Raw genomic sequence first — 43,681 nt, 5'->3', positions numbered from 1 at the left:
TGCACAACATGTGAATGTCGCCACCAGTGCTAGGCGCATTTCCTACACAGGTCTACAATCGCCCTCCTCGCTTTTTCATCGCCGTCCATTCTGATGCCGACCTGTACGCTCCATCCCCTGCCCTACCAGCCCGACCCCGCGCACTATTTCGCACGCCTGCGCGCAGCGCCCGGCGCGATCTTGCTCGACAGTGCCCGCCCCAACGCCGAACGTGGACGCTTCGACCTGCTCAGTGCCTGGCCAGTGCAGCAACTGCAAGCGCAAACGGCAGAGTCGGGCCAGGCGTACCTGCAGCGCCTGCGCAGTGCCTTGGCGGAACTGGGAACGGCGCAATTGCCCGATGGCGTGGAGCTGCCCTTCGCCGGCGGCCTGATCGGCTACCTCAGCTACGACTTCGGTCGCCGCCTGGAGCAACTGCCCACACAGGCGGCCGATGACCTGGGGCTGCCGGACGCGCAGCTCGGCCTGTATGCCTGGGCACTGGTCAGCGACCATCATGCGCGTACCAGCCAAGTGGTGTTTCACCCTAGCCTGCAAACAGCTGAACGGCAGCGCCTGATCCAGCTGTTCGAAGCACCCGCCCAGACCGGCAGCGGCGAATTCAAGCTGCTCGCGCCCATGGCGGGCGACCTGTCACCTGGGCAATACCGCTCGGCCTTCGACAAGGTCCAGCAGTACATCCAGGCGGGCGACTGCTACCAGATCAACCTTACCCAACGCTTCCGCGCGCCCTGCCAGGGCGACCCGTGGCACGCCTACCAGGCCCTGCGCGCCGCCTGCCCGACGCCGTTTTCCGGCTATCAGCAGCTGGACGCTGGCACGGCGCTGCTGAGTTTTTCCCCGGAGCGCTTCGTGCGCGTAAGCCAGGGCGATGTCGAAACCCGCCCGATCAAGGGTACCCGGCCGCGCAGCGCCGACCCTGAGGCAGATACGCGCAACGCTGCCGAGCTGCTGGCCAGCCCCAAGGATCGCTCAGAGAACCTGATGATCGTCGACCTGCTGCGCAACGACATCGGCCGCACCTGCCAGATTGGCTCGGTGAAGGTGCCGGAGCTGTTCAGCCTGGAGAGCTACCCCAATGTCCATCACCTGGTCAGCAGCGTCACCGGGCGCCTGGCCCCCGGCAACGACGCACTCGACCTGATCGGCGGCAGCTTCCCGGGCGGCTCGATCACCGGCGCACCGAAGATCCGGGCGATGCAGATCATCGATGAGCTGGAGCCCGCCCGCCGGGCGCTGTATTGCGGCTCGCTGCTGTACATCGACGTGCGCGGCGAGATGGACAGCTCCATCGCCATTCGCAGCCTGCTGGTCAAGGACGGCCAGGTCAGTTGCTGGGGCGGCGGCGCGGTGGTGGCAGACTCCGACTGGCAGGCCGAGTACGAAGAGTCGATCGCCAAGGTGCGGGTGCTGATGGAGACCTTGCAGGGCCTGTAAAGCATCGCGGCGCGACAGGTCTACCTCGCCATTTTTTGTTACCATCAGTGCACTACGAGCGCACAGCGCCACTCACCCGATGGAAACCGCCTGATGAGCCAACCCTTCGACGTCGCCGCCCTGGCCGCGACCTATGCCAGCAAGTCCCCGCAGGAGATCCTCAAGCTCGCCTTCGAACACTTCGGCGACGACCTGTGGATCTCGTTCAGCGGCGCCGAAGACGTGGTGCTGGTGGACATGGCCTGGAAACTGAACAAGCAGGTCAAGGTATTCAGCCTCGACACCGGGCGCCTGCACCCGGAAACCTACCGCTTCATCGACCAGGTGCGCGAGCACTACAACCTGCCGATCGAAATCCTCAGCCCGGACCGCGACAAGCTCGACCCCTTCGTCCAGCAAAAGGGCCTGTTCAGCTTCTACAAGGACGGCCACGGCGAATGCTGCGGCATCCGCAAGATCGAGCCGCTGCGCCGCAAGCTGGCCACGGTCAGTGCCTGGGCCACCGGCCAGCGCCGCGACCAGAGCCCGGGCACCCGCAGCCAGGTGGCAGCCCTGGAGATCGACGGCGCCTTCTCCACTCCGGAACGCACGCTGTACAAGTTCAACCCGCTGGCACAGATGAGCAGCGAGGAAGTCTGGGGCTATATCCGCATGCTCGAGCTGCCGTACAACAGCCTGCATGAGCGCGGCTTCATCAGCATCGGCTGCGAGCCGTGCACCCGCCCCGTACTGCCCAACCAGCACGAGCGCGAAGGGCGTTGGTGGTGGGAAGAGTCGACCCAGAAGGAATGTGGGCTGCACGCTGGCAACCTGATCAGCAAGGCATAAACGACTGGGGCCGCTTCGCGGCCCTTTCGCTGGCAAGCCAGCTCCCACCCCGAACGCGCCAGCTTCAAGCCATGCGCCATCCTGTGGGAGCCGGCTTGCCGGCGAAAGGGCCGTGAAACGGCCCCATACGGTTTTGAATCAGTGCACCGGCAACTCAACGCCCTCGAACAGCTCTTCGAGTTCCTGCTTGTTGTGGCACTGGATGGCCTTGGCCATGACTTCGCGGGTCAGGTGCGGGGCGAACTTCTCGATGAAGTCGCACATGAAGCCGCGCAGGAAAGTGCCGCGGCGGAAGCCGATCTTGGTAATGCTGGCTTCGAACAGTTCGCTGGCATCCAGGCACACCAGGTCGCTGTCGAGCTTGGGGTCGACCGCCATCTTGGCCACGATACCTACGCCCAGACCCAGGCGCACATAGGTCTTGATCACGTCGGCGTCGGCGGCGGTGAACACCACTTTGGGCGTGAGGCCGCGGTGGTTGAAGGCTTCGTCGAGCTTGGAGCGGCCAGTGAAGCCGAATACATAGGTAACGATCGGATACTCGGCCACCGCTTCCAGGGTGAGCTTCGGCAACTTGGTCAGCGGGTGCCCCTGAGGCACCACCACACAGCGGTTCCACTTGTAGCACGGCATCATGATCAGATCGCCGAACAGCTCAAGCGCCTCGGTGGCGATGGCGAAATCGACGGTGCCGTCGGCGGCCATCTCGGCGATCTGCATCGGCGAGCCCTGATGCATGTGCAGGGCAACTTCTGGGTACTGCTTGATGAAATTGCTGATCACCGGCGGCAGCGCGTAACGCGCTTGCGTGTGGGTAGTGGCGATCGACAAGGTGCCCTTCTTCTCGTTGGAGAACTCCTGGGCGATCTGCTTGATGCTCTCGACCTTGCGCAGGATTTCGCCGGCGGTATTGATGATGCGCTCACCGGCGGGCGTGACGCGGGTCAGGTGCTTGCCGCTGCGGGCGAAGACTTCGACACCCAGCTCGTCCTCGAGCAGGCGGATCTGCTTGCTGATACCGGGCTGGGAGGTGTACAGGCTTTGCGCCGTCGCGGAAACGTTGAGGTCATGGTGCGCCACTTCCCAGATGTAGCGCAGTTGTTGAAGCTTCATAGATATCCCTCAAAGACGGTAGGCCACCGGCGCACTGGCAGCGACGAGTTATAACTATATTAGTGGCTTGGGAAATAAATCTAGAACTATTTTGTTACCTTCGCCCGAATCTACCTACTCTCTACCTTCCGTTTTCCTACGCCCAAGGTGCTGTGCCAGCGGCACCATGTACACGGGCACCGACGACAACTGCAGCAGGCGTACCGCCGTGCGACCAATGGGCACCCCAGCGCCCGCCCCGGCACTGTGGCTGCCGAAAATCAGCAGGTCGACACTCAGGCGATGCGCCTGCTCAAGAATGACCTGTGCCGGGTCGCCCTGGCGAACCCGCACCGCCTTTATCAGGGCCAGGTCGGCTTCCTCGCCCAGTTCGTCACGAAAATTCTCCAGTACCCGCTGCTCGATAGTGGCCATCACCGTGTTGACCCCTTCGCTGTGCAGCGCGTCCAGGGTTTGCTCATCGAGGTAGCTCTGTAGCAGGGATTCGGCAAACTGGCCCATGGGCTCGACCGCGTGGATCACGTAGAGCTCTGCGTTGAAGGTGCGCGCCAGGGCCAGGGCGTGCTGCATGACGAAAGGTGCGTACACACCGAGGTCGGTGGCGTACAGCATGGTGCGGATCATTCGGCCTCCTCGACTGCCGCTACGGCAGAGCAAGGTTGAGCTTAGCAGCGCCACCGGGCGCCGCTTTGCCGTCCGGCGCGGGCTGCAGGGGTGCTCAAGCTTGCCGGCTACGTCGGTCGATGAAGGCCAGCGCCTGATGCAATGCCTCGATCCGCGGCAGTCGGCAACCGGCGGCATGCGCCCTTGCCAGCGGCTCGGCATAGATAGCCTGCAACTCCAGCGGCCGCTGTGCGGCGTGGTCGTGATACATGCTCGGCCAGTAGTCCGGCATCTGCTCGGTGACCCGGAACAGATGCTCGGCGTAGCCGTCCGGCAACACCTGCCCGCAAGCACGGGCACCTTCGACCACTTCAGCCATCAAGGCCTGGATCAACACCCGACTGTCAGGGTCGCTCATCAGCGGCGTGGTGCTGGCCTTGAGCAGCACCGAAAGGCCGTTGTACGGCACGTTCCACACCAGTTTCTGCCAGCGCGCCTGGTTGAGGTCGAGCATGGCCTGTGAGTCGATGCCGGCTGCGCGGAACAGCTCGGCGCCCTCTCCCACCACCGCCAGCCCAGCATCTTCCGCCGGTCCGCTGTGGTAGCCGAGGTTGACCGCACCCAGCGCCTGATGCCGGATTACCCCAGGGCGTTCGCGATTCACGCAGATGAAGCACAGGCCACCGAGCAAGTGCATGTCCGGGCGCAGGGCCGGGCGCAGTTGCTCTTCCACCCCCAGGCCGTTCTGCAGCAATACCACCTTGGCGCCGGGTGCCGCCGCCTGCACGATCGAAGGCGCCAGCTCCGCATTGCTGGTGGCCTTGCCGCCCACCAGCAGCCAATCGCACGGCGGCATGTCGGCAGCACTGGCGTAAGCCTGGACCTGCTGATGCAACTGGCCGTGCAGCGCGCTGTCGAGGGTCAGCCCGTGCTCGCGCACCGTGGCGTACTCGCTGCGCAGCAAGAAATGCACATCGAAGCCGGCACGGGCCAGCATCAGGCCATAAAAGCCACCAATGGCTCCGCTGCCAATGATGCCGATGCGAGTATTGCGAACCTGCATGCCTGTTCTCCTTCGTGTGTGTTCGTCGGTTTTTAGCACGTAAATCAGCTGGTTTTCGATCCCTCACTATACTGGGGCAAAGAAGGTCAAATAATCGACACGGAGTCGAGCATGTGCGGATACCTGCCTCATCCGGATGACATCCCGGTCGAACTCACCCTTCGCCCCACATCCAGCCTGTTTCGTCGCCACCTCTACACTCAGGGCCTCGGCGGCATCGCCTGCAACCAGCCACGCGCTTACCGTCGCGGCACCGCCGTCGAGGTGCTGATCCCGTCACTGGGACTGGATGCACATTACCCCGGCTATGTCGCCTGGTGCCAACGGCTTGATCAGGGCTATCGAGTGGGCGTGGCCTTCACCGACAGCCAGGCGCTGTTCGGTGCACGCATGGGCGAGCAGGCCTGCCGGATCCAGCACTATTGCCTGGAGCACGCCCAGGACGACCTTGACAGCAGCGCGGCGCAACAATTGGCCGCGCAGTGGATCAGCCTGCATGCCGAGGCCTTTTCCGAGGCCAGCCTGGGCGCCACATCCCCCTGAATCACCGTTCCACCCGCAAAAACCCAGTATCGACGGGCCCCAGCCCATTGTCCCGCCCCCGCTAACGCGTTAAGGTTCGGCCTCCCCGCTGCGAACAATCTGCTGCTGGGCCGCACGGGGATTGCTGGCGGCCGGCACCCGTGACCTGACGAGTAACACGATGGCTGATTTACCGATCGATGACTTGAACGTTGCCTCCAACGAGACCTTGATCACCCCTGATCAGCTCAAGAAGGAAATCCCTCTCAGCGCCAAAGCCCTGCAGACCGTGACTGCCGGCCGCGAAGTGGTGCGCAATATCCTCGACGGCAAGGACCACCGCCTGTTCGTAGTGGTCGGCCCGTGCTCCATCCATGACATCAAGGCTGCCCACGAATACGCCGAGCGCCTGAAAGTACTGGCCGAGGAAGTCTCGGACACCCTGTACCTGGTGATGCGCGTGTACTTCGAGAAGCCGCGCACCACCGTAGGCTGGAAAGGCCTGATCAACGACCCCTACCTGGACGACTCGTTCAAGATCCAGGACGGCCTGCACATTGGCCGCAAGCTGCTGCTCGATCTCGCCGAAATGGGCCTGCCCACCGCCACCGAAGCACTGGACCCGATCTCCCCGCAGTACCTGCAGGACCTGATCAGCTGGTCGGCTATCGGCGCACGCACCACCGAATCGCAGACTCACCGCGAAATGGCTTCTGGCCTGTCTTCGGCGGTCGGCTTCAAGAACGGCACCGACGGCGGCCTGACCGTGGCGATCAACGCCTTGCAGTCGGTGTCCAAGCCGCACCGTTTCCTGGGGATCAACCAGGAGGGTGGCGTGTCGATCGTCACCACCAAAGGCAACGCCTATGGCCACGTCGTACTGCGCGGCGGCAACGGCAAGCCCAACTACGATTCGGTCAGCGTCGCCCTGTGCGAGCAGGACCTGGCCAAGGCGAAGATCAAGGCCAACATCATGGTCGACTGCAGCCACGCCAACTCCAACAAGGACCCGGCCCTGCAACCGCTGGTCATGGAAAACGTGGCCAACCAGATCCTCGAAGGCAACCAGTCGATCATCGGCCTGATGGTCGAGAGCCACCTGAACTGGGGCTGCCAGGCTATTCCGAAGAACCTGGACGAGCTGCAGTATGGCGTTTCCGTGACCGACGCCTGCATTGACTGGGCGGCCACCGAAAAAACCCTGCGCAGCATGCACGCCAAGCTCAAGGATGTGCTGCCGCAGCGCCAGCGCGGCTAAACCTTGTACACATGAAAACGCCGGGCAATGCCCGGCGTTTTCATGTGTACGGCGAGGTTTTCAGGCCTTGCTCGAGTGACGCTGCTGACGCTCCATGTAGCGCTCCACGTACGAACAGGACGGGATGACGGTGTAACCCATCTGCTCGGCGTACTCCAGTGCCTTTTCGGTCAAGGCGGCAGCGATGCCGCGCCCGCGCAGGGCGTTGGGCACGAAGGTGCGATAGATGTCCAGCGTCTGCTTGCCCAGGTCCATGTACGTGAGGTACGCCCGGTGACCGTCCACATTGGTCTCGAATTGATGACCCGCCTGGTCATGGTGGATGGTCAGCGTCTCGCTCATCACTACTCCTCGCAGGTCTTGTCGGCAGACCCATACCTTACCGATGTGTTTGTATCCGGCGGGGAACCTCTGCGCCACCTCTGGCCCGTTGGACAGTTGCACGACCTTGATCGTTCTGACCCTGGGCACCTACAAATAGTAGGCGGCACAAGCGGGGTTGCTCAAGCGGCCGGACTGAAAATCCAACAGCGCGGTTTTGCCACACTGGCCTGGTAGCATGATACGCGCCGAATGCTCTTTGGGCTAAGACGCTCACCGACAGTTGAAGTCACCCTTAGTTCAACAAAAAAGTTCCCACCCTACAATCGCTTGCGTGCGTCTCACACAATTTTCACAGATGGCCTGCAGAACCCGTCACTGCTGCCCGCTCGCCACATTTTTTTTGCAGTTCTTGCGCTCAGTCAGTTTACTTACTACAAGTAATGGGTACTATGTACGCCGGCCAGTTTCTCTTTTCCGAGAGATGGCTATTTAAATAGAAAGTCCTTGAAGGGGAACACGATGAACAACGTTCTGAAATTCTCTGCTCTGGCCCTGGCCGCAGTTCTGGCTACCGGTTGCAGCAGCGTCTCCAAAGAAACCGAAGCTCGCCTGACCGCTACCGAAGACGCAGCAGCTCGCGCCCAAGCTCGTGCAGACGAAGCCTACCGCAAAGCTGACGACGCTCTGGCAGCTGCTCAGAAGGCTCAGCAAACCGCTGACGAAGCCAACGAGCGCGCTCTGCGTATGCTGGACAAAGCCAGCCGCAAGTAATAATCCTCACGGATTGTTAAGAAGCCGACCCACTTGTGGGTCGGCTTTTTTATTGCCTGGTGAAAGGCACTGCGCACAAACGAAAAGGCCTGCACTAAGGCAGGCCTCTACACCAGTCGCAAATGGCTTACTGCAGTTCGGCTGGAATGCTCGAGACCACCGGTGCGGCACCACCATTGACCGGGACGGCGATTTCAACCGGCATGCCATCTTCGGCGGCAACCACATCACGCACCATGTCCCAGTTCATGCGCAAGTTGTTGGCCAGGTCCTCACGCTTGAGCAGCGCATTGATGACTGCGGTGTGCTTGTCGACCACCGACGGGTTGCCTTGGTCATCCAGCGGCGTGTGCGCTTCAAGGTAGACTTTGCCGCCACTGACGCCGAACTTGTAAGGCTCGTTGATGATGCGAACCGAGGTGTTTACCGGGACCATCTTCGACAGCGTCAACACGTTGTTATTGAGCATGCGGAAGCAACCGTGACTGGTGCGCATGCCAATACCGAACTTCTTGTTCGAACCGTGGATCAGGTAGCCCGGCACGCCCAAGGTGAACTTGAACGGCCCCAGCGGGTTGTCCGGGCCGGCCGGGACAACTGCGGGCAGGATATCGCCATCGGCAGCATGTTCCTTACGAATGGAGGCAGGTGGCGTCCAGGTCGGATTAGGAGTCTTGGCGGTGATGCGGGTGTTGGCAATCGGCGAACCCCAACCCTCGCGGCCGATACCCAGCGGGAAGGTGTGCACCACGTTCTGCCCTTTCGGGTAGTAGTAGAGGCGGTACTCGGCGAGGTTGATGACGATGCCTTCACGCGGCCCGGGTGGCAGGACGTAGCGCGTGGGCAGGATGATCTCGGTACCGGCGCCCGGCAACCAGGGGTCGACGCCCGGGTTGGCGGCGATCATTTCGAGGTAGCCCAGGTCGTTGGCGGTACCGATGTCGGCGAAGGTGTCTTCGTACTTGGCCTTGATCACCCGAACCTGGCCGACGACGTCTTCACCAGGAGGGGGCAACGGCAGTTCCAGCGCAACGGCGGGGCCGGCTACCAGCAGGGCGGCCAGGGACAGGCTACGGGTGACGGCGGGAAAGCGCGGCAACATCCGGTAAATCCTTCGAAAGGTCAGTCAAGGGAGCCGATTGTACACCCGTGCACCGGCGAGCGGGAGGCGTTGGCGGCGAGCAAGCGTTTCAGATGATGAAAGGTGCTCAGAGTTGCGGCCAGACCGGGCGCATGCCGTGGCGCTGGGCATCAAGGATGGCCTTGCACAGCGCGCACAGGCGCTCGTCGCGGTAGATGGCGCGCTCCACCACCGACCAGCGCGGTTGCGCCGGCAGCAGGCCACCGCACAGGGTACGGTCGGCCGGCACACCCAGCTCCAGCTGGCGGGCCGCCAGGTGCACGCGGATCTCCTGGCAGGCGAACAGGTCAAGCTGCTCGTCAGGCTCGATCAGTTGATAGGCGTACAGGGACCAGGCGGGGCGGGGCATCGGGGGCACTCGAATCGGGGGGCGCAACATTAGCCGAAAGCGGCTCCCGATAAAAGCGTCACAGCAAGGGTTTTATCGCCGGCCAGGCATTTTCCAGCAAACGCTGCTGGGCCCCCTGGGCGGGATGAATGCCATCGGCCTGCATCATCTCCGGCACCCCACCGATGCCCTCGAGGAAGAACGGTACCAGCGCCACGTTTTTCTCGCCGGCCAGTTGCTCGTAAACCCGGGCGAAGGCCGTCGTGTAGCGCACGCCATAATTAGGCGGCAGGCGCATGCCCAGCAATACGACTTTTGCCCCCGCTTCACGGGCATCGTCGATCATCGAGGCAAGATTTTGTTGCAATTGCTGGGGAGGCTGCCCGCGCAGGCCGTCATTACCCCCCAGTTCCAGCACCACCAGGCCCGGCTTGTGCGCTGCAAGCAGCGCCGGCAGCCGCGCCTGGCCACCAGCACTGGTGTCGCCGCTGATCGAAGCATTGACCACCTGATCGTCAAAGCCCTCGCGCTGCAGGCGTTGCTGCAGGAGTGCGACCCACCCCTGGCGGGTATCCAGGCCAAAACCGGCGCTGATACTATCGCCGACGACCAGTACCGTTCCCGCCACCGCGCCCTGGGCCAGGCAACACAGGGCCAGACCGGCACTCAACCACCACATTCGCATCGGATTCTCCATGGGCCCCAGCATTCTCGTTGCGCAGAACCTTAGCAAAGTGGTCCCCAGCGCGGAAGGCGACCTGACCATCCTCCACGCACTCTCCCTCGACCTTGCCCAAGGCGACAGCCTGGCCATCGTCGGCGCTTCCGGCTCCGGCAAATCCACCCTGCTCGGCCTGCTCGCCGGGCTTGATCGCCCCAGCGCCGGCAAGGTCATCCTGGCCGGCCACGACCTCGGCCCGCTCGATGAAGACCAGCGCGCCCGGGTACGCGCCGAGCACGTCGGCTTTGTCTTTCAGTCATTCCAGCTGCTCGACAGCCTCAATGCCCTGGAGAACGTGATGCTGCCGCTGGAGCTCGATGGCCGCCGCGATGCCCGCGAGCACGCCCGCAGCCTGCTCGAGCGGGTCGGCCTGGGCAAACGCCTGAGCCACACCCCACGCCAGCTTTCCGGCGGCGAACAGCAACGGGTGGCGATCGCCCGCGCGTTCGCCGCGCAACCTGCGGTGCTGTTTGCCGATGAACCCACCGGCAACCTCGACAGCCACACCGGCGAGCGCATCAGCGACCTGCTGTTCGAACTGAACCAGGAGCGCGGCACCACGCTGGTACTGGTCACCCACGACGAGCGGCTGGCCAGCCGCTGCCGCCGCCTGATCCGCCTGGATGCCGGCCGCCTGGTCGCGCCCCTGGAGCCCTGATGACTCGCCTGCCCTTCCTGCGCCTGTGCGCGCTCTCGCTGCGCCAGCTGCTACGCGATGCCCGCGCCAGCGAAGTGCGCGTGCTGTTCTTCGCCCTGCTGGTGGCAGTGGCGGCGAGCACCGCCATCGGCTACTTCGGCAGCCGCCTCAATGGCGCGATGCAGTTGCGCGCCAGTGAATTCCTCGGCGCCGACCTGGTGCTGCAAGGCAGCGCGCCGGCAACGGCGCAGCAAATAGCCGATGGCACCGTGCTGGGCCTGCGCCACGCCCAGGTGGTGGAGTTCACCAGCGTGGTCGGCGGCGACAGCGGCATTCAGCTGTCGAGCATCAAAGCTGCCGACGCCGCCTACCCCCTGCGCGGCCAGTTGCGCAGCGCCGCCGCACCCTATGCCGCGGAAACGCCCGGTGGCGGCCCGGCACCCGGTGAAGCCTGGGTCGAGCCACGCCTGCTGGCGGCGCTCGGGCTGTCGGTGGGCGACAGCATCGATGTAGGCATGAAGACCCTGCGCATGAGCCGCGTACTGACCTACGAGCCAGACCGCGCCAACAACTTCTACAGCCTCACCCCACGGGTGCTGATGAACCTTGCCGACCTCGAAGCCACCGGGGTGATCCAGCCGGGCAGCCGGGTCAGCTACCGGGAGCTGTGGCGAGGCGACATCGAAGCCCTGGCCCAGTACCGCAAAACCGCCGAAGCCAGCCTGGCAGCCAATCAGCGCCTGCTCGACACCCGTGATGGCAACCGTCAGATCGGCGGGGCGCTGGGCAAGGCCGAGCGCTACCTGAACATGGCCAGCCTGGTGGCTGTGCTGCTGGCCGGTGTCGCCGTGGCCCTGTCGGCCAGCCGTTACGCCGCCCGGCGCCTGGACGCCTGCGCATTGCTGCGCTGCCTCGGCCTGTCGCGGCACCAGGCACTGGGGCTGTACAGCCTGCAACTGGCCATGCTCGGCACGGTCGCGGCCCTCGGCGGCGCCCTGCTCGGCTGGCTCGCCCAACTGGGCCTGTTCCGCCTGCTCGAAGGCCTGCTGCCCAGCCAACTGCCCCCCGGCGGCCTCGCGCCCGCGCTGGCCGGGATCGGCACCGGGCTGGTGGCGCTGGCCGGTTTCGCCCTGCCACCACTAGCCGCCCTCGGCCGCGTGCCGCCCTTGCGGGTGCTGCGCCGCGACCTGTTGCCCACGCCAACCAGCAGCTGGCTGGTGTATGGCGCAGCCCTGCTCGCCCTGGGCCTGATCATGTGGCGCCTGAGCCTCGATCTGCTGCTCACCTTCGCCCTGCTGGGGGGCGGCTTGATCGCCGCGCTGCTGCTCGGCGGCCTGCTGCTGCTCGGCTTGCGCAGCCTGCGCCAGCTCCTGGCCGGCGCGCCGTTGGCCTGGCGCCTGGGGCTGGGCCAGCTGTTACGTCATCCACTGGCAGCTGCCAGCCAGGCCCTGGCCTTCGGCCTGATCCTGCTGGCCATGGGCTTGGTGGCGCTGCTGCGCGCGGAGCTGCTCGACAACTGGCAGGCGCAACTGCCCAAGGATGCCCCCAACCATTTCGCCCTGAACATCCTGCCTGATGAACGCCAGCCGTTCATTGAGCGCCTGGCGCAGATCAACGCGACCTCCGCGCCGCTGTATCCGGTAATCCCCGGCCGCCTCACCCACATCAACGAGCAGCCGGTACGCCAGTTGGTGAGCAAGGAGTCCACCGGCGAGCGAGCGATCCAGCGCGACCTCAGCCTGACCTGGGCCGCCGAGCCGCCCCAGGGCAACGCGCTGAGCGCCGGCAACTGGTGGCAACAGGCGCCGCAGGACGCTGCCATACCTGGCGTTTCGGTCGAGGCAGAGCTGGCGCAGAGCCTCAACCTGCAACTGGGCGACCTGCTGACCTTCGACATCGGTGGCCAGCAGCGCCAGGCCAGGGTCAGTAGCCTGCGCACGGTGCACTGGGACAGTTTTCAGCCCAACTTCTACATGATCTTCCAGCCCGGGACACTGCAGGGCTTGCCCGCCACTTACCTGACCAGCTTCTACCTTGCCCCAGGCCATGATCAGGAAATCGTCGCGCTGTCACGGGCATTCCCGGCAGCGACCATCCTCCAGGTCGACGTCCTGCTCGGCCAGCTACGCAGCATCCTCGCCCAGGTGACGCTGGCGGTGGAGTATGTGCTGTTGTTCGTGCTGGCAGCGGGGCTGGCGGTGCTGTTCGCAGGCCTGCAGGCAACCCTCGACGAACGCATCCGCCAGGGCGCCCTGCTACGCGCCCTGGGGGCCGCGAGACCGCTGCTGGTCAAGGCCCGGCGTATCGAATTCGGATTGCTGGGTGCCGTCAGCGGCCTGCTCGCCGCAGTGGGTTGCGAGCTGATCACCTGGGCACTGTACCGCTATGCCTTCGATCTGCACTGGGCGCCGCACCTGTGGCTGCTGGGATTGCCACTGGCAGGCGCGGTGCTGGTGGGCGGCGCCGGAGTGATCGGCACGCGGCGTGCGCTCAACGCCAGCCCGCTGGCGGTACTGCGGGAAGGCTGAATGCTCTGAGGGGCCTGGGGCCTGCCACGCAGCCCCAGGTTCTGATGAGACGGCTACGGCCTGTAGCTGATGCGGTTGATGTACCAGGTCGCCTCGCCAGTAGGCGTCTGCACCAGCACCTCGTCACCCTCCTGCTTCTTGAGCAGGGCGCGGGCCATGGGCGAGTCGATGGAGATGTAGTCATTACGCCCATGGATCTCGTCATAGCCGACGACACGGAAGGTCAGCTGCTCGCTGTCGTCGTTCTCGATCTCCACCCAGGCGCCGAAGAACACCTTGCCTTCCTGCTCGGGTGAATAGGCCACGACCTTGACGTCTTCCAGGCGCTTGCGCAGGTAGCGCACGCGCCGGTCGATCTCGCGCAGCAGCTTCTTGTTGTACTGGTAGTCGGCGTTCTCGCTGCGGTCGCCCAGCGACGCCGCCCAGGCGACCTTCTGGGTAATCTCCGGGCGATAGACCCGCCACAGATGATCAAGCTCCTGCTTCAGGGCTGCATGACCTTCGGTGGTGATGATGTTGGTACTCAAGCGGCTGCCTCCTCAGTGCATCTGCAGCGGGCGCCAGGCGCCCACCGAGTGACCGAGCTTAGCGAAAAACCTGCGGGTTTGACACGCCGATCAGGCGCGCGTGATCAGCCCTTGGCGGGCGATGCGCGTGAGCTGGCCGATAACCTCGGCGGCATCCTCGGCGGCCGGTGCCTGGATCACGGCCAGGTCGAAACGGTCGTTGGCGTACTCGCCAAGCTGGGTGCAGGTTTCGAAGAACTGGATGAGGAAAGCCCGGGCCTGGCCCTTGCGACGGGAAAAACCGTCAAGGTTGCGCAGGAGCGTAGGCTGATGCTGGCCGCCGAGCAGAATGCGCGGGGTGCGGGAGGCCTGGTCTTTGGCCAGGGGGGTCAAACAGACACTGGTACGTGGACAACTCATGGAGTTTTTCTCCGCCTCGCTGATCCCGCTGGGCAGCGGTGGGAGGCGTCACCGAACCAGCGCTTTAGCGGTATTTCGGATGACCTGGGAGGGTTGTCCTGCGCCCCGCAAGTAGCTGTTTAAATCGGCGCAGTCGGTATGCTAGAGGGATGAGCTCCAAGTTTCAAGCCGCACGGTGCAAGTTGATCGCATTCATCAACTTGCACCGTGCGGCTTGAAGGCTGCAGCTTGAGTTCAGCGTGCGATCAGGCGGTCCAGCGAGAAGCGGCCCGCACCTTCGATCAGCACCGCCACACTGCCTGCCAGCAGCGCCAGGGCGAACTCATAGCCGTTGTTGGACATGAACAGGCCGTTGTTGATGTGCACCGAGAAGATTGCCACCACCAGGGTCACACTCAGCGCCAGTGCCGCCGGACGGGCCAGCAGGCCGACCACCAGGGCCAGGCCGCCGAAGAATTCGGCACTGCCCGACAGCAAGGCCATCAGGTAGCCAGGCGCCAGGCCGATGCTCTCCATCCACTGGCCGGTGCCTTCGAGGCCGTAGCCACCAAACAGGCCGAACAGTTTCTGTGCGCCATGGGCCATGAAGATGACACCGACCAGGATGCGCACGACGCTCAGGCCAAAACCGGCACGGGTAACGAACAGGGCTTTGAGGGTGTTGTTCATGTTGTTGCTTCCTTGTTTAAGCGGGTAGGTTTGGATGAGCGCCATCTTAATCGATTGACTGAATAAGAAAATCGCAATAATCGCGTAATAACTATCGATTAATTAGATTTGTCAGCGCCTGGCCAGCCGCTCCAGGGAAGCGCGTTCACGGTTGAACGCCAGGTAGTACTTGTTGACACTGTTGACGAAGTTCACCGGCCCCATCCCCACTTGCTCCATGGCGATGCGCTCGGTCTGGAAGAACCACTGATTGCCGTTGAGCCCGCGCCGCCGCGCTTCGGCGCGCATGGCCTGAACCCGCTCCGGGCCGAGGTTGTAGGCCGCCAGGATGAACGCCATGCGCTCGCGCTCGTTGAGTTGAGGGCTGGCGAAGAACTTGCGGCGGATCAAGGCCAGATAGCGGGCGCTGGCCTGGACATTGCCATCCACCGTGGCGGTGTTGCTCACCCCCACCCGCTGCGCCGCCGACGGGGTGATCTGCATCAATCCATGGGCCCCGCCTGTGCCACGCGCCTTGGGGTCGAGGGTGGACTCCTTGAATGCCAGGGCCGCCAGGTTCAGCCAGTCGAACTGCTGGTCACCGGCATGCTTCTGCAGAACCGGGCGCAACGACTCCAGGCGTTGCCGGTCCTGGCGCGCCAGCGGATTGTGAACCCGGTACTGGCGCCGGTAGATGCGTTCGAAGGCGGCATCCTGGTTGTCCGGGGCGCGGTAAGTGGCGAGGAAGCGGTCCACTGCCGCCCGCAGCATCGGCGCATCAGGTCGCACATACCAGCGCAGCGCTTGCGGCTGGGCCAGCTGCAGCTTGCTGTCCAGGCGCAGGCGCGGCATCACCCGCGCCCAGCGTTGGGCGATGGGCCGCTCCACCACGGTCAGCGGATAAATACCGGCCTGGACCATCTCCAGCACATCCTCCACCGCCAGAGTCGGGTCAACCCACTCCACCTTGATCGGGGCTTGCTTGCGCAGCGCCAGGCGCTGGTTGATCGCCTCGATCGCGGCCCCGGCAGCGCTGGCACTGGTCAGGGCGACGGTACGCCCGGACAACTGCTCGGCCCGGCTGTAGCTGCGCTCGCCCTTGCGCCCGACCAGCAGCAGCGGCACCTGGTCAAGCACCGGGGCACTGGCCTCGACGCCACGCACCCCGGCAGGATCAAGCAGTTCACCTGGCGCGGCCAGGTCGCCTTCACCCCGCTGCAAGGCACCGAGCAATTGCTCCTTGGCCCGCGGGATGATTTTCAAGGTGATTTCCTGATTATCGGCGACCCGGGCATTGAGCGCGTGCTCGAGGGCGCGCAGCCGGTAGTACTCGACGCCCACCGGTTCGCCCTTGACCTCGCCGGAGCTGTTGCGGCTCTGGTTGACCAGCACCCGCAGCACCTGGCTGGAGCGGATCTGCGCCAGGTCGCGGGCCTGGCTGGCGGGTACATGCTGCTGGGGCCCCGGCTCGCGCGCAGTGGCCGGCCCGGCGGCCAGCAGCCCGAACATAATCAAAGTCGTCAGCAGGGTTCGCAGCATGGAGGAAGAGGTCCGAGGGCGGTTGGCGGGCACCATGTGCAATGATCGATCCGTGATGACTGACGGCAAAAGACCATGGCAAACGTTTGAAGTTCTTGGTTTTTTCGCGATTTCCAGGTTTTTGCTATGCTGGCCGCCCCGCGGCACGAGGTAGCACCATGCAATTGATCGATATCGGCGTCAACCTGACCAACAGCAGTTTCCATGACCAGCAGGCGGCTGTGGTCGAGCGCGCCGTGCAGGCCGGCGTGGCGCAGATGGTGCTGACCGGCACCAGCCTGGGCGTCAGTGAAGAAGCCCTTGAACTGTGCCAGCGCCTGGATGAGCAAGGCCAGCGCCTGTTCAGCACTGCCGGTGTGCACCCCCATGATGCCAAGAGCTGGAGCAGCGACAGTGAGCGCCAGTTGCGCCACCTGCTCGAACAACCGCGGGTGCGCGCCGTCGGCGAATGCGGGCTGGACTTCAACCGCGACTTCTCCCCTCGCCCGCAGCAGGAAAAAGCCCTGGAAGCCCAACTGGCCCTGGCCGTCGAACTGCGCCTGCCGGTGTTCCTCCACGAACGTGACGCCAGCGAGCGCCTGCTGGCAATCCTCAAGGGCTACCGCGACCAACTGAGCGCCGCCGTGGTGCATTGCTTTACCGGCGAGCGCGAGGCGCTGTTCGCCTACCTCGACCTCGACCTGCACATCGGCATCACTGGCTGGATCTGCGACGAGCGCCGCGGCACTCATCTGCATCCGCTGGTCGGCAACATCCCGACAGGCCGCCTGATGCTGGAGAGCGACGCGCCCTACCTGCTGCCGCGCAGCCTGCGGCCAAAACCGAAAAATGGCCGCAACGAGCCGGCGTATCTGCCCGAAGTATTGCGCGAGGTGGCTGTGCATCGCGGCGAAAGCGTCGAATTCACCGCAGCCCATACCACCGCCTGCGCGCGCGCGTTCTTCGGGCTGCCTGTGGTTTCTTGACGCATATCAAGGAGGGTCCTGGCCCTGGCGGGCACAATGATGGCACCTTGCCAACAATGTTTCCGCCAACTCAGAGAAGACCTACCATGGGTGCCTGGCTTAGCAATATTTCCCTGAAGTACAAGTTCTGGGCCGTCAACGCAGTGGCCTTCGTCACCACCCTGCTGCTGGTGCTGTATGCCGTGTCCCTGGAGCAGCAGGCGCGCGCTTCGGGCGCGCAGGCCATGGCCCAGCGCCAGGCCGAACTGCTGGCCGCCTGGCCCCCCGGAACAACCCTGCCGGCCCAACCCGGGCTGATTGCCTGGGGCAGCGGACAGACTCCCGAATTTGCCGGCGAACCCCTCGAAGCCTTGCGTGATGCCCAGGGCTGGGTCGAGCTGCCCGGCGCCTGGATCGCAGGTGACAACCCTGTGCTGGGGGCCCAGGTGTTCCGCCAGGGCGATCGGCGCCTGGCCGTGCTGGCCCAGGCGCCTAGCCTGCGCCAGGTGTTCTTCGACCGTTTCGGCAACTATGCGGTGTGCGTGCTGGTGCTGATGCTGGCCATGCTCTGCGCTTCGCAGTTGTTGATCCGCTTCCTGCTCAGCCAGCTCAATACGTTGAAGGACGTGATGCTGCACGTGGAAAAAACCGGCGACCTCTCGGCGCGGGTGCCGCTGGCCTGTGGCGACGAAGTCGGGCAGATGGCCGGCGCGTTCAACGCCATGCAGACCACCTACCACCGCGTGGTCAGCACTGTCGCACGCACCGCCGCGCAGCTCGACTCGGGTGCTGCGCGCCTGGCCGGGAGCATGGACGAAGTGCGCCACGGCATGATCGGCCAGCAGAGCGAGACCGACCAGGCCGCCACGGCGATCAACGAGATGACCGCCACCGTGCACCACATCGCCGAGCATGCCGGTGCCACCCGTGACTTGTCGCAGAGCGCCGACGGCCTCGCCGGCAGCGGCCAGGCCGTGGTCAGCCGGGTCCAGGACTCGATTGCCGGCCTGTCCAGCGGCGTGCAGCAGACCGCCGAGATGATCCGCCAATTGGCCGATGACAGCCAGAAGATCAACGGGGTGGTCGGGGTGATCCACAGCATCGCCGAACAGACCAACCTGCTCGCCCTCAATGCCGCCATCGAGGCCGCCCGCGCCGGCGACCTGGGCCGCGGCTTCGCGGTGGTCGCCGACGAAGTGCGCAACCTGGCCAAGCGCGTGCAAACCTCCACCGACGAAATCACCACCATGGTCGCTGACCTGCAGGCCGGCACCCGTGATGCCGTGGACTTCATGCAGGAGAGTTCGTACAAGGCCGACGACTGTGTCAAGCAGGCCCAGGAAGCTGGCGAGGCCCTCGCCGAGATCACCCGTGCCGTGGCGCAGATGCGCGAGAACAATACCCAGATCGCGGTGGCTGCCGAGCAGCAGAGCCAAGTGGCCGAAGAGATGAACCGCGCAGTGGTGAGCATCCGTGACGTCACCGAGCAAACCGTGCAGCAAACCGTGGGCTCAGCCACCACCAGCAGCGAGCTGGCGACCCTGGCTGGGGAATTGAGCAAAGCCATCGGCCAGCTCAAGCTCTAGTTCATTGGCGCTATTGCCAGCATAGCCAGCCTCGATTGGCCCCCTCCCGGGGGCCGCACTAGACTTTGGGCATCTCCATGAGGAACTGCCCATGAGCAAGCGACTGCCCAACCTGCCCGCCTGGCAATGGCGCGGCTACCACCATAATCACCGCCACCCCGCCAACCTGGTGTTGCACCTGATTGCCGTGCCGCTGTTCATCCTGGGTGCGCTTTTGGTGCTCTCGGGGCTGTTCGCCCTGGACCTGTCGCAGATCGCCGTCGGCATCATCGCCCTGATCGCCGGCCTTGGCCTGCAACGCCAGGGGCATCGCCTGGAGGCCGAACAACCGGAACCCTTCGCCAACCGCAAGGACGCCGTGAAACGCCTGCTGACCGAGCAATTCATCACCTTCCCGCGGTTCGTGCTGAGCGGCGCCTGGTGGCGCGCCTGGCGTGAGCGGCACAAGCATCGGCACTGACCGCCCCCTTCACGCCCCCCAGCAGCCTCAAGCGAACACGGTCACCGTCTGCCGACTCAATGCCAACAGCTCGCCGTCTGCCGTCCACAGGCGGGCTGCGGCATGTCCATAACCATCCCTCGCATACTCGGTCTCTACGCAATAGCCGCACCAGTCCTGCGTCGAAAGCCGTGGCGTGGGTTGGACGAATTCGATGGTCCAGGTCAAGGTGCTACCTGCGGCTGGCTGCTTCAGGAACGGCATCAGGCTGGGCGGCCAGGCATCGACCAGGGCCAGCAGATGCGCCACCTCAAAGGGAGCATCAGGCACGTCACGCAGACGCACCCAGCCGCCCATGTGGCGTGAATCGTTGCCGCTGAACGGCAGCCCACCGATAGCCCAACGCAGCGCCACGTGACGCATGAATTCCGGGGTAACCCCTTTGATGTACGGCAACTCTGGCGCTGCCTGCTGCAACGGCTTGATCGCCGTCGGGGGTTGCGCATCGACCGCGACCACCGAAGGCCTGCCAGCGCCGAAACTGCCCTGCACCAGCGTCACCACCTGGCCGCCCTGCACGGCACGACCGAGCAGGGTACAGACGGCCTTGCCCTCGCGCAGCACCTCCACTTCCAGGCTGATCGGTACATCCGGCGCCGCCGGACCGACAAAGGTGATGGCCAGCGAGCGCACCGGGCGGTCGTCAGCCAGTTTCTGCCGCATCGCCTCATGCACCATCGCGGCCATAAGGCCGCCGAACACCGCCCGCCCCTGCGCCCAGCTGGGCGGCACAATGACCGCTTCAGGGTGCAGGCGTGCTGCCGCCAACAATTCGGTGAAGTTCATGTGCCCTGGCTCCTGCGCAAAAGTTCCGATCTTAACCAGCACCCGCAGGTGCGGCAGCCCGCATATCGGTCATTTGCCGGGCTATCGGCGCGCCACGGCCTTGCGCAACACCTCGAGGGTGATATCGGAGGTGCGTTCGGCGGCATGCAGTTCATGCTCCCAGGCCACCTTGCAGCCTGCCAGGTCGCTGTGCTCACGCACTTGCAGCAACCATTGAAAACGGTCATGCCAGTCGCCCAGGTCGCCCTGGGCTTTCTTCAACAGCCTTTGCAGCTGCTTGCCGGCGTGATCGAGCTGCGGGTAAGCCTCGTCACCGTAGCGCACGCGCTTTATCAACAAGCGCAAGCGATGCCGGTCATGGGCCGGATCCTCCAGCGCCTGCGCCAAGGTGCGCCACTGCTTGAGCAGGCGCCTGTCGACACGCCGCTCCAGCCGCTGCACCAGCCCTTCACGGTCGGCCGCACGCAGGAACAGCGGGAACACGTCGAGAATCGCCAGTACGCGGGCAAGCTGGGGGCTACGCGCCACGCTGGCGAACGTACGCGCCCTGCCCTCCAGGCGGCGCTGACCGGCCTGCAAGTGCCCCCGCTGGATGAGCTGCGCCGCCAGCACCTCGCGATCACGCAGCGGCGTGGTCAAGGTACCCAGCGCCTGCGCCGCGCCCTCCAGTTGCTCCACCCCCGGCAAGCCACGCAGCGGGCGCATGAGGCTGCGCAGACGCCGCAGGGCGATACGCAGGTCATGCAGCGCCTCGCTGTCGGTATCGGCCGCCAGCCGCTCACGACAGGCCAGCAACCTTACCTGCAGCGTCAGTACCTGGAAAACCACATGGTCGAGCATGGCGGACATGGCGCGCTCCTCGGTCAACGCCCGGCGCGGGACTCACGAATATAGAAGCGCGCCTTCTCGGCTTTGCGGGTACAACCTTCGAACGCTTCGAACTGCTGCTGGGTCTTGGCCCCGGTCAGCAGTGACAGTGCCTTGGAATAGCTGACAGTACCGGCGAAGCCTTCGGCCTTGGCCAGGTCCAGCTCCTTCCACGCAGCATCGAGCTGGGTCCCGCAACTGTCGCGATAGGCCGTCTTGCCCGCGCAACCGGCCAAGGCCAGGACAATCAGAGGAAGGGTGATCCAGGCTTTCATCGGTGTTACCTCAAAGGTGAAAAAGTGGTCGTTCGACGGCATAGCGAGCAGAAAGTTGCCTGCTCAGCGTAGCCCAGTGCGGGCTACATTGAAGCACAGGCAACAATGGGCGCATTGTAGGGCCGTGGCTGCACAATACGCAGGGGGAAGACCATGAGCAAACGCGTGGCATTGGTGCTCGGCTCGGGCGGTGCCCGGGGGTACGCGCACATCGGCGTGATCGAAGAAATCGAGCGTCGCGGCTATGAAATCGCCTGTATTGCAGGGTGCTCCATGGGCGCGGTGATCGGGGGCATCTACGCGGCCGGCAAGCTCGACGAATACCGCAGCTGGATCGAAAGCCTGGACTACCTGGATGTGCTGCGGCTGGTGGATGTCAGCTTTCGCCTGGGGGCAATCCGTGGCGACAAGGTGTTCGGGCAGATCCGCAAGATCGTTGGCGAAATCAACATCGAGCAACTGCGCATCCCCTACACGGCGGTGGCCACCGACCTTACCAACCAGCAAGAGATCTGGTTCCAGGAAGGCTGCCTGCATCAGGCGATGCGCGCCTCGGCGGCGATCCCCAGCCTGTTCACCCCGGTCATGCAAGGCAATCGCATGCTGGTCGATGGCGGCATCCTCAACCCCCTGCCGATCGTGCCGGTGGTGTCCAGCCACTGCGACCTGATCATTGCCGTCAACCTCAACGCCACCAACCAGAAGCAGTACCAGTTGCCGGTGATCGAACGCCCGGCAGCCTTCAAGATGCGCTTCGACTCACTGATCAGCTCGCTCGGCTCGCACCTGCCGTTTCGCCGCAAACCCGCTGAGGAGCTGATGCGCATCGAACAGGAAATCACCGCTGACGGCCTGACCCCGCCCAACCCCTGGCTGGGCGAAAGCGCCGGGCCACAGGGCCAGCAGCCTGCCGCGGCGCCCGAGACCGAAGGCGCGCCAAAGTCCGCGACCGGCTCGTTCATCATCGATAACGTCGGCCCTGCTTCGCTGCTCGACCTGATCAACCAGAGCTTCGAGGTGATGCAGACCTCACTGGCGCAATACAAGATCGCCGGTTATCCGCCGGATGTGCTGATCAACGTACCCAAGCGGGTATGCCGGTTCTTCGAGTTCTACAAGGCGCCTGAACTGATCGCACTGGGGCGCGAAGTCGCCAGGGATACGCTGGACAGCCATGAGGGGGTGCGCCGTTAGGGGCCTGTGCAGCAGAAACGAAACAGGCCGCATACGCGGCCTGTTTCGTCATTGCTGCATCACTCAGTAGCGGGTGATGTCGGCACTGCTTTCCAGCCATTTGCGGTAGGCCGCGAAGTCTTGCGAACCGGCACGCGAAGCGAGGTAGCGACGGATCTGCGCCTTCTCTTCGTCAGTGGCGGCAGCGCCCTCGTTGACACCCTTGAGCTGCAACACCACCAGGCTACCGTCGCCCAGCACCACACTGCCGTACACCGGCTGGTCCTTGGACGCCGGCTTGCCCAGGCGGAACACCGCCTGCAGCTCGGCAGGGTCGATGCCGTCCTGGCCACGGGTAGCGGCTTCCTGGACCTTCCAGCTCTGGCTTGCTGCCTTGATCGAACCGTCACGCAGGCCAGCGATCAGCTTGTCAGCCTTGCCCTTGAGCTCGGCAGTCGCCTTCTCCTTGGCCAGATGCGCGCTGATGTTCTTGGCCACGGCTTCCAGCGGCAATTGCTCAGGCTTGCGATGCTCTTTGACGCGCAGTACGACCACGGTCTCCGGGTCCAGCTCGACGCCGTTGCTGTTGGCGCCCTCCTCCAGCACTTCTTCACTGAAGGCAGCCTGGATCACCGCACGGTTGGCGGTAATGCCCTCGCCACCTTCACGGCCGAATGCCGCAGAGGTCTGCACTTTCAGGCCAAGGTCCTGAGCCGGCTGGCCCAGGTCGGAGGCTTCGAACGCGGCATCTTCAAGCTGCTTGGTGGCCTCGACGAAGCGCTGCTCCACTTGCTGGGTTTTCAGCTCGTGGGTCAGCTTGTCCTTCAGGCTGGCGAAGCTAGGTACATCCGGCGCTTCGACGCCGAGCAGCTTGATCAGGTGGTAACCAAACTCGGTACGCACCGGGGCGGAAACCTGATCCTTGTTCAGCTTGTACAGCGCTTCCTCGAAGGCCGGGTCGTACACGCCCGGGCCTGCAAAGCCAAGGTCACCGCCGGTGTTGGCAGAGCCTGGGTCCTGAGAGAACTCCTTGGCCAGCTTGGCAAAATCCTCGCCCTTGCTCAGGCGCTGCTGGATTTCTTCGATGCGGGCCTTGGCCTGGGCATCGTTGGCCTTGTCGTTGACTTCGATGAGGATGTGCGCAGCATGGCGCTGCTCGCCCAGGTTGGCGATTTCCTTGTCGTACAACGCCTTGAGTTCGTCGTCGTTGACCTTGACCTGGTCGAAGAAGGCCGACTTCTTCAGCTCGATGTAATCAATGACCACCTGGTCGGGGGTCATGAATTCCTTGGCGTGCTGGTCGTAGTGGGCCTTCACCTCATCGTCGCTGACCTTGACCGCAGCCGGGTCGGCCTTGAAGGTCAGGGCGGCGAAGTCACGGGTCTGCTTCTCCAGGCGGGCGAACGCCTCAACCTGCTTGTCGGTGACGAAGCTGCTGCCGGCAAGGCCGGTGCGCAACTGGCCGATGAGCATTTCCTGGGCGAGCATCTCGCGGAACTGCATGCGGCCGTAGCCCATCTGGCGGATGACCGAATCGAAACGCTCGGCACTGAACTTGCCATCGACCTGGAACTCAGGCGTCTGCAGGATCAGTTGGTCCAGTGCAGCTTCGGAGAAAGCGAACTTGGCATCCTCGGCGCCCTGCAACAGCAGTTTGCGATCGATCAGCCCCTTGAGCGCAGCCTCGCGCAGCATCTTTTCGTCCAGCAGCGCAGGGTCGAAGTCCTTGCCCAGCTGTTGCATCAGCTGGCGGCGCTGCATGTCCACGGCCTGGCTCAGCTCGTTCTGGCTGATGGTCTGGCCGTTTACCTTGGCAGCGTCCTGGCTGTGGGTTGCGGCCTGGAAGATGGCCTCGAAGCCGGTCAATGCCATCAGCACGACGATGAGGCCGATAATGGTCTTGGCAATCCAACCTTGTGAATTGTCCCTGATATTCTGCAGCATGCGTCCCCCAGAAACGGCTGTACCACTGCGTCGACAACCGCGGAGCGTGGGTAGAATCCTGATAGAAAAAAGGCGCATCCAGTGGATGCGCCCTTTTCGAAGCTTGCGTACCAGCGGGAACGTTTGCGAACCCGCCCGTCACGCGGTCGACCCTGGCCGAAACCTGGGCCGGCTGAAAGAGACGACTTAGTTGACGGCGTCTTTCAGGCCTTTACCAGCCTTGAAACCTGGAACCTTGGCGGCAGCGATCTTGATCGCCTTGCCGGTTTGCGGGTTACGGCCGGTGCGCTCGGCGCGCTCTTTGACCGAGAAGGTACCGAAGCCAACCAGAACGACGTCGTCGCCTGCTTTCAGGGCACCGGTCACGGAGTCAATTACTGCGTCCAGCGCACGGCCGGCAACAGCTTTCGGGATGTCAGCGGATGCGGCGATAGCGTCAATCAGTTCCGACTTGTTCACTCTAAGTCCCCTTATTTCTCTATTGAGTTTGTTTCTAAGTATGTAATGAAAAGCGTGTGTAACGAGCGCTGGGTGGCCTGTTGACAATGGCGTGCCGCTTTATAGCAAGGGCCCGAAAAAGCTGTCAACCAAAGCCCCCCAGCGAAATACTTACTAATGCGTGCTGATTCTTTCCTTAGCATCGCTGTCGCGCTTGTCATCTTTGGCGACAATCTCCGGAGCCACATCTGGCAAGGGCTCCGGGGCGTATTGCAGCGCAATTTGGAGGACTTCGTCAATCCATTTGACCGGTTTGATCTGAAGATCCTGTTTGATATTTTCCGGAATTTCCTTCAAGTCGCGAACATTCTCCTCGGGAATGATCACCGTCTTGATCCCGCCACGGTGTGCCGCCAGCAGTTTTTCCTTGAGCCCACCAATGGCCAGGACCTGGCCACGCAGGGTGATCTCGCCGGTCATCGCGACATCTGCGCGCACGGGGATCTGGGTCAACGCCGAGACCAATGCGGTGCACATGCCAATGCCTGCGCTCGGGCCATCCTTGGGTGTGGCACCTTCGGGCATATGGATGTGAACGTCGCGCTTTTCATGGAAGTCTGCAGCGATCCCCAGGCTTGCGGCACGGCTTCGCACCACGGTTTGCGCAGCGGTGATCGACTCGACCATGACGTCGCCCAGCGAGCCGGTCTTGATCAGCTGGCCCTTGCCGGGAATGACCACAGCTTCGATGGTCAGCAGCTCACCACCCACCTGGGTCCAGGCAAGGCCGGTGACCTGGCCGATCTGATCCTGCTGCTCGGCGAGGCCGTAGCGGAATTTCTTCACGCCCAGCAGTTGCTCAAGCTGCTCACCGGTGACCTTGACCTTGAACTGCTTCTGCCCAGTGTGCTCCTTGACCACCTTGCGGCACACCTTGGCAATCTGCCGCTCCAGGCCTCGCACACCAGCTTCGCGGGTGTAGTAGCGAATGATGTCGCGGATCGCCGAAACATCGACCTCCAGCTCATCCTTCTTCAAGCCGTTGGCCTTGACCTGCTTGGGCACCAGGTACTTGACCGCGATGTTGATCTTCTCGTCCTCGGTGTAACCCGGCAGACGGATGACTTCCATGCGGTCAAGCAGCGCCGGCGGGATGTTCATCGAGTTCGAGGTGCACAGGAACATCACATCCGACAGGTCGTAGTCGACCTCCAGGTAGTGATCGTTGAAGTTGTGGTTCTGCTCCGGATCGAGCACTTCCAGCAGCGCCGACGCCGGGTCGCCACGCATGTCGCTGCCCATCTTGTCGATTTCGTCGAGCAGGAACAGCGGGTTGCGTACGCCCACCTTGGTCATTTTCTGAATCAAACGGCCCGGCATCGAACCAATGTAGGTACGACGGTGACCGCGGATTTCCGCTTCGTCACGCACGCCACCGAGGGCCATGCGTACGAACTTGCGATTGGTGGCAGCGGCAATCGACTCGGCCAGCGAGGTCTTGCCCACGCCAGGCGGGCCGACCAGGCACAGCACCGGGCCGCGAATCTTCTTCACCCGCTTCTGCACGGCGAGGTATTCGAGAATGCGTTCCTTGACCTCTTCCAGGCCATAGTGGTCGGCATCCAGGATCTCTTCGGCCTTGGCGAGATCAAGGCGCACCTTGCTCTGGGCCTTCCACGGCACCTGCACCAGCCAGTCCAGGTACGAACGCACCACGGTGGCTTCAGCGGACATCGGCGACATCTGCTTGAGCTTGTTGAGCTCGGCCTGGGCCTTGGTCAGGGCGTCTTTCGGCAGGCCGGCGGCCTCGATGCGCTTCTTGAGTTCTTCGACTTCGTTGTGACCTTCGTCGCCATCGCCGAGCTCTTTCTGAATGGCCTTCATCTGCTCATTCAGGTAGTACTCGCGCTGGCTGCGCTCCATCTGCTTCTTGACCCGGCCACGGATGCGCTTCTCGACCTGCAACAGGTCGATCTCGGCATCCAGCAACGCCAGCACGTGTTCGACACGGGCCTGTAGGTCGACAATCTCGAGGATTTCCTGCTTCTGCTCGATCTTCAAGGCCATGTGCGCGGCCATGGTGTCGACCAGGCGGCCCGGCTCTTCGATGCTGTTGAGTGAAGACAACACTTCGGCCGGGACCTTCTTGCCCAACTGAACGTACTGCTCGAACTGCGACAGCAAGGTGCGCACGAAGACTTCAGATTCGCGCTCGGCGGCCTCAACTTCGTCGATCAGACTGACTTCGGCACGGATGTGGCCGTCGACTTCATTGAAGCGTTCGACTGAGCCGCGCTGTTCACCCTCGACCAGCACCTTGACGGTGCCATCGGGCAACTTGAGCAGTTGCAGGACGGTGGCGACGGTACCGACGCGGTACAGGGCGTCCTCACCCGGATCATCGTCGGCAGGGTTTTTCTGGGCCAGCAGGAGGATCTGCTTTTCGCCCGTCATCGCCGCCTCGAGGGCTTCGATGGACTTCTCACGCCCCACGAACAGTGGGATGACCATGTGCGGATAGACGACAACGTCGCGCAATGGCAAAAGAGGCAAGTCGAGGGTGGTCTTCATGATTTCGCCTCTACAGCGGCCTTGTGGCCGGAAACCGTTGGAAATGGTGCTTGGAGCTAATGTGGGGGCAGCCCTTTGAAATTACAAGCGCCGATACCAGGAAATGCAAAAAGGGGCCCGAAGGCCCCTTTCTGCATGCTGCCCCTTGCCCGATCAGGCGTCGGGGGCGGCCTTGGCTTGCGGCTCGCTGTTTTCGTAGATCAGCAGCGGCTTCGAAGTACCCTCGATGACGCTTTCGTCGATCACCACCTTGCTGACTTCCTTCTGCGAAGGAATCTCGTACATGGTGTCGAGCAGCACGCCTTCCAGGATCGAACGCAGGCCACGGGCACCGGTCTTGCGATCCAGCGCCTTGCGGGCAACGGCCTTGAGCGCATCGCTGCGGAACTCGAGGTCGACGCTTTCCATTTCGAACAGCTTGGCGTATTGCTTGGTCAGCGCGTTCTTCGGCTCGGTCAGAATCTGCATCAGTGCAGCCTCGTCCAGCTCGTCCAGCGTCGCCAGTACCGGCAGACGACCGACGAACTCGGGGATGAGACCAAACTTGACCAGATCGTCCGGCTCGACCTCACGCAGAGACTCGCCGACTTTCTTGCCTTCTTCCTTGCTGCGCACTTCTGCACTGAAACCGATACCACCCTTGGTGGAGCGGTTCTGGATGACCTTTTCCAGGCCAGAGAAGGCGCCACCGCAGATGAACAGGATATTGCGGGTATCAACCTGCAGGAATTCCTGTTGCGGGTGCTTGCGACCACCTTGCGGCGGCACGGAAGCGACAGTGCCTTCGATCAGTTTCAGCAGTGCCTGCTGCACGCCCTCACCCGAAACATCACGGGTAATGGACGGGTTGTCCGACTTGCGCGAAATCTTGTCGATCTCGTCGATGTAGACAATGCCCATCTGGGCCTTTTCCACGTCGTAGTCGCACTTTTGCAGCAGTTTCTGAATGATGTTCTCGACGTCCTCACCCACATAACCGGCTTCGGTCAGGGTGGTGGCGTCGGCAATGGTGAACGGTACGTTCAGCAGGCGTGCGAGGGTTTCGGCGAGCAGCGTCTTGCCCGAGCCAGTTGGCCCGATCAGCAGGATGTTGCTTTTGCCGAGTTCGACTTCGTCGCCCTTCTTGTCACGCTGGTTCAGGCGCTTGTAGTGGTTGTATACCGCTACGGCAAGCACCTTCTTGGCGCGCTCCTGACCAATGACGTACTGGTCCAGGATGCCGCTGATTTCTTTCGGCGAGGGTAACTTGTGCGCGTTGCTCTCGGCCTGGGCTTCCTGCACCTCCTCACGGATGATGTCGTTGCACAGGTCGACGCACTCGTCGCAGATAAATACCGAGGGGCCGGCAATCAACTTGCGCACTTCGTGCTGGCTTTTGCCGCAGAAGGAGCAATAGAGCAATTTGCCGTTGTCCTCGCCGTTACGGGTGTCAGTCATTCGATCGATCCAATCCGGTAGGCTTGAAACACAAGATGAAGGCAATCGCAGGCTTTTTCAAGTCCGCGGTCGGGCACACTGCGCACCCGACCGCTCTGGCGCATTGCTTCAGGATGCCAGTTGCCGCTTGTCGTAGACCGAGTCGATCAGGCCATACTCGGCCGCGCGCGCAGCGCTCATGAAGTTGTCACGCTCGGTGTCGCGCTTGATGGTCTCGAGTGACTGGCCGGTGTGATGGGCCAGCAGCTCGTTCAGGCGCGCCTTGATGTTGAGGATTTCCTGGGCGTGGATCTCGATGTCGGTCGCCTGGCCCTGGAAGCCGCCGAGCGGCTGGTGAATCATCACCCGCGAGTTCGGCAGGCAGTGGCGCTTGCCAGCGGCACCGGCCGCCAACAGGAAGGCGCCCATGCTGCAGGCCTGGCCGATGCAGATGGTCGAGACGTCCGGCTTGATGAACTGCATGGTGTCGTAGATCGACATGCCGGCAGTCACCGAACCGCCCGGCGAGTTGATGTACAGATGGATATCCTTGTCCGGGTTTTCCGCTTCCAGGAACAGCAGCTGCGCCACCACCAGGTTGGCCATGTAGTCTTCTACGGGGCCGACCAGGAAGATCACCCGCTCCTTCAAGAGGCGCGAGTAGATGTCATAGGCGCGTTCGCCACGGGCGGACTGCTCGATAACCATCGGGACCAGGCCGCCTGCGGCCTGGATGTCAGAGCTCTGCTGAATATAAGAATTGCGGGACATGTCCTGCACTCACTCCCAAATAGTCATGGCTTGAATACGCACAAGCCAGCGCGAAGGCTGGCTTGTGGGGGTTTCCTACGAGAGTAGCCTGTTACTCAGCGTCGGCTTGAGCCTGTGCTGGCTTTACAGCTTCTTCGTACGAGACCGATTTGTCGGTCACAGTCGCTTTCTGCAGGACAGTATCTACAACTTGTTCTTCCAGTACAACCGAACGCACTTCGTTCAGTTGCTGGTCGTTCTTGTAGTACCAGGCGATAACCTGCTCTGGCTCCTGGTAGGCCGAAGCCATTTCTTCGATCATTTCGCGCACTTTGGCGTCGTCCGGCTTCAGGTCGAACTGCTTGACCACTTCGGCGACGATCAGGCCCAGCACCACGCGGCGCTTGGCTTGCTCTGTGAACAGCTCGGCCGGCAGTTGGTCAGGCTTGATGTTGCCACCGAACTGCTGGACAGCCTGCACGCGCAGACGGTTGACTTCGTTTTCCAGCAGGGCTTTTGGCACTTCGATCGGGTTGGCGGCCAGCAGACCGTCCATGACCTGGTTCTTGACCTTGGTCTTGGTGGCCTGACGCAGTTCGCGCTCCATGTTCTTGCGAACTTCGCTGCGGAAGCCTTCCAGGGTCGACTCTTTGATACCGAATTGAGCGAAGAACTCTTCGTTCAGTTCTGGCAGCTGTGGTGCCGAAACGCTGTTGACGGTGATGGTGAACTCGGCGGCTTTGCCAGCCAGGTCGAGGTTCTGGTAGTCCTCTGGGAAGGTCACGTTGACAACGCGCTCTTCACCGGCCTTGGCGCCGACCAGACCTTCTTCGAAGCCTGGGATCATGCGGCCGGAACCCAGCACCAGCTGAGTGCCCTTGGCCGAACCACCGGCGAAGGCTTCACCGTCGATCTTGCCAACGAAGTCGATGTTGACTTGGTCGTCGTTCTGCGCAGCGCGCTCGACGGCCTCGAAACGGGTGTTCTGATTGCGCAGCACTTCCAGCATCTTGTCCAGGTCGGCATCAGCCACTTCGGCGCTCAGGCGCTCGACGCTGATCGATTCCAGGCCCGAAACGGTGAACTCAGGGAAGACTTCGAAGATGGCGACGAACTCGAGGTCCTTGCCCTTTTCGAACGACTTCGGCTCAACGGCAGGGGCGCCGGCCGGGTTCAGCTTCTGCTCGACGACGGCTTCGTAGAAGGAGGCCTGGACCAGGTCACCGAAAGCTTCCTGACGGGCATCGGCTTCGAAACGCTGGCGAATGACGCTCATCGGCACCTTGCCAGGACGGAAGCCTGCAACCTTGGCGCGACGGGCAGTCTGCTGCAGACGCTTGTTGACTTCGTTCTCGACGCGCTCGGCCGGAACGGCGATGGTCATGCGGCGCTCGAGAGCGGAAGTGTTTTCAACAGAAACTTGCATGGATATTCCTCGTTGCACAGACGTTAGCCGGCGATAGCCCGACTCCAGAATCAAGGGCAAGCATTCTAGTGACTCATGCAGCAGAAGTCACCCCACCCGGATTGTCGGCAGACCACGCCGGTCGATTTCCTTGAAAGGCCCAAGCGCCGTGGCGTCGAGCCTGTTTAAGCGTTGCCCGCGCAGGCCGTCATGGGCCGCGCGATTGTAAAACCTTGTCAAACAAACCCCGCCCAACCCGAACGCACCTTTTATTGCGGCTCGATCTCGTTGAACTGGCAGTATTCTTCCCACTCCATCCCCAGCGCCTCAGCCACCTCGCGGTGGGTTTCCAGGCGCATCGCCTGCAGCTGCTCCGGCGTTTGCGCGATCAATTGCAGGGCCAACTCCCAGGGCTGGATACCCTGCTCATCGGCGGCATCCTCGAACGCCCATTCGATCTGCTGCGCCTGCTCGCGCGCATCCAGCTCGCGAATCTCCTCGAGCAGTTGCGGATTGGCTTCGGCGAAACGTTGCAGCGCCAGGGCCTGGCGCGCTTCTTTTGCGATCATTTGCGGTATTCCTCTGCCAGCATCTTGGCCGGACGGTCAACCGGCTGAAATCTAACAGCTTTTATTGGGGCATCAATAGAGGATTGCAAGGGGGAGTCGAGCAATGATTGCAAAGCCCTCAGCCTGGGCCTTGCAGCCGCTGCGCTCGAGCGCCGCAAACCCTGCAATGCAGAAACAACAAAGGCGCCCGATCTTTCGATCAAGGCGCCTTCGTAAAATATGGGGTGGACGATGGGAATCGAACCCACGACAACCGGAATCACAATCCGGCGCTCTACCAACTGAGCTACGCCCACCATAATGCAGTGTTGCGGTACAGCCTTACAGAAACATGGTGCGGACGAAGAGACTCGAACTCTTACAGCTTGCGCCGCTGGAACCTAAATCCAGTGTGTCTACCAATTTCACCACGTCCGCATGAAGCGCTTAAAACAAAGGCGCCTGATCATTCAATCCTGGCGCCTCTGCCGAATCTGGGGTGGACGATGGGAATCGAACCCACGACAACCGGAATCACAATCCGGCGCTCTACCAACTGAGCTACGCCCACCATATTGCGTTACTGCTTACTTGCCCAGGCCTAATGGCGCACCCGGCAGGACTCGAACCTGCGACCATCCGCTTAGAAGGCGGATGCTCTATCCAGCTGAGCTACGGGCGCTTAAGCTTTCAGTCCGACTCAACAAGCCAACAAACCGCTTATTCCGTCCAACTTTGCCAACCCGTGCCAGGCAGTGCCCGACAAGTGCGGCGAATCTTATAGCCGACCCTCAAAGTCGTCAACATGTTTCTGAAAAAAATTTAAATTATTGAAGGGGTTAGGGGATTTGCCCGACCACCCGCCTTTGCCCTTGCGCCGTGTCGTGCGAGAATGCGCGCTTCTTCATGTTTCCTTCTCGATGGTTAATCACGCGTCTATGACTGCACACCTTATCGATGGCAAGGCGATCGCCGCCAACCTGCGCAAGCAGATCGCGCAACGTGTCGCGGAGCGCCGCCAGCAGGGCCTGCGTACGCCAGGCCTGGCAGTGATCCTGGTCGGTACCGACCCGGCCTCCCAAGTCTATGTCTCGCACAAGCGCAAGGACTGCGAAGAAGTCGGCTTCATCTCGCAGGCCTTCGACCTGCCCAGCGAGACCACCCAGCAGGCCCTGACCGAGCTGATCGACCGCCTCAACGACGACCCGGCCGTCGATGGCATCCTGCTGCAGTTGCCGCTGCCCGCGCACCTGGACGCCTCGCTGCTGCTCGAGCGCATTCGCCCGGACAAAGACGTCGACGGCTTCCACCCGTACAACATCGGCCGCCTCGCGCAACGCATCCCGCTGCTGCGCCCGTGCACCCCAAAGGGCATCATCACCCTGCTGGAAAGCACCGGCCAGGACCTGTACGGCATGAACGCGGTCATCGTCGGCGCTTCCAACATCGTCGGTCGCCCGATGGCCATGGAACTGCTGCTGGCCGGCTGCACCGTCACCGTCTGCCACCGCTTCACCAAGGACCTGGCCGGCCACGTCGGCCGTGCCGACCTGCTGGTGGTTGCCGCTGGCAAGCCGGGCCTGGTCAAGGGTGAGTGGGTCAAGGAAGGCGCGATCGTCATCGACGTCGGCATCAACCGCCAGGAAGACGGCAAGCTGGTCGGCGACGTGGTCTACGAGACCGCCCTGCCCCGCGCCGGCTGGATCACCCCGGTACCCGGCGGCGTCGGCCCGATGACCCGCGCCTGCCTGCTGGAAAATACGCTGTATGCCGCTGAAGAGCTGCACAAGTAAGTTGGCGTGAAGCGAAAACGGCACCTCTGGCAGGTGCCGTTTTTTTTGCCTGTAATTCCTGTGCTGGCCTCTTCGCGGGTAAACCCGCTCCCACAGGACCAGTGTGATCGCAACCCTATGGGAGCGGGTTTACCCGCGAAGAAGCCTGCGCAGTCCTCAGCCGATCATTTGCGCGCCGCCTCCCACGACTTGAGCAGTTCGTTGTAACTGACCGTTTCGCCCTTGGGCTTCTCGTTGGCCAGCTTCGGCTTCGGCGCCCCCGGCTGGTCGAACCAGTACTGGGCATCCTTCTCGGGGTTGAGCTTGGGCGCACAGGTAGCCTGCGCATTGGAGCGCTGCAGCCGCTCCATCATCCGGTCCTGATCCCGCGCCAGGCCGTCCAGCGCCTCTTGCGGCGTTTTCTCGCCACTGGCCACCTCGGCGATATGGCTCCACCACAGCTGCGCCAGGCGTGGATAATCCGGCACGTTGGTGCCGGTCGGCGTCCACTGCACCCGCGCCGGGCTTCTGTAGAACTCCACCAGCCCGCCCAGCTTGGGCGCGAGGTCGGTCATGGCCTGGGAGTTGATGTCCGACTCGCGTATCGGCGTCAGGCCGACGACGGTCTTCTTCAGCGACACGGTCTTGGAGGTGACGAACTGGGCATACAGCCAGGCCGCCAGACGCTGTTTCTCCGGGGTGGATTTGAAGAAGGTCCAGGAGCCGGTGTCCTGGTAACCGAGCTTCATCCCCTCCTCCCAGTACGGCCCCTTGGGCGAAGGCGCCATGCGCCACTTCGGCGTGCCGTCGGCGTTGACCACCGGCAGCCCGGGCTTGGTCATGTCGGCGGTGAAGGCGGTGTACCAGAAGATCTGCTGGGCGATGTTGCCCTGCGCCGGCACCGGGCCCGCCTCGGAGAAGGTCATGCCCTGGGCTTCCTTGGGGGCGTAGGCGCGCATCCAGTCCACGTACTTCTGCGTGGCGAACACCGCCGCCGGGCCATTGGTGTCGCCGCCGCGGGTCACACTGGAGCCCACCGGGTGGCAGTCCTCGACGCGAATGCCCCACTCGTCCACCGGCAGGCCGTTGGGCAGCCCCTTGTCGCCACCGCCGGCCATGGAAAACCAGGCGTCGGTGAAACGCCAGCCCAGCGAAGGGTCCTTCTTGCCATAGTCCATGTGGCCATAGACCCGCTTGCCGTCGATCTCCTTGACGTCCTCGCTGAAGAACTTGGCGATGTCCTCGTAGGCCGACCAGTTCACCGGCACGCCCAACTCGTAGCCGTACTTCTCCTTGAACTTGGCTTTAAGGTCCGGGCGCTCGAACCAGTCGGCGCGGAACCAGTAGAGGTTGGCGAATTGCTGGTCAGGCAACTGGTAGATCTTGCCGTCCGGCGCGGTGGTGAAGGAAATGCCGATGAAGTCCTTCAGATCCAGGGTTGGCGAGGTGTAGTTCTTGCCCTCATTGGCCATCAGGTCGGTGATGGATTCCACCTTGCCATAGCGAAAGTGCGTACCGATCAAATCGGAATCATTGACCCAGCCGTCATAGATGTTCTTGTCCGACTGCATCTGCGTCTGCAGCTTTTCCACCACATCGCCTTCCTGCAGCAGGTCGTGGGTCAACTGGATGCCGGTGATCTCGGTGAAGGCCTTGGCCAGCACCTTGGACTCGTATTCGTGGGTGGTGATGGTTTCCGACACCACGTTGATCTTCATCCCACGAAACGGCTCGGCGGCCTTGATAAACCACTTGAGCTCTTCGAGCTGCTGCTCCGGGGTCAGGGTCGACGGCTTGAACTCGCTGCCGATCCATTTTTTCGCCGCGTCTTCGTACTGGTCTGCCCAGGCCGTGCCGTGCAGGCCGGCCAGCACCAGCAGTGCGGCCAGGGTCAAATGTCGCCGTTTGTTGTCGTTATCGAACATTGTGATCTCCAGATTGCAGAAGAATCCTTGCCCCAGGCTCAACCCCAGCGCAGCACCACCACCAGCCACGCCAGCGACAGCAGCGAGGCCACCCACAACGGCCAGTCGCTCACCCCCACCACCAGCAGATGCAGGTAGGCGCTGACCAACAAGCCGATGAACAGCCGGTCGCCACGGGTCGTGGCAATCGGCAGAAAACCGCGACGTTCCAGGCACGGGCGGCGCAGTTCGAACAAGGTCATGCACATCAACAACAGGCCGATCGCCGTGAAGAACAGCGCGGTCGGCAGGGTCCAGGCCATCCACTCCATCATCCGCCCTCCTCACACCCGGCCCAGGGCAAAGCCCTTGGCCACATGGTTGCGCACGAACCAGATCACCAGCATGCCCGGCAGAATGGTCAGCACCCCGGCGGCCGCCAGCACGCCCCAGTCGATACCCGAGGCGGACACCGTGCGGGTCATCACCGCCGCGATCGGCTTGGCGTTCACTGAAGTGAGGGTGCGTGCCAGCAACAGCTCGACCCAAGAGAACATGAAGCAGAAGAAGGCCGTCACGCCGATCCCCGAACCGATCAGCGGGATGAAGATCTTCACGAAGAACCGCGGGAAGCTGTACCCATCGATGTAGGCGGTTTCATCGATTTCCTTCGGCACCCCGCTCATGAAGCCCTCCAGGATCCACACCGCCAGCGGCACGTTGAACAGGCAGTGGGCCAGGGCCACGGCAATGTGCGTATCGAACAGGCCGATCGACGAATACAGCTGGAAGAACGGCAGCAGGAACACCGCCGGCGGCGCCATGCGGTTGGTCAGCAGCCAGAAGAACAGGTGCCGGTCGCCAAGAAAGCGGTAACGCGAAAAGGCATAGGCCGCCGGCAAGGCCACCGTCAGCGAGATGACCGTGTTCAGGCACACGTAGTACAGCGAGTTGATATAGCCGCTGTACCAGCTGGCGTCGGTGAAGATCACCCGGTAGTTGTCGAAGGTGAACACCTGCGGCCACAACGTCAGCCCACCGAGGATCTCGCTGTTGCTCTTGAACGACATGTTCAGCAGCCAGTAGATCGGCACCAGCAGGAAGAAGAAGTACAACAACAGGGCCAGCGTTTTGCGCTTGCTCATGGCCTACTCCTTGTCGGCGTGGGTCATGGCTGTGTAGAACAGCCACGACACCAGCAGGATGATCAGGAAGTACACCAGCGAGAACGCCGCCGCCGGCCCCAGGTCGAACTGCCCCACCGCCATGCGCGTGAGGGTCTGGCTGAGGAACGTGGTGGCGTTGCCCGGCCCGCCGCCAGTGAGCACGAACGGCTCGGTGTAGATCATGAAGCTGTCCATGAAACGCAGCATCACCGCGATCAGCAGCACATTCTTGAGCTTCGGCAGCTGGATATGGCGAAACACCGCCCAGCCCGATGCCCGGTCGATGCGCGCAGCCTGGTAGTACACATCGGGGATGGCGCGCAAACCCGAATAGCACAGCAGCGCCACCAGCGAAGTCCAGTGCCACACGTCCATCACCAGCACGGTGACCCAGGCGTCGAACGGGTCGCCGGCATAGTTGTAGTTGACCCCAAGCTTGGCCAGCGTCGCGCCGAGCAGACCGATGTCGGCGCGGCCGAAGATCTGCCAGATGGTGCCCACCACGTTCCACGGGATCAGCAACGGAATGGCCATGAGGATCAGGCATACCGACGCCATGCGCCCACGGGTCGGCATGGTCAGGGCGATGGCGATACCCAGCGGGATTTCGATGGCCAGCACGCACCCGGAATAGATGAACTGGCGCAGCAGCGCATCATGCAGCGCCGGGTCGCGCAGCACCTGGCGGTACCAGTCGGCACCGACGAAGTAACGGTTGGAGGCATCGAAGATGTCCTGCACCGAGTAGTTGACCACGGTCATCATCGGGATCACGGCGCTGAACGCCACCAGCAGGAACACCGGCAGCACCAGCCACCAGGCCTTGTTGTTCGGCACCTTGTTCATGCCTCGGCCTCCACCAGCACATCGTCCAGATAGAGCATCAGCCATTGCGGCGGCAGGCTCACCCAGGCCCGGCCATGGGGCACCACCCGGTCCTCGCCCAGGCGCGCCTTGAGGGTGACCCCCGCCAGCACCAGCGTGAGGATGCGGTAGGTGCCCAGGTCCTCCACGTCCACCACCCGCGTCTCGAAAGCGTTGTCGAAGGGGTGCTCCCACACCTGCACGAACTCCGGGCGGATGCCCACCTGCAAACGCCCGCCTTCGGAGGTTGCCAGGCGCTCACGCCCCCCCTCGTGCAACACCAGATGGACATCGCCAAAGCTCACGCCGTCGGCCTCGGCGCGCACATCGATCAGGTTCATCCCGGGGCTGCCGATGAAATAGCCGACGAAGGTATGCCGGGGCCGTTCGAACAGCTCGCGCGGGGTGCCGAACTGGACGATGCGCCCGGCGTGCATCACCGCGATCTTGTCGGCGAAGGTCGAGGCCTCCAGCTGATCGTGGGTGACGTAGATCATGGTGATGTTGAACTGCTCGTGGATCTGCTTGAGCTTGCGCCGCAGCTTCCATTTCAGGTGCGGGTCGATCACCGTCAGCGGCTCGTCGAAAAGGATCGCCGAAACGTCGTCGCGCACCAGCCCGCGGCCCATGGAGACCTTCTGCTTTTCGTCGGCGCTGAGGTTGCGTGCGCGCTTGTGCAGCACCGCGGTCAGCTCCAGCACCTCGGCGATTTCCTCGACCCGCGCACCTACCCGCGCCTCGTCCAAGCCCTGGTTGCGCAGAGGGAAGGCCAGGTTGTCGAACACCGTCATGGTGTCGTACACCACCGGGAACTGGAAAACCTGGGCGATGTTGCGCTGCTGCGGGGTCAAGGCGTTGACCACTTTGCCGTCGAACAGCACCTCGCCATGGGAGGGCGCGAGCAGGCCGGAGATGATGTTGAGCAAGGTCGACTTGCCGCAGCCGGACGGCCCGAGCAAGGCATAGGCACCGCCCTGGGCCCACACATGATCCAGCTCATGCAAGGCATAGTCGTCGGCGCTTGCAGGCGAGCGGCTGTAGCTGTGGGCCAACTGGTGCAGGCGGATCTCGGCCATCAGGCGCTCCTCGCGTCGCGCAGGCGTGGCGCCTGCACCAGGGCGTCGGCGCTGTCGAAGATGAACAGCTTGTGGGTGGGGACGAACACGCGGATCGGCGTGTCCACCTGATATTCGTGCACGCCCGGCAGATGCAGGGTCATGCGCCAGTGCTCGTTGCGCACATGCAGGAAGGTTTCCGAGCCGCTGATCTCGGCCAGTTCCACCAGCACCGCCAGCTCCAGGTCATCGTCGCGCGACGGCACCAGGGCCAGGTGGCCGGGACGGATACCGAAACGATACTCGCCGTCCGCCAGGTCGCGCAGGTCGGCCGTGCGGGCAAAGTGCACGGCACCGGCCAGGCTCACCTCGTTGCCGACAATGCGCCCGGGCACCAGGTTGATCGGCGGCTCGCAGAACAGCTCGGCGGCCAGCACGCTGGCGGGCCGTTGATACACCTCGGTGGTGCGGCCGCTCTGGATCACCCGGCCCTCGTGCAGCAAGGTGGTGGTGCCGCCCAAGGCCAGCGCCTCGTTGGGCTCGGTGGTGGCATACACGGCGATGCAGTTGCGCTCGGCGAACAGGCTGCGCAGCTCCTGGCGCAGGCCCTCGCGCAGCTTGTAGTCGAGGTTGACCAGGGGCTCGTCGAACAGGATCAGCGAGGCGTCCTTGACCAATGCCCGGGCCATGGCGGTGCGCTGCTGCTGGCCACCCGACAGTTCCAGCGGCAGGCGCCCGAGAAAGGGCTCGATGCGCAACATCTCGGCCGTTTCGCGCACCCGCCGCTGGATGTCCGGCTCGGCCATGCGCGCCTGACGCAACGGCGAGGCGATGTTCTCGAACACCGTGAGCGTGGGATAGTTGATGAACTGTTGATAGACCATCGATACGTTGCGGCTGCGCACCGGGCGCCCGGTGACATCCTCGCCATCCATCAGCACGCGGCCGCTGTCCGGGCGGTCGAGGCCGGCCATCAGGCGCATCAGGCTGGTCTTGCCGGCCAGGGTGCGGCCCAGCAGCACGTTGAACGAGCCGGGCTCGAAGCGCAGGCTGGCGTCGTCGATCCACAGCTGGTTGTCGACACTGCGGCGTACCTGCTCCAGCACCAGGGACATGGCGTGGCCTTCTTGTAATGGTTGTCCAGCCCCCTCAGCCAGTTCCGTGCCAGCCCGGCACAACCGCTCTATACCGGCATCTCGCGCCCAGGCGCGGCACGCGGCCTGTACAGATGTGAACAGTTTCGCTGAACAACTGAACACCCTCGGGTTTGACATTGAACAGCACTGAACGACACTCAATCGCGGTCGCCAATAAAAACAACACCCCACAGGACAGGCCCATGGCCCACTCCGTTTCGACCCACGCCCAACTGATCCAGGCCTCCTGGGCGCGCTGCCGCGAGCACGGCCTGCAGCCCCAGCAAACGCCCGACTTCGATTGCCTGACCGGTGCCGAGCTCGATGCCCTGCTCGAACGCAACCAAGTGCTCCTACGCCTCACCCATGACGACGTGCTGCCGCAATACGCGCACCTGCTGGGCAACGCCAGCCACCTGGTGATGCTCGGCGACGCCAGCGGCTGCCTGCTCGGCGCCTGGGGTACCCGGCGCTTCGTCGACCCCCGCCAGCAGCACGCCTTCAGCCCCGGCGCACGCTGGCGCGAACAAGGCGTCGGCACCAACGCGCTGGGCACAGCATTGGTGTGCGGCGAGGCCATCCATGTCGGCCAGGACGAGCACTACCTGAGGCAGAACCGCTACATGGCCAGCGCCGCCGCACCGCTGTTCGACGCCGAACGGCGCCTGGTCGGCGTACTCGACGTGGCCAGCGACGGCTACCTGCCCGCCGCCCAGACCCTGGGCCTGGTGCGCATGCTCAGCCAGAGCCTGGAAAACCGGCTGATCCTCGCCGGGCCCGGCGAGCAGCATTGGCAGCTGCTGTTCAACACCGCCGCCGACAACCTCGACAGCCCCTGGGCCGGCCTGCTGTTGTTCGACGAGCGCGGCGAGGTGCGTGCGGCCAACCACCGCGCAGGCAGCCTGCTGGGCGTCGACCCGCGCCACCTGCATCTGGCGCAGCTGTTCCAGGTGCCGTTGCGGCAGATCCTCGAACACGCCGAAGGCCGCCCCTTCGCCCTGCTCGCCCATGGCCGCCAACGCCTGCATTGCCAGTGGCAGGGGCCACGCCGGCCACCTGCGCGCCGTGTGCCCAGCTCCACGGATGCGCGTGTGAGCAAGGCGCTGGCCCAGGCCGGTGTGCTGCTGGAGAAGGACATCCCGCTGCTGGTGCAGGGCGAGACCGGGGTAGGCAAGGAGGTGTTCGTCAACGCCCTGCACCAGGCCAGCAGCCGGGCGCGCCAGCCGCTGATCGCGGTCAACTGCGCGGCGATCCCGGCCGAACTGGTGGAGTCGGAGCTGTTCGGCTACGAAAAAGGCGCCTTCACCGGCGCCCACCATAAAGGCAACCCCGGGCTGATCCGCAAGGCCGACGGCGGCGTGCTGTTCCTCGACGAAATCGGCGACATGCCGCTGGCCACCCAGGCCCGCCTGCTGCGTGTACTGCAGGCCCGCAGCATCCAGCCGCTGGGCAGCGGCGAGCCGGTGGCGCTGGACATACGCGTGGTGTCGGCGAGCAACCGCGACCTCGCCGCCGAGGTACGTGCCGGGCGTTTTCGCCAAGACCTTTATTACCGCATCGCCGGGTTGACCCTGGTGCTGCCGGCGCTACGCGAACGCAGCGACCGCCGCGCGCTGATCGAAGAGGTGCATGGGCGCCATCGCGAGCCCGGCCAGCCCGAGCGCCTGGCGGATGATGTGCTGCTGTTGCTGGAGCGGCATCCCTGGCCGGGCAATCTGCGTGAGCTGGTCAGTGTGATGCAGGTGGCGCTGGCACTGGCTGGCGATCAGCCGGTCGGGGAGGAGCATCTGCCGGACAGTTTTCTGGCCGAGGCCGGGGAAAGCGCAGCACCTGAACACGCCCCGAGCGACCTGGGCAAACTGCTGCAGCGTGCCAATGGCAATCTCTCTTCTGTAGCCAGAGCGTTGGGGATTAGCCGCACGACTCTTTACAAGCGTTTGCGCGAACAAGGCCTGGTGATTTCCAGCGGGTGATGCAGTACCTGTACCGGCCTCATCGCTGGCAAACCAGCTCCCACAAAGATCCTGCAATAGCGCACGCCATCTTGTGGGAGCCGGCTTGCCAGCGATGAGGCCAGCACGGACACAACAGATTCCGCTGCCAAACCCGCCATTTCAGCTGAACCCGCCGCCCACCCCACGCGCTTCAGCCGGGATTACGCCCTGATCCGCCCGACAATGGTCACACAGCCCACCCGTGGATGCGTGCCCAATGCAAACAACAAATACCGTCCTCATGATTCGCCCGGCGCGGTTCGCCTTCAACCCGGACACCGCCGTCAACAACCGCTTCCAGCAGGCCCCACTGGACCCTGATACCGCCAGCGCCAAGGCCCTGGAAGAGTTCGACGGCTACGTCGCCAGCCTGCGCCAGCACGGCGTCGAGGTGCTGGTGGTGCAGGACACCCCCGAGCCGCACACGCCCGACTCGATCTTCCCCAACAACTGGTGGAGCAGCCACGCCGACGGCAGCCTGGTGCTCTACCCGATGGAAGGCCAGAACCGCCGCCTGGAGCGCAGCAAGGGCGTGCTGCGGGCACTGGACGAGCGTTTCAGCATCAGACAGACCGTCGATCTGAGCCCGCTGGAACAGCAGAATCTGTTCCTCGAAGGCACCGGCAGCATGGTCCTGGACCGCGAACACCGCATCAGCTATGCCTGCCACTCCGGCCGCACCCACGAACAGGCCCTGCGCCAGTTCGCCGAGCAGCTCGACTACCGCCTGTGCCTGTTCCACGCCGTCGACCGCCAGCACGCGCCGATCTACCACAGCAACGTGATGATGAACGTCGGCCGCCAGCTCGCCGTGGTGTGCCTCGACGCCCTGCCCCACGCCAGCGAACGCCAGGCCCTGGAGCACTCGCTGCGCGACACCGGCAAGCAGGTACTGGCGCTCAATCACGACCAGCTGGAGAACTTCGCCGGCAACATGCTCGAAGTGCACGACCGCGACGGTCGCTCGCTGCTGGTGATGTCGCGCAGCGCCTGGCGCTCGCTGGACGCCGGCCAGCGCAGCCAGGTCGAGCGCCACAGCCACCCGCTGGTGGTGAACATCGACCATATCGAACGCATCGGCGGCGGCAGCGCGCGCTGCATGCTCGCCGAAGTCCACCTGCCCTCGCGCCACTGAATTCAAAGGAGAATCACCATGACCCGCTATATCGACGTGCAAGACCTCGCCCGCCTGGTCAACCGCAAGGGCCTGCCCACCTGCCTGGCAGAAATGGCCGAGTACATCCGCCAGGACTACCTGCGCTGGCACGACTTCGAAAAATGCCCACGCCTGGCCAACCACTCGCCGGACGGGGTGATCGAGCTGATGCCGGTGTCCGACGCCAGCCTGTACGCCTTCAAGTACGTCAACGGCCACCCCAAGAACACCCACAACGGCCTGCTCACGGTGATGGCCTTCGGCGCCCTGGGCGACGTCGATACCGGCGCGCCGGTGCTGCTCAGCGAGATGACCCTGACCACCGCGATTCGCACCGCCGCCACCTCCGCCCTGGCCGCCCGCTACCTGGCGCGCAAGGACAGCAAGCGCATGGCGCTGATCGGCAACGGTTCGCAAAGCGAGTTCCAGGCCATCGCCTTCCACACCCTGCTGGGCATCGAGGAGATTCGCCTGTTCGACATCGACCGCGCAGCCTCGGAAAAACTCGCGGCCAACCTGGCCGGCTTCCCACAGCTGAAACTGACCATCGCCGCCAGCGTGGCCGATGCGGTGCGCGGCAGCGACATCGTCACCACGGTCACCGCCGACAAGGCCTACGCCACCATCCTCACCCCCGAAATGATCGAGCCCGGCATGCACCTGAATGCCGTGGGCGGTGACTGCCCGGGCAAGACCGAACTGCACCGCGAGATCGTCGAGCGGGCCCGGGTGATCGTCGAGTACGAACCGCAGAGCCGTATCGAAGGCGAGATCCAGCAGATGCCAGCCGATTCGCCGACCACCGAGTTCTGGCAGGTGGTCGAAGGCATCGCGGCCGGGCGCGAGAGCGCCGAGCAGGTGACGCTGTTCGACTCGGTCGGTTTTGCCATCGAGGACTACTCGGCGCTGCGCTATGTGCTGGATGTGGCCAAGGCGCTGGACATTGGCCATGACATCAACCTGGTGCCGGAACTGGCCAATCCGAAGGATCTGTTCGCCCTGCTGCAGCCGGCGGCGGTTGAACGCAAGGCCAGCGCTGCCTGAT

General features: G+C 63.5%; 42 protein-coding genes and 4 tRNA genes. 15 read left to right on the top strand and 31 right to left on the bottom strand.

The window, feature by feature from the left end; translation table 11 throughout:
* Positions 1–93: 93 nt before the first annotated feature.
* Both pabB and ACQ4N9_RS20335 read left to right on the top strand, forming a co-directional pair.
* Positions 94–1,437, top strand: a complete 1,344-nt coding sequence (pabB, locus tag ACQ4N9_RS20340) for an aminodeoxychorismate synthase component I (RefSeq protein WP_125858135.1) — start codon at positions 94–96, stop codon at positions 1,435–1,437.
* Between the two features lie 93 nt (positions 1,438–1,530).
* The gene (locus ACQ4N9_RS20335; RefSeq protein ID WP_125463486.1) at positions 1,531–2,265 is read left to right on the top strand and encodes a phosphoadenylyl-sulfate reductase; all 735 of its coding nucleotides are present in this window, start codon (positions 1,531–1,533) and stop codon (positions 2,263–2,265) included.
* A gap of 138 nt (positions 2,266–2,403) precedes the next feature.
* Here ACQ4N9_RS20335 and cysB read toward each other — a convergent pair whose 3' ends face one another.
* The 3 genes from cysB to ACQ4N9_RS20320 all read right to left on the bottom strand — a co-directional run bounded on the left by cysB (position 2,404) and on the right by ACQ4N9_RS20320 (position 5,044).
* Positions 2,404–3,378: an HTH-type transcriptional regulator CysB gene (cysB, locus tag ACQ4N9_RS20330; protein WP_011533140.1), complete on the bottom strand. Its 975-nt coding sequence runs from the start codon at positions 3,376–3,378 to the stop codon at positions 2,404–2,406.
* Positions 3,379–3,492: 114 nt separating this feature from the next.
* Entirely contained in the window at positions 3,493–4,002 is a 510-nt protein-coding gene (locus ACQ4N9_RS20325; protein ID WP_125858134.1) for a universal stress protein, read from the bottom strand.
* A 94-nt stretch (positions 4,003–4,096) separates the two neighbouring features.
* Positions 4,097–5,044: a putative 2-dehydropantoate 2-reductase gene (locus ACQ4N9_RS20320; RefSeq protein WP_390967524.1), complete on the bottom strand. Its 948-nt coding sequence runs from the start codon at positions 5,042–5,044 to the stop codon at positions 4,097–4,099.
* A 111-nt stretch (positions 5,045–5,155) separates the two neighbouring features.
* Here ACQ4N9_RS20320 and ACQ4N9_RS20315 point away from each other — a divergent pair, with 111 nt between their 5' ends.
* Together ACQ4N9_RS20315 and ACQ4N9_RS20310 are read left to right on the top strand one after the other, a co-directional pair.
* On the top strand, positions 5,156–5,587 hold the full coding sequence (locus ACQ4N9_RS20315) for a PilZ domain-containing protein (protein ID WP_390967523.1): 432 nt from the start codon (positions 5,156–5,158) through the stop codon (positions 5,585–5,587).
* A gap of 160 nt (positions 5,588–5,747) precedes the next feature.
* Positions 5,748–6,824, top strand: coding sequence for a 3-deoxy-7-phosphoheptulonate synthase (locus tag ACQ4N9_RS20310; protein WP_125463482.1), 1,077 nt, complete (start codon positions 5,748–5,750; stop codon positions 6,822–6,824).
* 60 nt (positions 6,825–6,884) lie between these two features.
* Here ACQ4N9_RS20310 and ACQ4N9_RS20305 read toward each other — a convergent pair whose 3' ends face one another.
* Entirely contained in the window at positions 6,885–7,166 is a 282-nt protein-coding gene (locus ACQ4N9_RS20305) for a GNAT family N-acetyltransferase (RefSeq protein ID WP_110994199.1), read from the bottom strand.
* A gap of 501 nt (positions 7,167–7,667) precedes the next feature.
* Here ACQ4N9_RS20305 and oprI point away from each other — a divergent pair.
* Positions 7,668–7,919, top strand: a complete 252-nt coding sequence (oprI, locus tag ACQ4N9_RS20300) for an outer membrane lipoprotei OprI (RefSeq protein ID WP_003259780.1) — start codon at positions 7,668–7,670, stop codon at positions 7,917–7,919.
* Between the two features lie 127 nt (positions 7,920–8,046).
* Here the strand turns inward: oprI and ACQ4N9_RS20295 are convergent, their stop codons facing one another.
* The 3 genes from ACQ4N9_RS20295 to ACQ4N9_RS20285 form a co-directional block, all read right to left on the bottom strand.
* Positions 8,047–9,021 carry a L,D-transpeptidase family protein gene (locus ACQ4N9_RS20295; RefSeq protein ID WP_390967522.1) on the bottom strand — a complete coding sequence of 325 codons (975 nt, stop codon included), beginning with the start codon at positions 9,019–9,021 and terminating at the stop codon, positions 8,047–8,049.
* Between the two features lie 106 nt (positions 9,022–9,127).
* On the bottom strand, positions 9,128–9,409 hold the full coding sequence (locus ACQ4N9_RS20290; RefSeq protein ID WP_347150182.1) for a hypothetical protein: 282 nt from the start codon (positions 9,407–9,409) through the stop codon (positions 9,128–9,130).
* A 58-nt stretch (positions 9,410–9,467) separates the two neighbouring features.
* Positions 9,468–10,073 (bottom strand): arylesterase, encoded by a 606-nt coding sequence (locus ACQ4N9_RS20285; RefSeq protein ID WP_153785902.1) that lies wholly within the window; start codon positions 10,071–10,073, stop codon positions 9,468–9,470.
* A 10-nt stretch (positions 10,074–10,083) separates the two neighbouring features.
* Here ACQ4N9_RS20285 and ACQ4N9_RS20280 point away from each other — a divergent pair, with 10 nt between their 5' ends.
* Entirely contained in the window at positions 10,084–10,767 is a 684-nt protein-coding gene (locus ACQ4N9_RS20280) for an ABC transporter ATP-binding protein (protein WP_232879909.1), read from the top strand.
* Positions 10,767–13,274, top strand: a complete 2,508-nt coding sequence (locus ACQ4N9_RS20275) for an ABC transporter permease (RefSeq protein WP_390967521.1) — start codon at positions 10,767–10,769, stop codon at positions 13,272–13,274. Before ACQ4N9_RS20280 ends, ACQ4N9_RS20275 begins: the two co-directional genes overlap by 1 nt.
* A 53-nt stretch (positions 13,275–13,327) precedes the next feature.
* Here ACQ4N9_RS20275 and greB read toward each other — a convergent pair whose 3' ends face one another.
* The 4 genes from greB to ACQ4N9_RS20255 form a co-directional block, all read right to left on the bottom strand.
* On the bottom strand, positions 13,328–13,801 hold the full coding sequence (gene greB, locus ACQ4N9_RS20270; protein ID WP_125463476.1) for a transcription elongation factor GreB: 474 nt from the start codon (positions 13,799–13,801) through the stop codon (positions 13,328–13,330).
* A gap of 90 nt (positions 13,802–13,891) precedes the next feature.
* Positions 13,892–14,200, bottom strand: a complete 309-nt coding sequence (locus tag ACQ4N9_RS20265; protein WP_110994342.1) for a hypothetical protein — start codon at positions 14,198–14,200, stop codon at positions 13,892–13,894.
* Positions 14,201–14,434: 234 nt separating this feature from the next.
* Positions 14,435–14,869, bottom strand: coding sequence for a DoxX family protein (locus ACQ4N9_RS20260; protein WP_110994343.1), 435 nt, complete (start codon positions 14,867–14,869; stop codon positions 14,435–14,437).
* 111 nt (positions 14,870–14,980) lie between these two features.
* The gene (locus tag ACQ4N9_RS20255; RefSeq protein WP_390967520.1) at positions 14,981–16,387 is read right to left on the bottom strand and encodes a transglycosylase SLT domain-containing protein; all 1,407 of its coding nucleotides are present in this window, start codon (positions 16,385–16,387) and stop codon (positions 14,981–14,983) included.
* A gap of 158 nt (positions 16,388–16,545) precedes the next feature.
* Between ACQ4N9_RS20255 and ACQ4N9_RS20250 the strand changes: the two genes are divergently transcribed.
* The 3 genes from ACQ4N9_RS20250 (at position 16,546) to ACQ4N9_RS20240 (ending at position 19,377) form a co-directional block, all read left to right on the top strand.
* Positions 16,546–17,352 (top strand): TatD family hydrolase, encoded by an 807-nt coding sequence (locus tag ACQ4N9_RS20250; RefSeq protein ID WP_390967519.1) that lies wholly within the window; start codon positions 16,546–16,548, stop codon positions 17,350–17,352.
* 86 nt (positions 17,353–17,438) lie between these two features.
* Positions 17,439–18,917 carry a methyl-accepting chemotaxis protein gene (locus ACQ4N9_RS20245; RefSeq protein WP_390967518.1) on the top strand — a complete coding sequence of 493 codons (1,479 nt, stop codon included), beginning with the start codon at positions 17,439–17,441 and terminating at the stop codon, positions 18,915–18,917.
* A gap of 91 nt (positions 18,918–19,008) precedes the next feature.
* On the top strand, positions 19,009–19,377 hold the full coding sequence (locus ACQ4N9_RS20240; RefSeq protein ID WP_390967517.1) for an Mpo1-like protein: 369 nt from the start codon (positions 19,009–19,011) through the stop codon (positions 19,375–19,377).
* Between the two features lie 27 nt (positions 19,378–19,404).
* Here the strand turns inward: ACQ4N9_RS20240 and ACQ4N9_RS20235 are convergent, their stop codons facing one another.
* From ACQ4N9_RS20235 to ACQ4N9_RS20225, 3 genes are all read right to left on the bottom strand, one after another.
* Positions 19,405–20,202, bottom strand: coding sequence for an acyl-CoA thioesterase (locus tag ACQ4N9_RS20235; protein WP_390967516.1), 798 nt, complete (start codon positions 20,200–20,202; stop codon positions 19,405–19,407).
* 81 nt (positions 20,203–20,283) lie between these two features.
* The gene (locus ACQ4N9_RS20230; protein ID WP_390967515.1) at positions 20,284–21,051 is read right to left on the bottom strand and encodes a CHAD domain-containing protein; all 768 of its coding nucleotides are present in this window, start codon (positions 21,049–21,051) and stop codon (positions 20,284–20,286) included.
* Between the two features lie 14 nt (positions 21,052–21,065).
* Complete coding sequence (locus ACQ4N9_RS20225) at positions 21,066–21,344, bottom strand: hypothetical protein (RefSeq protein WP_125463469.1); 279 nt, start codon at positions 21,342–21,344, stop codon at positions 21,066–21,068.
* A gap of 153 nt (positions 21,345–21,497) precedes the next feature.
* Between ACQ4N9_RS20225 and ACQ4N9_RS20220 the strand changes: the two genes are divergently transcribed.
* Positions 21,498–22,538, top strand: coding sequence for a patatin-like phospholipase family protein (locus ACQ4N9_RS20220; RefSeq protein WP_390967514.1), 1,041 nt, complete (start codon positions 21,498–21,500; stop codon positions 22,536–22,538).
* Between the two features lie 63 nt (positions 22,539–22,601).
* Here the strand turns inward: ACQ4N9_RS20220 and ACQ4N9_RS20215 are convergent, their stop codons facing one another.
* The 11 genes from ACQ4N9_RS20215 to ACQ4N9_RS20165 all read right to left on the bottom strand — a co-directional run bounded on the left by ACQ4N9_RS20215 (position 22,602) and on the right by ACQ4N9_RS20165 (position 32,271).
* The gene (locus tag ACQ4N9_RS20215) at positions 22,602–24,461 is read right to left on the bottom strand and encodes a SurA N-terminal domain-containing protein (protein ID WP_390967513.1); all 1,860 of its coding nucleotides are present in this window, start codon (positions 24,459–24,461) and stop codon (positions 22,602–22,604) included.
* A 186-nt stretch (positions 24,462–24,647) separates the two neighbouring features.
* Positions 24,648–24,920, bottom strand: coding sequence for a nucleoid-associated protein HU-beta (gene hupB, locus ACQ4N9_RS20210; protein ID WP_054892387.1), 273 nt, complete (start codon positions 24,918–24,920; stop codon positions 24,648–24,650).
* A gap of 153 nt (positions 24,921–25,073) precedes the next feature.
* Positions 25,074–27,470, bottom strand: coding sequence for an endopeptidase La (gene lon, locus ACQ4N9_RS20205; protein WP_390967512.1), 2,397 nt, complete (start codon positions 27,468–27,470; stop codon positions 25,074–25,076).
* A gap of 153 nt (positions 27,471–27,623) precedes the next feature.
* Positions 27,624–28,907, bottom strand: coding sequence for an ATP-dependent Clp protease ATP-binding subunit ClpX (clpX, locus tag ACQ4N9_RS20200; protein WP_125463465.1), 1,284 nt, complete (start codon positions 28,905–28,907; stop codon positions 27,624–27,626).
* 108 nt (positions 28,908–29,015) lie between these two features.
* A complete protein-coding gene (gene clpP, locus ACQ4N9_RS20195; protein WP_011533114.1) occupies positions 29,016–29,657 on the bottom strand; it encodes an ATP-dependent Clp endopeptidase proteolytic subunit ClpP in 642 nt (213 codons plus the stop codon).
* A gap of 91 nt (positions 29,658–29,748) precedes the next feature.
* Positions 29,749–31,062, bottom strand: a complete 1,314-nt coding sequence (gene tig, locus ACQ4N9_RS20190) for a trigger factor (RefSeq protein ID WP_390967511.1) — start codon at positions 31,060–31,062, stop codon at positions 29,749–29,751.
* A 248-nt stretch (positions 31,063–31,310) separates the two neighbouring features.
* Entirely contained in the window at positions 31,311–31,610 is a 300-nt protein-coding gene (locus tag ACQ4N9_RS20185) for a DUF6388 family protein (protein WP_390967510.1), read from the bottom strand.
* A gap of 220 nt (positions 31,611–31,830) precedes the next feature.
* A tRNA-His gene (locus tag ACQ4N9_RS20180) sits at positions 31,831–31,906 on the bottom strand.
* A 36-nt stretch (positions 31,907–31,942) separates the two neighbouring features.
* Positions 31,943–32,027: transfer RNA gene (locus ACQ4N9_RS20175), tRNA-Leu, on the bottom strand.
* A gap of 57 nt (positions 32,028–32,084) precedes the next feature.
* Positions 32,085–32,160: transfer RNA gene (locus tag ACQ4N9_RS20170), tRNA-His, on the bottom strand.
* A 34-nt stretch (positions 32,161–32,194) separates the two neighbouring features.
* Positions 32,195–32,271: transfer RNA gene (locus ACQ4N9_RS20165), tRNA-Arg, on the bottom strand.
* Between the two features lie 256 nt (positions 32,272–32,527).
* On the opposite strand from ACQ4N9_RS20165, the gene folD reads away from it, so the two are divergent.
* Positions 32,528–33,382, top strand: coding sequence for a bifunctional methylenetetrahydrofolate dehydrogenase/methenyltetrahydrofolate cyclohydrolase FolD (gene folD / locus ACQ4N9_RS20160; RefSeq protein WP_110994358.1), 855 nt, complete (start codon positions 32,528–32,530; stop codon positions 33,380–33,382).
* Positions 33,383–33,546: 164 nt separating this feature from the next.
* Here folD and ACQ4N9_RS20155 read toward each other — a convergent pair whose 3' ends face one another.
* The 6 genes from ACQ4N9_RS20155 to ACQ4N9_RS20130 are packed head-to-tail and all read right to left on the bottom strand — an operon-like array spanning position 33,547 to position 39,465.
* Complete coding sequence (locus ACQ4N9_RS20155; RefSeq protein ID WP_110994359.1) at positions 33,547–35,286, bottom strand: extracellular solute-binding protein; 1,740 nt, start codon at positions 35,284–35,286, stop codon at positions 33,547–33,549.
* A gap of 38 nt (positions 35,287–35,324) precedes the next feature.
* Positions 35,325–35,597, bottom strand: a complete 273-nt coding sequence (locus tag ACQ4N9_RS20150; protein ID WP_390967620.1) for a DUF2160 domain-containing protein — start codon at positions 35,595–35,597, stop codon at positions 35,325–35,327.
* A gap of 12 nt (positions 35,598–35,609) precedes the next feature.
* Positions 35,610–36,410, bottom strand: a complete 801-nt coding sequence (locus tag ACQ4N9_RS20145; protein WP_125463462.1) for a carbohydrate ABC transporter permease — start codon at positions 36,408–36,410, stop codon at positions 35,610–35,612.
* A 3-nt stretch (positions 36,411–36,413) separates the two neighbouring features.
* Positions 36,414–37,277, bottom strand: coding sequence for a carbohydrate ABC transporter permease (locus tag ACQ4N9_RS20140; protein WP_153789122.1), 864 nt, complete (start codon positions 37,275–37,277; stop codon positions 36,414–36,416).
* Complete coding sequence (locus tag ACQ4N9_RS20135; protein WP_390967509.1) at positions 37,274–38,371, bottom strand: ABC transporter ATP-binding protein; 1,098 nt, start codon at positions 38,369–38,371, stop codon at positions 37,274–37,276. The genes ACQ4N9_RS20140 and ACQ4N9_RS20135 overlap by 4 nt, the downstream gene beginning before the upstream one ends.
* Entirely contained in the window at positions 38,371–39,465 is a 1,095-nt protein-coding gene (locus ACQ4N9_RS20130) for an ABC transporter ATP-binding protein (protein ID WP_390967508.1), read from the bottom strand. The genes ACQ4N9_RS20135 and ACQ4N9_RS20130 overlap by 1 nt, the downstream gene beginning before the upstream one ends.
* Before the next feature lie 224 nt (positions 39,466–39,689).
* Between ACQ4N9_RS20130 and ACQ4N9_RS20125 the strand changes: the two genes are divergently transcribed.
* The 3 genes from ACQ4N9_RS20125 (at position 39,690) to ACQ4N9_RS20115 (ending at position 43,680) form a co-directional block, all read left to right on the top strand.
* Positions 39,690–41,459 carry a sigma-54-dependent Fis family transcriptional regulator gene (locus tag ACQ4N9_RS20125; RefSeq protein ID WP_390967507.1) on the top strand — a complete coding sequence of 590 codons (1,770 nt, stop codon included), beginning with the start codon at positions 39,690–39,692 and terminating at the stop codon, positions 41,457–41,459.
* Between the two features lie 238 nt (positions 41,460–41,697).
* Positions 41,698–42,615: a citrulline utilization hydrolase CtlX gene (gene ctlX, locus ACQ4N9_RS20120; protein ID WP_390967506.1), complete on the top strand. Its 918-nt coding sequence runs from the start codon at positions 41,698–41,700 to the stop codon at positions 42,613–42,615.
* A gap of 18 nt (positions 42,616–42,633) precedes the next feature.
* Positions 42,634–43,680, top strand: a complete 1,047-nt coding sequence (locus tag ACQ4N9_RS20115) for an ornithine cyclodeaminase (protein ID WP_390967505.1) — start codon at positions 42,634–42,636, stop codon at positions 43,678–43,680.
* The last annotated feature ends 1 nt before the right edge of the window (position 43,681 follow it).

The sequence above is a fragment of the Pseudomonas sp. ES1 genome, from assembly GCF_050586605.1.
Taxonomy (GTDB): domain Bacteria; phylum Pseudomonadota; class Gammaproteobacteria; order Pseudomonadales; family Pseudomonadaceae; genus Aquipseudomonas; species Aquipseudomonas sichuanensis.
This window is presented reverse-complemented; position numbering and strand designations above follow the sequence as displayed.

Bases quoted from the DNA above. Each gene is read 5' to 3' on its own strand.
- pabB (WP_125858135.1), top strand. From the start codon at position 94: ATGCCGACCTGTACGCTCCATCCCCTGCCCTACCAGCCCGACCCCGCG.
- ACQ4N9_RS20335 (WP_125463486.1), top strand. From the start codon at position 1,531: ATGAGCCAACCCTTCGACGTCGCCGCCCTGGCCGCGACCTATGCCAGC.
- cysB (WP_011533140.1), bottom strand. From the start codon at position 3,378: ATGAAGCTTCAACAACTGCGCTACATCTGGGAAGTGGCGCACCATGAC.
- ACQ4N9_RS20325 (WP_125858134.1), bottom strand. From the start codon at position 4,002: ATGATCCGCACCATGCTGTACGCCACCGACCTCGGTGTGTACGCACCT.
- ACQ4N9_RS20320 (WP_390967524.1), bottom strand. From the start codon at position 5,044: ATGCAGGTTCGCAATACTCGCATCGGCATCATTGGCAGCGGAGCCATT.
- ACQ4N9_RS20315 (WP_390967523.1), top strand. From the start codon at position 5,156: ATGTGCGGATACCTGCCTCATCCGGATGACATCCCGGTCGAACTCACC.
- ACQ4N9_RS20310 (WP_125463482.1), top strand. From the start codon at position 5,748: ATGGCTGATTTACCGATCGATGACTTGAACGTTGCCTCCAACGAGACC.
- ACQ4N9_RS20305 (WP_110994199.1), bottom strand. From the start codon at position 7,166: ATGAGCGAGACGCTGACCATCCACCATGACCAGGCGGGTCATCAATTC.
- oprI (WP_003259780.1), top strand. From the start codon at position 7,668: ATGAACAACGTTCTGAAATTCTCTGCTCTGGCCCTGGCCGCAGTTCTG.
- ACQ4N9_RS20295 (WP_390967522.1), bottom strand. From the start codon at position 9,021: ATGTTGCCGCGCTTTCCCGCCGTCACCCGTAGCCTGTCCCTGGCCGCC.
- ACQ4N9_RS20290 (WP_347150182.1), bottom strand. From the start codon at position 9,409: ATGCCCCGCCCCGCCTGGTCCCTGTACGCCTATCAACTGATCGAGCCT.
- ACQ4N9_RS20285 (WP_153785902.1), bottom strand. From the start codon at position 10,073: ATGCGAATGTGGTGGTTGAGTGCCGGTCTGGCCCTGTGTTGCCTGGCC.
- ACQ4N9_RS20280 (WP_232879909.1), top strand. From the start codon at position 10,084: ATGGGCCCCAGCATTCTCGTTGCGCAGAACCTTAGCAAAGTGGTCCCC.
- ACQ4N9_RS20275 (WP_390967521.1), top strand. From the start codon at position 10,767: ATGACTCGCCTGCCCTTCCTGCGCCTGTGCGCGCTCTCGCTGCGCCAG.
- ACQ4N9_RS20265 (WP_110994342.1), bottom strand. From the start codon at position 14,200: ATGAGTTGTCCACGTACCAGTGTCTGTTTGACCCCCCTGGCCAAAGAC.
- ACQ4N9_RS20260 (WP_110994343.1), bottom strand. From the start codon at position 14,869: ATGAACAACACCCTCAAAGCCCTGTTCGTTACCCGTGCCGGTTTTGGC.
- ACQ4N9_RS20255 (WP_390967520.1), bottom strand. From the start codon at position 16,387: ATGCTGCGAACCCTGCTGACGACTTTGATTATGTTCGGGCTGCTGGCC.
- ACQ4N9_RS20250 (WP_390967519.1), top strand. From the start codon at position 16,546: ATGCAATTGATCGATATCGGCGTCAACCTGACCAACAGCAGTTTCCAT.
- ACQ4N9_RS20245 (WP_390967518.1), top strand. From the start codon at position 17,439: ATGGGTGCCTGGCTTAGCAATATTTCCCTGAAGTACAAGTTCTGGGCC.
- ACQ4N9_RS20240 (WP_390967517.1), top strand. From the start codon at position 19,009: ATGAGCAAGCGACTGCCCAACCTGCCCGCCTGGCAATGGCGCGGCTAC.
- ACQ4N9_RS20235 (WP_390967516.1), bottom strand. From the start codon at position 20,202: ATGAACTTCACCGAATTGTTGGCGGCAGCACGCCTGCACCCTGAAGCG.
- ACQ4N9_RS20230 (WP_390967515.1), bottom strand. From the start codon at position 21,051: ATGTCCGCCATGCTCGACCATGTGGTTTTCCAGGTACTGACGCTGCAG.
- ACQ4N9_RS20225 (WP_125463469.1), bottom strand. From the start codon at position 21,344: ATGAAAGCCTGGATCACCCTTCCTCTGATTGTCCTGGCCTTGGCCGGT.
- ACQ4N9_RS20220 (WP_390967514.1), top strand. From the start codon at position 21,498: ATGAGCAAACGCGTGGCATTGGTGCTCGGCTCGGGCGGTGCCCGGGGG.
- ACQ4N9_RS20215 (WP_390967513.1), bottom strand. From the start codon at position 24,461: ATGCTGCAGAATATCAGGGACAATTCACAAGGTTGGATTGCCAAGACC.
- lon (WP_390967512.1), bottom strand. From the start codon at position 27,470: ATGAAGACCACCCTCGACTTGCCTCTTTTGCCATTGCGCGACGTTGTC.
- clpX (WP_125463465.1), bottom strand. From the start codon at position 28,907: ATGACTGACACCCGTAACGGCGAGGACAACGGCAAATTGCTCTATTGC.
- clpP (WP_011533114.1), bottom strand. From the start codon at position 29,657: ATGTCCCGCAATTCTTATATTCAGCAGAGCTCTGACATCCAGGCCGCA.
- tig (WP_390967511.1), bottom strand. From the start codon at position 31,062: ATGCAAGTTTCTGTTGAAAACACTTCCGCTCTCGAGCGCCGCATGACC.
- ACQ4N9_RS20185 (WP_390967510.1), bottom strand. From the start codon at position 31,610: ATGATCGCAAAAGAAGCGCGCCAGGCCCTGGCGCTGCAACGTTTCGCC.
- folD (WP_110994358.1), top strand. From the start codon at position 32,528: ATGACTGCACACCTTATCGATGGCAAGGCGATCGCCGCCAACCTGCGC.
- ACQ4N9_RS20155 (WP_110994359.1), bottom strand. From the start codon at position 35,286: ATGTTCGATAACGACAACAAACGGCGACATTTGACCCTGGCCGCACTG.
- ACQ4N9_RS20150 (WP_390967620.1), bottom strand. From the start codon at position 35,597: ATGGAGTGGATGGCCTGGACCCTGCCGACCGCGCTGTTCTTCACGGCG.
- ACQ4N9_RS20145 (WP_125463462.1), bottom strand. From the start codon at position 36,410: ATGAGCAAGCGCAAAACGCTGGCCCTGTTGTTGTACTTCTTCTTCCTG.
- ACQ4N9_RS20140 (WP_153789122.1), bottom strand. From the start codon at position 37,277: ATGAACAAGGTGCCGAACAACAAGGCCTGGTGGCTGGTGCTGCCGGTG.
- ACQ4N9_RS20135 (WP_390967509.1), bottom strand. From the start codon at position 38,371: ATGGCCGAGATCCGCCTGCACCAGTTGGCCCACAGCTACAGCCGCTCG.
- ACQ4N9_RS20130 (WP_390967508.1), bottom strand. From the start codon at position 39,465: ATGTCCCTGGTGCTGGAGCAGGTACGCCGCAGTGTCGACAACCAGCTG.
- ACQ4N9_RS20125 (WP_390967507.1), top strand. From the start codon at position 39,690: ATGGCCCACTCCGTTTCGACCCACGCCCAACTGATCCAGGCCTCCTGG.
- ctlX (WP_390967506.1), top strand. From the start codon at position 41,698: ATGCAAACAACAAATACCGTCCTCATGATTCGCCCGGCGCGGTTCGCC.
- ACQ4N9_RS20115 (WP_390967505.1), top strand. From the start codon at position 42,634: ATGACCCGCTATATCGACGTGCAAGACCTCGCCCGCCTGGTCAACCGC.